The sequence below is a fragment of the Simplicispira psychrophila DSM 11588 genome (assembly GCF_000688255.1).
GTDB lineage: Bacteria > Pseudomonadota > Gammaproteobacteria > Burkholderiales > Burkholderiaceae_C > Simplicispira > Simplicispira psychrophila.
On record NZ_JHYS01000005.1, the window covers coordinates 1 to 55,654 of the forward strand.

Sequence of the window (55,654 nt, forward strand, 5' to 3'; positions counted from 1 at the left end):
CCGCCCAAGGTGGCGGTATCGAACCTGGTGAACAGCCTCAAGGGCGTGTCTAGCCGCCTGCTGCGAAAAGAGCGCCCGGACATTGCCAACAGGTATTGGAAGAACATGCTGTGGTCGCCTTCCTACTTTGCCTCGTCCTGTGGTGGTGCTCCCCTTGATGTGATCCGCAGGTATATCGAGCAGCAGCAAACGCCCCACTGAATACCTATGTCCGCTTGCGCGGGCAGCGCTATCCTTGCCCGCCCAAATCAGGCGTCTCTGCCTCTAGGCTGCTGCGCAGCCGACTGACTTGGACGGGGCTTGCCGCGCATTTGGTCAGCCTAGATCCCACCAGCATCCTGTCGCCAAGAGGCAAAGAGTTCCTCAGAAAGGTTGCGGGGCCGGTGGGCGACGAGATTGCCGCCGACTACGAGCACGTATTGCGCGCCACCGGGGTCATTGGGCCGAATCAGGCCACGAGCGATGTCGTGCCGTTCGTCACCGCACGCACAGACCCGATCGCCTTACCGCCTGGATCGCCGCAAGCAACGACTGGATCCCGCGTGGACGAAACTAAATTGCTCAACCTCAATGCCTATCTGGACAGCTTGCAGGCGCCCAAGGCACCCGCTGACATTGATCATGCAGCGGCGGCCAGGGGCCAGGGGCCAGGACATCTTCCGCACCTTGGCCAGCGCTCGCGGCGCTGGATGCACCGGATGCCACCAAGTCGATCCGAACAAGTTCGTACCAACGAACGTGGTACCGATGAAAACGATGTATCCCGGTTATGCACCTCAGGTGATTTTGGAAAGAGCAGCGCCGCTGGACCCGATTCAAGACTCGGGCGGACCCAGCCCTTTCTTTGACGACCGCATGATTGTCCTGGACGCGAGCCGACGCGGCGACGTTCGTGGCGTGGCATTGCCTTTGCTACTTGATCTGTCCCGCAGGACAGCGCTCTTGCATGACGATGAAGTAAAAGGCACCGACTTCAAAGATGCGGCCAACAAGCTCCTCGATCCGGCGCGAGGCGCGAACAGCGCACATCCGTTTTTTGTCCCGGATGCTGCCATGCGCGCCGACGTGATCGAGTTTCTGCGCAGCTTGCAGACGAAATAACCGTCTTACATCGCAGCGGCCAAAGCGGGCGACCTGAACAGGTTGCCCGCACGGCGTTGCAGACAACTCTCCGATACTCTACAGATACGTGTGATCTCTACCTCTACACACGTTTCTGCAATTGGATCAACCCATTGCATGACTGGGGGAACAAACTTGTATCAAAGCGAGGTGAAATCGTGAGTTGGTTAATCACAAAATATTTTCTCACTGCCGCAGTGGTTGTACTTGTCTCTGAGGCGGCCAAGCGCAGTGACAAACTGGGCGGCTTGATGGCAGCGCTTCCTTTGGTGACGGTGCTCACCCTGATCTGGCTTTACGTAGAAAAACAGCCGCCCGAGAAAATCGCCAACCATGCTTGGTACACCTTCTGGTACGTCGTCCCCACCTTGCCGATGTTCTTGGCTTTTCCGTTTTTTCTCGTGCGCCTCGGATTCTGGCCGACCCTGCTGGCCTGCGTTGTCATCACCGTCGTTTGCTTTGGGCTGTTTGCGCTGGCAGTCCGGCGCTTTGGCATTGAGTTGCTGTAACGGAACGGCACGGCACACGCACGAGGCGCAGTCCCTCAGGGCAGGGACGCGCTGTGCCAAGGGCGGTTTTCAGTGGGCGGCGCCTAGCGCCCCAAGTTTTGGCGCAACTGCGCTTCCACCGCAGGCAGACGCTCGCGCACTGCTGCCTCTCGCTCCATCGCCCGCGCGCGCTGCGCTGCCGCCCACACCGGCGCCGGGAAGTGGCTGTCCCAGTCAAAGCGCGCCATCACGTGCCAGTGCAGGTGCGCCACCATGTTGCCCAGCGTGGCCAGGTTGATCTTGATCGGCTGCAGGTGCTGGCGCAAAGCCTGTTCGACTTGCACCACCACCTCCATGCAGTGCGCACGGTCAGCAGCGTCCAGGTCAGAAAACTCCGCCACATGGTCATGCCACACCACGCGGTAGAAGGCCGGAAAGCCCGCCTCCTCCGCGCGAATCACCCGCAACTTGTCGCCGCGCCAGACCAGCTGGCCGCCGTCTTGCTGGCACAACGGGCAGTCGTGCGCGGCTGCCATCACACCAACACCCGCTCAATACCGCCGTTGTTGGCGCGTTGCACAAACTCGGGCAGCCAGTTCTCGCCCAGGATCTGTTTGGCCATTTCGATGACGATGTAGTCGGCTTCCAGCAGGCCGATTTGCGTGTCGTCCTCGTAGCGCTTCAGGCCTTGCAGGCAGCTTGGGCAGCTGGTCAAAATTTTGACGTTGCCCTGCGCCGGCACGGTGCCGTTGGCGCGCAGTTGGGCTTCGCCTTTTTTGATTTCCTGTTCCTTGCGGAAACGCACCTGGGTCGAAATGTCCGGGCGCGTCACGCCCAGCGTGCCGGACTCGCCGCAGCAGCGCTCGCTTTTGATAACGTTGTTGCCGACCAGCGCCTTGACGGTTTGCATCGCGTCGCCCTGCTTCATCGGGTTGTGGCACGGCTCGTGGTACAGGTAGCCGCCTTGACCGGCCGGCAGGGTGATGCCTTTTTCTAGCAAAAACTCGTGGATGTCGATGATGCGGCTGCCGGGGAAAATTTTGTCAAATTCGTAGCCGGCCAGCTGGTCGTAACAGGTGCCGCAGCTGACCACCACCGTCTTGATGTCGAGGTAGTTCAGCGTGGTGGCGACGCGGTGGAACAGCACCCGGTTGTCGGTGATCATCTTGTCGGCTTTGTCGAACTGGCCCGAGCCGCGCTGTGGGTAGCCGCAGCACAAATAGCCCGGCGGCAGCACGGTTTGCACGCCGGCGTGCCACAGCATGGCTTGCGTGGCCAGGCCGACCTGGCTGAACAATCGCTCCGAGCCACAGCCGGGGAAGTAAAACACCGCCTCGGTGTCCGCCGTCGTCGATTGCGGGTTGCGGATGATCGGCACGTAGTCTTTGTCCTCGATGTCCAGCAGCGCGCGTGCGGTGCGCGTGGGCAGGCCACCGGGCAGCTTTTTGTTGACGAAGTGGATCACCTGCTCTTTGATCGGCGCCGTGCCGACGGTGGCCGGTGGCCGCGTGGTCTGCTTGCGGCTGATTTTGCGCAGCACATCCACCGCCAAGCGCTGGGCCTTGAAGCCGACGCCGACCATGCCGGCGCGCAGCAGTTTGATTTTTTCGGGGCTGGTGGTGTTGAGCATCGCCATCGCCAGCGCGTTGCCGGGTCGCCAGCTTTTTTTGCCCATTTTGCGCAACAGGTTGCGCATGTTCATGGTGACGTCGCCAAAGTCGATATCGACCGGGCACGGCTTTTCGCACTTGTGGCAGACGGTGCAGTGGTCGGCTACGTCCTCAAACTCCTGCCAGTGGCGGATGCTGATGCCACGGCGCGTCTGCTCTTCGTACAGAAAGGCTTCGACCAGCAGCGAGGTCGCCAAGATCTTGTTGCGCGGCGAATACAGCAGGTTGGCGCGCGGTACATGGGTGGCGCAGACCGGCTTGCACTTGCCGCAGCGCAGGCAATCCTTGACCGAGGCGGCAATGGCGCCGATGTCGCTTTGCTGCATGATCAGCGACTCGTGTCCCATCAGGCCAAAGCTGGGCGTGTAGGCATTGGTCAAATCGGCATACATCAGCGATTTTTGGGTCAAATCGGCCTCTAGCCCTTTACCCACCTGCGCTGGCAGCTCTTGATTGCGTAGCAGCTTGCCTTTGTTGAAGCGCCCTTCCGGATCGACGCGCTGCTTGTATTCAGCAAACGGGCGCAGTTCTTCGTCGGTCAAAAACTCCAGCTTGGTGATGCCAATACCGTGCTCGCCCGAAATCACGCCGCCCAGGCTGCGCGCCAGCACCATGATGCGGGCGACGGCGCCGTGCGCGGTTTGCAACATGGCGTAGTCGTCGCTGTTGACCGGCAGGTTGGTGTGCACGTTGCCGTCGCCGGCGTGCATGTGCAGCGCCACCCAAACCCGGCCCTTGAGCACGCGCTGGTGGATGGCGGTGGCTTCTTCTAGGATCGGCGCAAAGGCAGCGCCGGAAAAAATCGCCTGCAACGGCGTGCGCAGCTGGGTTTTCCAACTGGCGCGCAGGCTGTGGTCTTGCAGTTGCGGGAACAACATCTCCACGTCTTGCAGCCAGCCAGCCCATAGCGTGCGCACCTCGGCCACCAAGTCGATGGCGCGCGCCACGCGGTCGCCCAGCACTTCGGCCGACGGCACTGGGTTGGCGGCGTCGATTTGTTTGCCCAGCGGCAGCTGGTCGCTCTGCAAAAACTCGGCCAGCGCGTCGCACAGCGCGATCTTGTTGCGCAGGCTCAGTTCGATGTTGATGCGCTCAATGCCGTCGGTGTATTCGGCCATGCGCGGCAGCGGAATCACCACGTCTTCGTTGATCTTGAAGGCGTTGGTGTGGCGGCTGATGGCCGCGGTGCGCTTGCGGTCGAGCCAGAATTTTTTGCGCGCTTCGGGGCTGGTGGCGATAAAGCCTTCGCCGCTGCGGCCATTGGCCAGGCGCACCACTTCGCTGGTGACACGGGCCACGGCGTCGGCATCGTCACCGGCAATGTCGCCAAACAGCACCATCTTCGGCAGCCCGCCGTGCTTTTTGCTTTTGGTGGCGTACCCGACAGCTTTCAGGTAACGGTCGTCCAAATGCTCCAGCCCGGCCAGCACCACGCCCGAGCGCTTTTGCTCGGCAAACATGAAGTCTTTGATATCGACAATGCTCGGCACGGCGTCCTTGGCGTTGCCAAAGAACTCCAAACAAATGGTGCGGGTGTGCGCTGGCATCCGGTGCACCACCCAGCGGCAGCTGGTGATCAATCCGTCGCAGCCTTCTTTCTGGATACCCGGCAGGCCGGCCAAAAACTTGTCGGTGACGTCCTTGCCCAGGCCTTCTTTACGGAACGTGCTGCCGGGAATATCCAGCCGCTCGGTGCGTACAAAGGTTTTGCCATCGGCCTCGAAATACTGCAGCTCAAAGCTGGCCATTTCGACATCGTGGATCTTGCCGAGGTTGTGGTTCAGCCGCGTCACTTCCAGCCACTGCGCCTCGGGCGTCACCATGCGCCAGCTGGCCAGGTTGTCCAGCGCCGTGCCCCACAGCACGGCTTTTTTGCCACCGGCGTTCATGGCGACGTTGCCGCCAACGCACGAAGCCTCGGCGCTGGTTGGATCGACGGCAAACACGTAACCGGCGCGCTCGGCGGCGTCGGCGACGCGCTGCGTCACCACGCCGGCTTCGGTCCAGACGGTGGCGACTTCGCCCTCCACGCCCGGCAGGCTGCACATTTCCACCTCGGTCATGGCTTCGAGCTTTTCGGTGTTGATGACGGCGCTCTTCCAAGTCAATGGAATGGCGCCGCCGGTGTAGCCGGTGCCGCCGCCACGTGGAATGATGGTCAGGCCCAGCTCAATGCAGCCTTTGACCAACGCGGCCATTTCAGCCTCGGTGTCCGGGGTCAACACGACAAACGGGTATTCAACGCGCCAGTCGGTGGCGTCAGTGACGTGGCTGACGCGCGACAGGCCGTCAAACTTGATGTTGTCTTTGGCGGTACAGCGCCCCAGGGTGCGCGCAATGTCGCGGCGCAGGCTGGTGGCCAGGACGAAGGTGGCATCGAACTCGGCCACGGCGCGGTGCGCGGCCTGCACCAGCTCGCCCACCCGGCGGTCGCGCTCGGCGTCCACGGCGGGGGTGCGGCGTTTTTCCACCTCGGCCAGACGGTGCAGCAGCGCCTCGACCAGTTGTTTGCGCCGGTTCGGGTTGTCCAGCAAGTCATCTTGCAGGTACGGATTGCGCTGCACCACCCAAATATCGCCCAGCACCTCGTATAGCATCCGCGCCGAACGGCCGGTGCGGCGCTCGCTGCGCAAGCGATTGAGCACGTCCCACGAGGGCATGCCCAGTAAGCGGATGACGATCTCGCGGTCCGAGAACGAGGTGTAGTTGTAGGGGATTTCGCGCAAACGGGCGGGCTCGGCAGCCTGCGCCTGCAGGGCGGCCAATGCAATCGGAACATTCATGGGGTGAGACCTGGTGTGGGCGCCGCGCGCCCAGGAGCCGTGGGGCCGCGATTTTATGACAGCGTTACCGCCCAGACCGTCCCTCTGTCAGATGCCCCGGCGGCGCCCCTGCGGTTCAGACTCAGAACAAGACGCGGCTGCGGATGGTGCCGTTGACCTGCGCCAGCTTTTCCAGCGCCAGATCGGACGAGGCAGCGTCCATGTCGATCACCACATAGCCCACCGCCTCGTTGGTCTGCAGGTACTGCCCAGCGATGTTGACGTGGTTGTCCGCCAGAATACGGTTGATTTCTGACAGCACACCGGGCACGTTGCGGTGGATGTGCAGCAAGCGGTGCTTGCCAGGGTGGGCCGGCAGCGCCACTTCCGGAAAGTTGACCGACGAAATCGAGGTGCCGTTGTCGCTGTACTTGACCAGCTTTTCTGCCACTTCGGAGCCGATGTTGGCCTGCGCTTCAATGGTTGAGCCGCCGATGTGCGGCGTCAGGATGACGTTGTCCAGACCGCGCAGCGGCGAGATGAACTCGTCCTTGTTGCTGCGCGGCTCGACCGGGAACACATCGACGGCGGCGCCGAGCAGTTTTTTCTCGCGCAGCGCCTGGGCCAGCGGCTCAATCTCGACCACCGTGCCGCGTGCGGCGTTGATCAAAATGCCCCCGGGTTTCATGGCAGCGATTTCAGCGGCGCCAATCATCCACTGCGTCGAGGGCAATTCAGGCACATGCAGGCTGACGATGTCGCTTTGGCCCAGCAGCTCGTGCAGCGAGGCCACTTGGCGCGCATTGCCCAGCGGCAGCTTGCTGACCACGTCGTAAAACGCCACCTGCATGCCCAGACCTTCGGCCAGCACCGACAACTGGGTGCCGATGGAGCCATAGCCGACGATGCCCAGCGTTTTGCCGCGAATCTCGTAGGCGTTGTCGGCCGACTTGAGCCAGCCGCCGCGGTGCGCTACGGCATTTTTTTCGGGGATGCCGCGCAGCAGCAAGATCGCCTCGGCCAGCACCAGCTCGGCCACCGAGCGGGTGTTGGAGTACGGCGCGTTGAACACGGCGATGCCGCGCTCGCGGGCGGCGTTCAAATCGACCTGGTTGGTGCCAATGCAAAAGCAGCCCACGGCCACCAGCTTGGGCGCGCAGGCAAACACCTCGGCGGTGAGCTGGGTACGCGAGCGGATACCGACAAAGTGCACATCGGCCATTTTTTGCTTCAGCTCGTCTTCCGGCAAGGCGCCCGCCACCGACTCGATCTGCGTGTAGCCGGCCCGGCGCAGCACCTCCAGCGCGGAAGGGTGTACGCCCTCCAGCAACAAAAATTTGATCTTGCTTTTGTCCAGGGAAGTAGTGGGCATAAAAATCCAGTATTAAAAAATGCGGGCTTACACAATGTGTGTGTAACCAGTGTCACCGCAAGCATGGTGCAACGCACAAAACCTTGCAGACCATGGTGCAATAACCTGCCCCGTCAAAGTAAGCTGGACTGCAGCGCTTCGACACCCAGAGCAGCGCGTACCGCTGACGCCCCTTTATCTGCGACATCTCCGACCTCCTGCCGAAAGTCCAGTCCATGAAAACCACCGATCCCTGGCCCTACCCACGCTGGATTGCACACCGCGGCGCTGGCCAACTGGCGCCCGAGAACACGCTGGCCGCCTTCCGCCGGGGCGCGGCGCACGGCTATCGCATGTTCGAGTGTGACGTGAAATTGAGCGCCGATGGCGTGCCCTTTCTGCTGCATGACAGCACGCTGACACGCACCACCCATGCGGCAGCACAGCTGTCGGCTGACGCCAGCCGGGTCGCTGGCGAGCACCACTGGGCGACGCTGGCGCAGCTGGACGCTGGCAGCTGGCATTCGCGTGAATACGCGGGCGAACCGTTGCCCACACTCGACAACGTGGCCGCCTGGTGTCTGGCCAACCATTGCGTTCTGAACCTGGAGCTCAAGCCCACGCCGGGTACCGAGCGCGAAACCGGCGAGGGGGTGGCCCGCCGCGCTGCGCAGTTGTGGCAAGGCAGCGCAGTGCCGCCGCTGTTGACCTCGTTCCAGACTGAAGCACTGGCGGGCGCGCGCACCGGGGCTCCGGCCCTGCCGCGCGGCCTGTTGCTGGAGTCGTTGAGCACCGACTGGCTGGACACGGCGCGGATGCTCGGCTGCGTGGCGGTGGTCTGCAACCACGCGCTATGGGACGCCTCCACCGTGGCACAAGCCAAAAGCGCAGGCCTGCGCTGCCTGAGCTACACCGTCAACGATGCCTGGGCCGCGCAGCGCCTGTGGGACTTGGGTACGGACGGCATCATTACTGACCGGGTGGATCTGTTCAGTCCGGCGGATTGAGCTGTCGAAAATTGGTGACCTGTCTATGACCTCTGCCCTTGTCTGGTTCCGCCGCGATCTGCGCTGCCACGACCACGCCGCCCTGCACCACGCACTGCGCACTGCCGATCAGGTGCACTGCGCCTTTGTTTTTGACACCGATATCCTCGATGCTTTGCCCAGCCGCTGTGACCGGCGCGTGGACTTTATCCACGCCAGCCTGCAAGAACTGGATAGTGCACTGAACCATCTGTCGCGTGCTGCTGACGGTACGGGCAGCGGGATGCTGGTGCGCCATGGCCGCGCCATCGACCATATCGTGCAGCTAGCTCTATCGCTGGGCGTGAGCCAGGTCTGCGCCAACCGCGACTACGAGCCGGACGCCATCGCCCGCGACCGCGCCGTGGCCGAGCAACTGGCGGCGCACGGCATTGGCTGGATTGACTTCAAGGACCAGGTGGTGCTGGAGCAAAACGAGGTACTGACCCAGGCTGGCACGGCGTTCAGCGTGTTCACGCCCTACCGCAGCGCCTGGCTCAAGCGGCTGGATGCGTTTCAGTTGCAGCCCTACCCGATTGCCAAGTACGCCGCGCGTTTGGCGCTCAAGCCCGCTCGCGAAGCCTTGATCCCGCTGGCAGCGTTGGGTTTTACGCCGAGCAATCTGGCCGACCTGCCGATGCCTACCGGGATGCAAGGCGGGCGCCAATTGCTGGCTGACTTTGCCCAGCGCATCGACGGCTACCGTGAAGCGCGCGACTTCCCGGCGCGCAAGGGCGTGTCTTATCTGTCGGTCCACCTGCGCTTTGGCACCGTGTCGGTGCGCGAATTGGCGGCTTTGGCAGAGCAACATAAAAATGCAGGCCATGGCGGCGAAGGCGCAGCCACTTGGCTGTCGGAGCTGGTGTGGCGCGACTTCTACCAGATGATTCTGTGGCACCACCCGCATGTCGTCACCCAGGCGTTCAAACCGGCCTACGACCATATCGCCTGGGACGACGCACCCGAACTGTGGGCCGCCTGGTGCCAGGCGCACACCGGCTACCCGCTGGTCGATGCCGCCCTGCGCCAGCTGCACCAGACCGGCTACATGCACAACCGCCTGCGCATGGTGGTGGCGTCGTTTTTGACCAAAGACTTGGGTATCGACTGGCGCCGGGGCGAGCGCCATTTTGCCCAGCACCTGAACGACTACGACTTGGCCGCCAACAACGGCGGCTGGCAGTGGGCCGCATCCACCGGCTGCGATGCCCAGCCGTGGTTTCGCATCTTCAACCCGACCACGCAGTCGCAGAAATTTGACCCGCAAGGGCGCTTCATCCGCCGTTATGTGCCTGAATTGGCCGGCCTGCCGGACAAATACCTCCACGCGCCGACCAGCGCCAGCGCGGCGGTGCTGGCCCAGGCCGGTGTGCGCATTGGTGTGGACTACCCGGCGCCCGTGGTCGATCACGCCCAGGCGCGCCAGCGCACGTTGATGCGCTTTGGCTTTGCCGCTGCCGAAGCCAAGGCACAGGCACAGACAGGACAAATTCCGGCCAGTTCGCCTACAGCAAAAAAATCAAATAACTCACTTTTTAATAGCTGATGGCGCTTATCCCATAAGCGATACAGGTCAAAATGGCATAAAAATTAATGCCATGCAGGCGGGATTTTTCCTGACACGTCCACGGGAACTACCGCCTTAGCAGTCTCTCCAACAGAGTGCTAATATGATGAATGCTTAGAGAAAAGGAGTCCTGAATGACCATTCAAACTGGATCCGCGACAACCGCTCTGGCCGCACCCAATCCTTGGATGTTGGTGCCGCCGCTGGGTAATTTGGACGCTTACATTTCGGCCGTGAATCGACTGCCGCTGCTGACGCTGGAAGAAGAGCAAAGCGCTGCGCGCGATCTGCGCGCCAACAACGACTTGGATGCTGCGGGCCGGCTGGTGATGTCGCACCTGCGCTTGGTGGTGTCGATCTCACGCCAATACCTGGGGTATGGTTTGCCGCACGGTGACCTGATCCAGGAGGGCAATGTCGGACTGATGAAAGCCGTCAAGCGCTTTGACCCCGACCAGGGCGTGCGCTTGGTCAGCTATGCCATGCATTGGATCAAGGCCGAGATCCACGAATACATCCTGAAGAACTGGCGCATGGTCAAGGTGGCCACCACCAAGGCACAGCGCAAGCTGTTTTTCAACCTGCGCTCGATGAAGCAACGCTTCCAGGCCAGTGCCGCCAACAACGACACGCACCGCAACACCCTGTCCGAGCAGGAAATCGACCTGATGGCGGACCAGCTCAACGTCAAGCGCGAAGAGGTGATGGAGATGGAAACGCGCATGTCCGGTGGCGATGTGCTGCTGGACCCCGCACCATCCGATGACGGCGAGCAGGCCTTTGGGCCCATCGCTTATCTGGCCGATGCGACGCATGAGCCCACTGCCATGCTCGAATCACGCCAGCGCGATGTGTTGTCCTCCGATGGCATTGCCACGGCTTTGTCGGACTTGGACGAGCGCAGCCGGCGCATCGTGCAAGAGCGCTGGCTCAACGTCAACGACGATGGCTCGGGCGGCATGACGCTGCACGAACTGGCCGCTGTGTACGGCGTCAGCGCTGAGCGCATTCGGCAAATCGAGTCGGCAGCCATGAAAAAAATGAAAAAAACGCTGATCGAATACGCCTGACCCGCCGAGCGCGTGGACTGGGCGGTGCGCAAAGGCTCAGCGCCCCTCGTGCAGTAGCGCGCGCACGTCCTGGGTCAGCGCCTCAGCACCGCTACCGTAGCGGTTGTAGACGCGCAAACGCCCTTGCGGGTCGTAGATATAGCTGCCCGCCGAATGGTCCATGGTGTAACTGGTGGCTGTGGTGCCATCGACCTTTTTGTAATAAATTTTGTAGTTTTTGGCCAATGCCGGCAGCTGCTCGGGTGTAGGGCGCAGCGCCAAAAAACTCGAATCAAAATTGCCCATGTAGGCCTTGAGCATGTCCAGTGTGTCGCGCTCAGGGTCTACGGTGATAAAAATGCCTTGAAGACGTTCGCCGTCTGCACCCAGCGCCTGCTTGACTTGGGCCAGTTCCTGCATCGAGGTCGGGCAGACATCGGGACATTGGGTAAAACCAAAAAACACCACCACCACCTTGCCCGGGAAGTCCTGGATGCTGCGCACCTGGCCGTTATGGTCGGTCAGAGAAAAGTCGCGCGCGTAATCGGCGCCGGTGATATCCACCCCCCGAAATTCAGTCTTGTTTTGGGAGCAAGCACTTAAAACAGCTGCAGCGCTTATGGACATTGCGCTAATAGCTATTAATTTAAGAGCGTTTCGTTTCAGCATGGAGCCTCGGTAAAAAATCAGAAAACATAATGATCCACCAGCAGTGCGGCAAACAGCGTACTCAGGTGGATCAGGGAAAAGCGGAAGGTCTTGCGGGCCAGCGCATCGGAATAATGGCGCCACAACGCAAAGCCGTAGCCACAAAACCCTACTCCCAACACCATGGCGGCGGCCAGATAGATCCACGAACTCATGCCGTAGACAAAGGGCATCAGGCAGCCGGCAAACAGGATCAGGGTATACAAGAACACTTGCAGCCGGGTGAACTGGTTGCCATGCGTCACCGGCAGCATGGGCAAACCGGCCTTGCGGTAGTCCTCGACACGGTACAGCGCCAAAGCCCAGAAGTGCGGCGGCGTCCACAAAAAAATGATCAGGCACAGGATCAGCGCCTCGGGGCCGACATCACCGCGCAGCGCGGCCCAGCCCAGTACGGGCGGCATGGCACCGGCCGCCCCGCCAATCACGATATTTTGCGGTGTCAGCGGCTTGAGCACCAAGGTATAGACCACGGCATAACCGACAAAGGTCGCCAGTGTCAGCCACATGGTGAACGGGTTGATCCACACATACAACACCACCGAACCCGCCACACACAACGCCACCGAAAACGCTAGCGCTTGCCGGTCCGATAACTGACCCTGGGCCGTGGGGCGCCAAGAGGTGCGCCGCATCTTGGCATCGATGGTTTTCTCGACCAGGCAATTAAACACGGCAGCGGCGCCCGCCACCCACCAGATGCCGACGCAAGCGACGGCCATTTTGAGCACCTCGGCGCCACTGGGCAGCCCAGGCACGGCCAGCACCATGCCGATAAAGGCGCAAAACACGATCAGCTGCAGCACCCGCGGCTTGGTCAGCACGTAGTATTGCGACAGACGGGAGGGCGCAGAAGAGAAAAAAGTGGCAGCAGTCATACAGAAATTCTCCCAGCGCCGACAGGCGCAGTAGTTGCAGACAGCGAACGCTGAACCAGCGCCGCACTGCGGCTCGCACCCAACGCCCAGGTGAGCACCAGCACCAGCGCCGCCGCTCCCCCCGTGTGCAGCACCGCCGCCAGCAGCGGCCAGTCCAGCACTACGTTGCTCAGGCCGCTGACCAGTTGCAGCAGTGCCAGAGTCGCCAGCCAGCGGGCTTGTGCACCCAAGGTGCGTGCCCCGACCAAGGATGGCAGAGCCAGCGCCGCACGGTGCATACGCCATGCCAATAGCCCCAGCCACAGCAGGACCACATACGCAAACAACCGGTGCACATAGTGGATGGCAGTGAGGGCCGAAAAATCCAGCAGACTGCCGTCTGCGCGCATTCCCAGTGCGCGCCACACTTCAAAGCCCTGGGCAAAATCCATGGCGGGCCACCAGCTGCCTTGGCATAACGGAAAGGTATTGCACGCCAGTACGGCGTAATTGGTACTGACCCAGCCGCCCAACAGCACTTGCACACCCACCGCCAGCGCAGCCAGAAAGAGCAGCCAGCGCAGTCCGCGCCCCAGCACCACCGGCTGCTGATCCTGCACCGCCTGGGAGTGGCGCACGGCTTGCACCGCCAACAAAACCAGCAGCACCAGCCCACCGACTAAATGCAGGGTGACGATGGCCGGGAATAGTTTCATGGTCACGGTCAAGGCACCAAACGCGCCTTGCAGACACACCCACGCCAGGGTGAAGGTGGCCCAACCAGGATGCAGCGGCAACGCCCCAGCCGCATCTTTGCGCACGCGTCCCCGTTCGCGCCACGCCATCACGGCCAGCACCGTGATCAACGCCCCCACCCCCGTCGCTAGGTAACGGTGCACCATTTCCACCCAGGCTTTGCGGTGGGTGACCGGGCCAGTAGGCATGGCAGTTTGGGCAGCGGCAATCGGGGCGTGAGCACCCAGCGGACTGGCGTTGCCGTAGCAGCCGGGCCAGTCGGGGCAGCCCAGCCCGGAATCGGTCAGGCGCGTGAAGGCGCCAAACAGCACCAGATCAAAGGTCAGAAACAGCGTGAGCACGGTGAGTGCCTGCCAGCGGCGCTGGCGTGCGCTGCCAACGTGGCGCCGCCATACCCACAGCAACGGCCCTAATGCCACCAGCGCCCCCAGCAGCAGCATCTGCAGCAGCGGCGTCAGATCGTAGAGGGGCTGCGGCATGGCCATTACAGCGGCGGCTCCCGCCCCGCCGTGTCCCAGCTGGCCGAGGCGCGCAGCAGGCGATCCAGATCACGCTTGGCTTTGGCGGCTGCAGCGGCATCCATGCCGGCCGGAAAACGCATCATCCAGTGGCCCATCGGATCGACGACATACAAATGCTCCTCCAAAGCGTGCCCCGGCGCCGGCGCCAGCCACTGCGCCAGGGCTGCAGCGTCCACGCGCAGCACGGTACTCTGCTGCAGGCCGGGCAGGAGGGCGTCGGGCAGGGGCGCGTCATCGGTGATTAACCAGACCCAGTCCACCCGGTCTTTTTCGCGGCCCAGGCTTTCACGCATCTGGCGCTGCCAGTACAGATTGTTTTGACAGCTGGCAGCACAATGTCCCGGCGCCACGCTGACCAGCAGCCATTGGCCTTTGAGCGTATCGAGCGTGCTTTGGTGCCCATCCAGCGCCGTCGCCGTCAAAGTCGGCAAACTGCGCTGCGACTCGATGAGTTCGCCAAAATTACGCCGCCCTTCTGGACGCACGACGTAATAGGTGAAGTAGGACGCCAGCACCGGGGCTGCGCACACCAGCAGCACGCCGAGCATTTTCCAGCGGGCAAAACGGCTGGTACGGGGCGCCAAAGAAGCCTCCGCCTCAGGCAGCGGTGCGGGGACGTGTGGGCAGGAAGCGTGGGACAAGTTGGAACCAGACATAGAGAAGTGCTACCAAGGTACAAAGCCCAAACCACTGGAAGGCGTAGCCATAGTGCTTTTCAACGCCGGTCTGGATCGCTGGCCAATCGCGCTGTAGGCCTTCGCTGCCTGCATCGGTCTGCAGCACGGCGACATCGGCGGGCAGCAAACCGGTTTCAATACGAAAAGCGGTCATATCCAGATTCTGTCGGATAGGCGAAGCCTGCTGCATAGGGGTATCTCCCCCCAGCGCATACAGCCGGGAAGGCGGCAAGGCCAACCGACCGGCTATTTGCACCGGCCCGGTGGGCGTGTCGATGGCGGGCAGAGCGGTGCGGTCCTGAAAATTGCGCGGCGCCCAGCCGCGTTGCACCAGGACCACCCCAGCGCCCTGGGACAGTTGCAGCGGCGTGACGACAAAAAACCCCACATGGCCCTGCATCTGGCGATTGTCCAGAAAAACGGTGTACTGGGGCAACCATTGCCCGCGCAGCAACACCCGCCGATGCAACAAGGCGGGAATATCTGCAGCCGCCCCAGATGGCACACCAAAGCTGGCGCCGTCCAGCACGGGCAGGCGTGAGCGCGCTTCAATGGCCGCGTGCAGCGCTTCCTTTTGCGCGGCACGATCAAGCTGCCAGCGCCCCAGCGCAGCCGTCGCCGCCATCGTGGCCACCGCAGCCACGGTGAGCAACCAGAAACGCACATCCAGATGCAGTGTTTTGCCGGGTGTCACGGGATAATCAGCGCCATGAAAATATTCGTGCTGCTTGCTTTTGTAGCCATTTTGGCCAGCCTGGGAGTGGCGTTGTTTTTCATGGTGCGCAAAAACCGCACCGAGCAAGACCGGGGCGCACGCATGGCGCAAGCGCTGGCTTGGCGGGTGGGTCTGTCGATACTGCTGTTTGTCTGCCTCCTGGCCGCCTGGAAGCTGGGCTACATCCAGCCCACCGGCCTGCCCATGGGGCCACGCTAGAGGGCTGGTGAACACGGCAAACCGACGGCAAGGGCGCCCTACATCCAGTAAACCACAACATACAAACCGAGCCAGACCACATCCACAAAGTGCCAGTACCAGGTGGCACCTTCAAAACCAAAGTGTTTGTCCGCCGTGAAATGGCCCTTTTGCAGACGCAGCGTGATGAACAACAACATCAACATGCCGACGAAGACGTGAAAGCCATGGAAGCCGGTCAGCATGAAGAAAGTGGAGCCATAAATGCCCGAGGTCATCTTCAGGTTCAACTCGGTATAGAGGTGGTAGTACTCGTAGCCTTGTACGGTCAAAAATGAGATACCCAGCAATACCGTCACCCACATGAAGGCAACGGCTTTACGGCGATGGCTTGCGCGCAGTGCATAGTGCGCCATCGTCAAAGTGACGCCTGAGGTGAGCAGCAGCGCCGTGTTGATGGTCGGCAGCCAAAATGGCCCGACGGTCTGGAACGGCTCAACGATGCCTGCGGGCGAAGCCGTAGCACCAGCCGCCAGACTGGGCCAGATCGCCTTGAAACCAGGCCACAGCAGCGAATTATCCAGACTGCCCAGGGCTGGCACTGAATGGGCACGCGCCCACCACAGCGCCGTAAAGAAGGCGCCAAAAAACATCACTTCCGAGAAGATGAACCAACTCATGCTCCAGCGGTAAGAGAGGTCAATCTTGTGGCCATAAAACCCACCTTCACTTTCCTGGATCGCCTCTTTGAACCACTGAAAGAGCACCAACAGCCACCACAGCAGGCCAAAGAAGAAGCAATATTTGCCCCACTCGTAGCTATTGATCCATTGGCTGGCGCCCAGCATGACAAAAAATAGTCCTGCAGCCGCCATGATGGGGTGGCGTGATTCAGAAGGGACAAAGTAGTACGGGGTTGCGCCCTGGCCAGATGTACGCATTTCAGCTCCTCGGTATGGGGTGTCCTGAATGGGAGATGCAGGACACCCGGTCTTTGATCCCATGGGAGGCTTTACAGCATCCCACCTTTCACACAATCCAATGCACCAACGCGATCAACGACAGCACGAGCGTAAAAATCGCTAGCAGTCCGATGGCAATCAGGTGCAGTGGATTGATTTTTTGCAGATCCTGCTGGTATTGGCTGTCTTTACGCACCCCGATCATCGACCAAGCCACGGCCCGCAGGGTGCGCAGCCACGAACCCGTGCGGCGCGTCTCTGGCGGACTCTGGGGACGCTGCTCTTTCATGATCCAGCGCCTGTCGGCACCTGCTGCGGCGCCCATGCCGCCGTCGAGGGGGGCGCTGGGGGTGTTTTTCCACCGACTTCAAAAAACGTATAGGACAGGGTGATGGTGGCAACATCTTTGGACAGGCGCGGATCAATGACGAAGGCCACTGGCCACTCTTTTTTTTCCCCCGGCTCCAGCGTGTACTGGTTAAAGCAAAAACATTCCAGCTTGTTGAAATGCGCGGCCGCTCGGGCCGGGGCGTAGCTGGGCACCGCCTGGGCAGCCATGCGGCGGTTCTGGACGTTCTGAAACTCGTACATCACCGTAGCCAATTCACCGGGATGCACTTTCAGCGAGCGGATCGCCGGCTTGAATTTCCAGGGGCCGCGTGCGTTGGCGTCAAACTCGACGGTGATGGTGCGGCTGCGATCGATCTGGGTATTGGCTGGCAGGCGCACATCCCGTCCCGCCGAGCCATTGCCGGGCACTTGGCGCTCCGACAGCGCCAGGATATTGATGCCCGTCATCTCGCAGATACGCTTATAAATCGGAATCAAGGCATAGCCAAAGGCAAACATGCCCAGCGTGATGACGATCAGTTTGAGCACCATCCGGGCATTTTCGCGGTGCCTGCGCATGGCCTGGCCCTCAGTGCGCCAACAGCAGCATCTTCACCACGATCCCGGCGAAGAACACGGCGGCCACGCTCGCCAGCACCAGGGCGGTGCGTAGATTGTCTTTTTTCTGCTGTGGGGTCATGGGGCACCTCAACCGATCACTCGGGTCGCGGTTTCATCGAGCCGAGGCGGCTCGACAAACGTGTGGAATGGCGCCGGCGAAGGCACTTGCCATTCCAGTCCTTCAGCGCCCTCCCACGGGTTTTGCGGCGCTGGTGCCCCTTTGCCGCGCATACAAGGCAGCACCACCGCCAGGAAAAAATACACCTGCGCAAAGCCAAAGAAAAATGCCCCGACGCTGGCCAACGCATTGAAATCAGCAAACTGCATCGGGTAGTCGGCATAGCGGCGCGGCATACCGGCCAGGCCCAGGAAGTGCATCGGAAAGAAGATGACGTTGAACGAAATCAGCGACCACCAGAAGTGGATCTGGCCGCGCCGCTCGACATACATGCGCCCCGTCCACTTGGGCAGCCAAAAATACACCCCCGAGAACATGGCAAACAAGGAGCCGGCCACCAGGACGTAATGGAAATGGGCAACGACGTAATAGGTGTCCTGCAACTGCACGTCGATCGGCGCCAGGGCCAAGATCAGTCCAGTGAAGCCGCCGATGGTGAAGACAAAAATGAAGCCGATGGCAAATAGCATCGGCGTTTCAAAGGTCAACGAGCCACGCCACATGGTGGCCACCCAGTTGAAAATCTTTACCGCCGTGGGCACCGAAATCAGCATGGTGGCATACATGAAAAACAGCTGACCCGTCACCGGCATACCGGTGGTGAACATGTGGTGCGCCCACACGATGAACGACAAAATCGCAATCGAGGAAGTGGCATACACCATCGAGGCATAGCCAAACAGCTTCTTACGCGAGAAAGCCGGCACCACCTGGCTGATGATGCCGAACGCCGGCAAGATCATGATGTACACCTCGGGGTGGCCGAAAAACCAGAAAATGTGCTGGTACATCACCGGGTCGCCGCCGCCGCCCGGGTTGAAAAAGCTGGTGCCGAAATGGCGATCGGTCAGCGTCATGGTGATGGCGCCCGCCAGCACTGGCATCACCGCAATCAGCAGATAGGCCGTGATCAGCCAAGTCCAGCAGAACATGGGCATCTTCATCAGCGTCATGCCCGGCGCACGCATATTCAAAATAGTGACGATGATGTTGATCGCCCCCATGATCGACGAAGCCCCCAGCAGGTGGATCGCAAAAATGGTCGAATCCATCGAAGGCCCCATCTGCAGCGTCAGCGGGGCATACAGCGTCCAGCCCGCCGCGGGTGCACCGCCAGGCATGAAGAAAGACCCCATCATCAAAATCGCCGCTGGCACCATCAACCAGAAACTGAAGTTGTTCATGCGCGCAAATGCCATATCCGAGGCGCCGATCTGCAGCGGCACCATCCAGTTCGCAAAGCCGACAAACGCCGGCATGATGGCGCCAAACACCATGATCAGGCCATGCATGGTGGTGAGCTGGTTGAACATCTCGGGATTGACCAGTTGCAAACCGGGCTTGAACAGTTCAGCGCGGATCAGCAGCGCCAGCACGCCACCGACCATCAGCATGGTGAAGGCAAACAACAGGTACAGCGTGCCAATGTCCTTATGGTTGGTAGCAAACAGCCAGCGGCGCCAGCCGGTGGGCGTATGGTGGTGACCATCCGCATGGCCTGCCGGATGGCCGACATACCCAGGGTTGTCGAGAACTGCGCTCATGGTGGATTTCCCCTGCTTTTCGATGCTGTTTACTTGGTGCGCTGCGCCAGCACTTCGGCCGGCTGCACCAACTGCCCCGTCTGGTTCGACCAAGCATTTTTGGTATAGCTGACCACAGCCGCCAGATCGGTATCGCTGAGCTGTTTCCAGGATGGCATGGCACCGTTGACAGCGCCATGCAACACCACCTGCAATTGCCGGGTGTGGTCGGCATCCTTGACGATGGCCGAACCATCGAGTGGCTTGATCGGCCCGGCGCCCTTGCCATTGGCTTGGTGGCAGGCGGCGCAGTTGCCGGCATAGACCTTTTCACCGCGGGCCAGCAAGGCGGGTAGCACCCAAACCTTGGCTGGGTCATCCAGCAAGGCCGCGGCCTTCTGGGTTTGGACCTGCACCCACTGGGTGTACTCCGGCGCCGACAGCACCTTCACATGGATCGGCATGTAGGCATGCTCTTTGCCGCACAGCTCGGCGCATTGACCGTAGTAGTCGCCCACCTTGTCAGCACGGAACCAGGTGTCGCGCACAAAGCCCGGAATGGCATCCTGCTTGATGCCAAAGGCCGGCACCATGAATGAATGGATCACGTCGTTGGCGGTGGTGATGATGCGCACTTTCTTGCCTACCGGCACTACCAGCGGGTAATCGACTTTCAGCAGGTAATCATCGGGCGCCTGGGACACGTCGCCGCTATTGGACATCTGGCGATGGCTGCTGTCGAGGGTGGAAATGAAGGACAGACCTTCACCTTCCCCCTGCAGATAGTCGTAGCCCCATTTCCACTGGTAGCCCGTGGTCTTGATGGTCAGGTCGGCGTTGGTGGTGTCCTTTTGCGCCACCAGCACCTTGGTGGCAGGCAGTGCCATGAGGATCACGATGACAAATGGGATCACCGTCCAGATCAACTCGACGGTGACCGATTCATGGAAATTAGCGGCCTTGGCGCCGCGCGATTTGCGATGGTGCCAAATGGAATAAAACATCACGCCAAACACGCCGATAAAAATCACCGTGCAGACGATCAGCATCATCCAATGCAAAAAATGCTGTTCCTCGGCAATTCGGGTGACGGGCGGTGCCAGGTTCAACTGATTTACCGCCGGGCCACCGGGGAGATCGTTGACCGCATAGGCAGCGGTACCGGCCCAGGCGCTAACCCAGCACAGCACTCCAGCCAGTCGATTAGCAATGCGTTTCGTAGTACCCATTGACATCCAAGCCTCCCGTAAGTCGTAGCCTGCCACTCCTGCCGTGGCAGCACAGGGAACCTGCAAGAGCGCATTCGCGCTCTCAAAGGCCTCACCACCTGTGCCATGTTTGCTCAGACAAAACAATACGTCAGGCCCGCGACCGCACACCCCCCTATAAACCAGCAGTTCAAATGTAAAAATTCATAACTGATCAGCGAAAAGGCAAGGCATTTGGAGAGATACGAACGTGTCTATGCCAGCCCCATCAGAGCCATGGGGCTGATCAAAGAGAACGGGGCACAGGGTTTTTCAGAACCGATCAGGACGGCGATTTTTTACGCCCCGCCCCGAGCAACATGGCGCGCATGTCCTGCAACGACACGGCGCTGTGCTCACCCACCGGCACCCGGGGCGCGGGCTTGAAGGCGTGGCCATAGACAATTTCAAAAGTCAGCGACAGGCGCCCCGCTTGCGCCGGGTCAGCCAGACGCTCGGTCAAGGCTTGCAACAAGCGCTCATGCCAGCCGCGCCCGCGCAATCCAGCAAAGCGCTGCGGGTGCAAATTGACACCCAGTCCGCGCAGCTCTTGCAGCAGGCGCGGGGCATCGGTAAAGGTCAGGGTGATGCGCTCCATGTCCATTACCGGCTCGGCAAAGCCGGCCTGCACCAGCATATCGCCCCAGTCGTGCATATCCGTGAAAGCATGGCCGGGGGGCGGCCACCCCAGATCGGCATAGACCGCGTGCAACTCACGCAAAGAGTCCGGACCCAGGCACGAGAACATCAGGTAGCCATCCACCCCCAGAGCGCGATGCCACTGTGCAAACAAGGCCTGCGGGTCGGCCGCCATGTGCAGGGCCATATTGGCCCACAGCATTTGCACCGCGCCCTCAGCCGGGCTATCAAAACGGGTTGCTCCTCCTGTCCAGCGTGCAGCACGCCACCACGGGCTGGCCAACGCCTGGGCCGCGTGCGTCTGGCGCTGCGGCGCGGTTTCGGTGACCAAACACTGGGCGTCGGGATAGCGCTGGCGCACCAGGGCGTGGGCTTGCAGGCCACCGCGCACCGCATCCCAGTGGCACCACGCGGTGGGGGCTGCGCGAATCCACTGCAAACGCGCTTCCATGCGCTGCGCCACCTCGTCGTGCAGCCAGGGCGCAACTGCAGGGGCACCCGCGTGCCATCGGGCGGCAGCAACAGGATCAATCGTGGGAGGGCGCTCGGAGGACATGGATAAAACAGGTCAAAAAAGAAGGCAACAAAAGGACACGCAAGCCTCTTATATTGGACACCAACATGTTGAACACGTTCGCTTCAAGGGTATCGGCCGGTTGGCGCAGCTGGGCCGGGCATATTCCCAGCCAGTGCGCGGTGTGCCATGCGTGGCCCGCGCAGCGCATCTGCAACGCCTGCAGTGCACGGTTTGCTCCGCCACAGCCACGCTGCAGGACCTGCGCCTTGCCTCTGCCCGGCTCTGTGCAGCAATGTGGCGCCTGCCTGCGCCAGCCACCGCCACTGGACTGCTGCATGGCTGCCGTCGATTACGGCTATCCGTGGGCACACGCCATAGCGCAGTTCAAATTTCAGGGCGACCCCGGCTGGGCCAGCGCTCTGGCCGCACTGCTGCACCGCACACCGCAGGCAACCCAGGCACTGGCTGCGGCCGATTGGGTACTGCCGATCCCCTTGTCACGCCAACGCCTGCAGGAGCGGGGCTTCAACCAGGCACTGCTGCTGGCACGCCAATTGGCGCCGGACAAAAGCAGCGCAGCCCTGCTGTTGCGCCTGCAGCACACCCGAGCCCAAAGCCGGCTGACGCGCACGCAGCGCTTGCACAATCTGGACGACGCCTTTGCCGTGGAGCCTTTACAGTTGGCACACCTGCAAGGCAAAAAAATCGTACTGGTCGATGATGTGATGACCACGGGCGCTACGCTACACACGGCGGCGCTGGCGCTGCGCCAGGCCGGAGCGCAACACATCACCGCCATGGTGGTGGCCCGTACGGCCCACTGATGCCGCAATGATCAAACCTTGGATACTTTTTCTTACTTTGAGTCGCTTAGGACGGCACTGCCCGCTCTGACAATAAGCGCCATGTTCAATATCGTTCTGGTCGAGCCTGAAATCCCCCCCAACACCGGCAATGTAATCCGCCTGGCCGCTAACACCGGGTGCACCCTGCACCTGATAGAGCCGCTGGGGTTTTCCATGGAAGACCGGCTCATGCGCCGGGCTGGCCTGGATTACCACGAATACGCACGCGTGTTGCGCCACCCCGGCTGGACAGCTTTTTTGCGCACCATGCAGCCTGACCCAGCACGTATGTTTGCCCTCACTACTCATGCCAGCGGCCTGCTGCATGACGCCACCTTCCTGCCGGGCGACTGGTTTGTTTTTGGTGCCGAAACCCGGGGCCTGCCGCCCGTGCTGCGCGACACCTTCCCGCCCGCACAGCGTCTGCGCCTGCCGATGGTGGCCAGCCAGCGCAGCCTGAACCTGTCCAATGCGGTGGCGGTGACCGTGTTTGAAGGCTGGCGCCAAAACAATTTCGGCGCTGCCCCAGCACTAGCTCCCGCTATCACACCCGCTTAAGGCTTTTTTACGGCCCTAACAAAGCCGCGAAACCGTCCTGCACACTGGACTGTCAATGCGCAGTGCGCTGTGCGCCGCCTCAGCCGAATTGCGTTATTCAATTTGTCGAATGCCTCACTTCCATGAAGTGTTTGTTGCCAGATACGCTGTATTCATCAGGGTAAGCGCTTGATAAAGTGGCGCCATCGATGAATGGGACTCTTCCCAGGAGACTTCACCGACGGAGCGATTGAACGCGCTACGACCCTCCGGTTTGATCGCAAGACTGTGGAATGAAACGTCTGGAGCATCGCCATGAAAACTTCCTCTGTACTCCTCGCCAGCGCCCTCTGTCTGGGCACAGTAGCGGCCCATGCCACGCCCGACAATGGCTTTGGAGAAACTTACCCCAACTTCCAGCCACACACGCAAAGCACGCTAACGCGGTCAGCCGTGGAAGCCGATGTGATGGCGGCACGCAAGGCTGGCACCATGCGCTTCGAAGGCGACGGATACGACCAGCCCGCACCCATGACCATGAGACACAGCAACTTGACGCGCCAGGCGGTGGAGACGGATCGGACGAATGCACGCGCAGCGGGTTACCTGGAACCTGAGGGAAACAGGAATGAAGCATCCACTCCTACCGCCCCACGCTGATACACGCGGGCGCAGAACGGGTTCCCATGCTCTGAAAATGTATCCACGCTCTCAGCCACTGCGCGCCAGCCGAATGCCAGAGAACTGCCAGCAGGCTGACGCCGGGAAAAAATTGCGGTAACTGGCCCGTCCATGGCCAGCGGGCGTGGCGCTTGAGCCGCCGCGCAGCACATATTGGTTGACCATGAATTTGCCGTTGTATTCGCCAATGGCGCCCGGCCCGGCCTGAAAACCTGGGTAAGGGCTATAGCTGGACGACGTCCACTGCCACACATCACCTTCCAATTGCGACAGTTGCACCAGCTTTGGCGCCTGCGCTGCCGCATGTTCCCACTCGGCCTCGGTGGGTAGGCGCGCACCGCTCCAACGCGCATAAGCGTCGGCCTCGTACAGCGATACATGCACCAGCGGGGCGTGCGCATCCAGGGTGCAGCGCCCGCCCAGCGTAAATTCCTGCCAGGCCCCGTCCTCGCCGCACTGCCAATACAACGGGTGCTCACGGCCTTGGGCATTGCGCCAGTCCCAGCCCTCAGACAGCCACAGCGCCGGGTCGGCATAGCCCCCGGCATCGATGAAAGCAGCGTATTCGCCATTCGTCACCAGCCGCGTAGCCAGGGCATAGGGTTCCAGATACACACGGTGGCGCGGCAGTTCGTTGTCGTAGCAAAACCCCTGACCGACGTGGCCAATCTCCACCACGCCAGCGCTCCAGGACTGCCAGGCCAGCGGCGCCGGCGTTGGCCTCAGAGGCGGCACACTGTCCGCACCGGCATAGGCCGGCGCCAGCGGGTTGCACCACAGCAGGTGCTTGATGTCGGTGAGCAACAGTTCCTGGTGCTGCTGCTCGTGCTGCAGCCCCAAGACCACCACCTCGGCTACGGCCGCCGCTTGGCCACTGGCCAGCACGCGGGCCATGCGCTGATCCACGTCGGCCCGGTAGTCCAGCACACGCGCCAACGCCGGGCGTGTCAGCAAACCACGCTGCGGGCGCGGATGGCGCGCTCCGACAGCGTGGTAATAGGAGTTGAAAAGCGCACGAAAGTCCGCATCAAACGGCCGAAAGTCGGGCTCACAAGCCGCCAGCACAAAGGTTTCAAAAAACCATGCCGTATGTCCCAGATGCCATTTGGTCGGACTGGCGTCGGGCATGGACTGCACGCAGCAGTCTTCGGCCGACAGCGGCGCTGCCAGCGCCAGCGTACGCTCGCGCACCGCGCGGTACTCGTGCGGACTCGGTAGCGCCCTCATGGCCGTGCCAGCACCACGGCAAACCAGTTCTGCGCATCGGTCCAGGCCTGCACTTGGGCAAAACCGGCCCCCTCCAGCAGAGCAGTGAAGCCATGCAGGTCATATTTGTAACTATTTTCTGTGTGAATGGACTCACCTGCCCCAAAGACGCGCCCCCCGCCCGGCCAGCGCACATGCACTTCAGTGCGTGCCTGCAGATGCATTTCAATACGCTTTTCATCGACATTGAAAAACGCCTTGTGCGCCCAGTCGTCTTCGTCAAAGTCGCTGCCGATCAGGCGATTGACATGGCGCAGGATGTTGCGGTTGAACGCTGCCGTCACACCGGCGGCGTCGTCATAGGCCGCTTCCAGCACCCGCTTGGGCTTGAGCAGATCGACTCCTAGCAGCAGCGCGCCATCGCTGCCCACCAGTGCCCGCATCCGCTGTAACAACTGCAGCGCCTGAGGGGGGTCATAGTTGCCAATCGAAGAACCCGGATAAAACACCACCCGCCGCTCCCGTGGGACATCGGCCGGCAACACCAAGTCGAGCGTCAGATCCGCCACCACAGCGCGCACCTGGACCGCCGGGCAGGCCACCTGCAACTGGCGCACGCCCGTGCGCAGGCAGTCGGCTGAAATATCGAGCGCCACAAAAAACTGCGGCGCCAACCAAGCACACAACTGGCGTGCCTTGTCGCAATTGCCAGCTCCCCACTCGATTACGGTGGCGCCCGGCGCAATCTGCTGCGCCAGGACATCGGCATGGCTGGCCAGGATGTGCTGCTCAGTGCGCGTGGGGTAGTACTCCGGCAGGCGGGTGATCTCTTCAAACAGCGCCGAGCCACGCGCATCATAAAAATATTTGGAGGCGATCGACGCTGGCCGCACCTGCAGCGCGGTTACCAGCTCGACGCGCTGGGCTGGGGTGGCGGTGGGGCTACCCAGCCAAGTTCGCGCCGGAATGGACGCAGAAACACTGTGCACGAATGACATGGCAGATTCCTTTCGATTCCACCGGTGCCCGCATCGCCGGCCACAGCAGAATAATCATAAAAATCCCTCCAACGCTTATCAGGAAAGCGCTTATAGCTACATATTTAATAGCATTTTATTCAAATCAACTGGCACGCGCGCCACGCTGGACAAAAAACAACCCCGCCCCTACCGCCATCAACAGACCGCCAAACACCCGGTTTTGTGCCCGCATGGCGCGCGCGCTGCGCAGCAAGCGGCGCAAGGCACTGGCGCTGGCCGCATAGCTGTGCATCACCACCATATCTACCGCCACCATGGTGGCCGCCAGAATCACCAACTGCAGCGCCAGCGGACGCGCTTCGGACAGAAACTGCGGTAATACGGCGACCATGAAAATGATGCCCTTGGGATTGGTAGCGTTGGTGAAAAACCCCGTGGCGCAGCGCTTTTGCCAGCTGCCAGCAGCCGCACCGATGGCGGCGTCATCGCTGGAATCACTGACCACCACAGGCGCTGCCGAACCGGCTCGCCACTGGGAAAAGCCGACATATATCAGATAGCACGCGCCCAGCACCTTGACCGTATTGAACGCGACCTCGGACGCCAGCAGCAGCGAGCCCACCCCCGCACCAGCCACCAGCAAAATCAATAGCAACCCCAGTTGCAGCCCAAAAATAGTGGCACTGGTCTTGCGCACGCCATACGACAGTCCATGGCTCATCGACAGCACTGCGCCCGAACCCGGCGACACCGCAATCACGCACGCCGCCGCCAGAAAAGCCAACCAAGTATGCAAATCCATTCGAAAATCTTCGCTCAAAAAGTGGGGAATGCATCTTAGCAAGGGGCGTGCAGAACGACTGAAACAAAAATCCTGATGCAACCAATCACCCCTGACTCTTGCAGACAGACACCCAACGCATATCTGCACGGCGACCGGGCCAGTGCCAAAATTACGCTCCCCACCCTTTGGCCAGCAGCCGTTTTGGCCACTCCCAGGCTGGCGCACTTTGGCGCACTTGCATGAACAACGCCCCCCTCTGGCTGACCTACGGGTTTCTCTACCTGGGCGCCGCCGTGCTCGCTGTGCCCGTCGCCCGTGCGCTCGGCCTGGGCGCCATCATTGGCTATCTGGCCGCTGGTATCGCCATGGGGCCGTGGGGCCTGGGGCTGGTCAGCAATGGCCAGGACATCCTGCACTTTGCCGAGTTTGGCGTGGTGCTGATGCTGTTTGTCGTTGGACTCGAGCTGCAACCCCGCCGCCTGTGGGACATGCGTCGCAACGTCTTTGGCCTGGGCCTGACGCAAATGCTGGGCTGCACCGGTGTGCTGTTTGCCGCCGCCTGGGCGGTGGATCTGCCCTGGCGCGTTGGGCTGGTGGGCGCCTTGGGGATGGCGCTTTCGTCCACGGCGATTGCCCTGCAAACCCTGCAGGAGCGCCACCTGATGCAGTCCAAAAGTGGCCAGACGGCCTTCTCGATCCTGTTATTCCAAGACGTGGCCGCCATTCCCATCCTGGCGCTGCTGCCCCTGCTGGGGGCTGCTGCAGGCTTGCAGGCCGACCACCACCCCGCCGCACTGGCCTGGGAAGCGGCAAAAATAGTCGGCGTCGTCGGTGCCATCGTGCTCGGCGGGCGCCTGCTACTGCGCCCGCTGCTGCGCTGGATCGCCAAGAGCAAGACCCCTGAAATCTTCACCGCCACTTCGCTGCTGCTGGTAGTGGGCATCGCCTGGCTGATGGTGCTGGTGGGGCTGTCGATGGCGCTGGGCGCATTTTTGGCCGGTGTCCTGCTGGCCGACAGTGAATATCGGCGCGAACTGGAAACCGACATCGAGCCGTTCAAGGGCCTGCTGCTGGGCCTGTTCTTCATGGCCGTGGGCATGACCATCGACTTTGGTGTCCTGCTGCGCTCACCCGGGACAGTGGCCGCGCTGCTGGTCGGTTTTCTGGCCCTCAAAAGCGGACTGATTTACGTCCTGGCCCGCAGCACCCACATCCCCCACCAAGAACGCCCGGCCTTCACGCTGCTGCTGGCCCAGGGGGGCGAATTTGCCTTTGTGGTGTTCCAGGGCGCCACCGGCGCCAAGGTGTTCTCGCCCGAAGTGGCGTCGCTGCTGATCGGTGCGGTCGCGCTGTCGATGCTGCTCAGTCCGCTGCTGCTGCTGGCGCTGGAGCACGCCCTGCTGCGACGCCACGCCCAGATCAAAGCCGCAGCCCCCGAGCCGCAGAGCGACATTCCCGAGCCACAACAGGCGCCGGTGATCATTGCCGGCTTTGGCCGCTACGGCCAGATCGTCGCCCGCATGATGCTGGCACAAGGCATCCCCAGCACCATCCTCGACCACAGCGTGGACATGCTGGAAGTGGCGCGCACCTTTGGCTACCGCGTGTTTTATGGCGATGCCACGCGCCTGGCGCTGATGCGGCTGGCGGGCGCGGCCCATGCACGCGTGCTGGTGGTGGCGGTAGACACGCCAGAGCGTTCCCTCAAGATCGTCACCCTGGCACGCCGGCACTTTCCGCACCTGCACATCGTCGCCCGCGCGCGCGACGTGACGCACTGGTATGCCCTGCGCGACCTGGGCGTGCAACACATTGAGCGCGAACTATTTGAATCCAGCCTGACCAGTGCCCGCACCGTACTGGAGCTGCTGGGGATGCCGGAGCACGAAGCCGCGCAGATGGCGCAGCGCTTTCGCGCGCACAACCTGGCCCTGGCCGAGCGCATGTACCCGCACCACCACAACCACGCCAAAATGATTGCCGTGGCCCGCGAAGGGCGCCAGCAACTGGCCGAACAAATGGCCAAAGAGCGCCAGGAGCGCAAGCAGCGCGAGGAAGGCACGCCGTAGCCCGTACCAGCGCAGCTGCGTGCTACGCTTGCCCGCATGTTCCATCCGTCCCAAGCCGATGTGCGGCGCTTTTTTTGCGCTGTCCACGCCAAAACCCAGGCCGGTGCTCCCATGGAGGCCATTGAAACGCTGGCCAGCCTGTGGATTGCCGAGCACCCCGAACACCACGCCGATCTGGCCGACGTCAACGCCGCCCTGGCGCGCAACTACGACGCAACGCCCGAGCACACCAACCCGTTTTTGCATCTGTCGATGCACCTGTCGATCAGCGAGCAATGCAGCATCGACCAGCCGCGCGGCATCCGCCAAGCGGTTGAGTTGCTGGCCCAACGGCTGGATGGCCTGCACGACGCCCACCACGCCACCATGGAATGCCTAGGCGAGATGCTGTGGGAAAGCCAGCGCTCGGGCCGCCCGCCCGACGGTGAGGCTTACGTCGCCGCCGTCCAACGCCGCGCTACGCGGGATTGAAGCCGTAATTTTGCTATTTTTTCAATAGCTTATAGCGCACGGCGGGATTGGGCTTAAGCCCTAAAACATCCTTATTCAACGAAACCGCGACTGCGGCACCACTTTCAGGTCGCCCGGCAGCGCGCCAATGTAGTCCGCCAGCGCCTTCAGCTCGGTATTGCTGAATTGCTGGGCCACCGCGCCCATCAGGGGGTTGGAGCGCCCGACATAGGCATTTTTCTGGCTCTTGTAGGCCTTGAGTGCGACAAACAGGTAGTCGGCGTGCTGGCCAGCAATCTGCGGGTAGGTCGGGGCAATCGGCTGGGCAAAATTGGCGCCGTGGCACGACACGCAGGCACCCTTTTGCAGCAGTGCGGCCACGGGAGCGCTGGGCGCGGGCGCGGGCGCGCTGGGCGCGGGCGCCAGGGTGGTGCCGGTGCTGCCGCTTTGCGCGTAGTAGGCAGCAACGTCGGCAATGTCCTGGTCAGACAGTGAATCGGCGACGCCGCGCATGGTGGGGTGCTTGCGCTCGCCCTTCTTGTACTCGTGCAGCACCGCGGCAATATAGCCCGCCCCCTGGCCCGATATTTTGGGCACCTTGTACACCTGTGGAAAGGTGGACTGGTAGCCGACGATGCCGTGGCAGCCAATGCACATGGCATTTTTTTGCCCCCCGGCTTGCGCGTCGCCGGTCACTTCCTCGGCGTGGCTGGCGGCGGTCGTGCAAGCGAACGCCAGGGCAAATAACGTGGTCAGGGTATGGTTCATTTTCCGCGCACAATCTCTCGTCGAGGTTTAGGCTAAAGAAGTTGGCCCCACTTGCAAAGCAAGGCCAGCGCATGTCAAGTTAATTTATCAAAATTCGAGCATTTAATTCCATGAAATTTCAAGGTTCTCAGAATTACGTCGCCACCCAGGACTTGATGCTGGCGGTGAACGCTGCCATCACATTGCAACGCCCGCTGCTTGTCAAGGGCGAGCCCGGCACCGGCAAGACCATGCTGGCCGAAGAAGTGGCGCTGGCGCTGGACATGCCGCTGCTGCAGTGGCACATCAAATCGACCACCAAGGCGCAGCAAGGGCTGTATGAATACGATGCCGTGAGCCGCCTGCGTGACAGCCAACTCGGTGGGGTAGATGGCAATGCACGGGTACAGGACATTCGCAACTACATCGTGCAGGGCGTGCTGTGGCAGGCCTTTACGGCCGATCGTCCGGTGGCGCTGTTGATCGACGAAATCGACAAGGCCGACATCGAGTTTCCGAACGATTTGTTGCGCGAAATCGACCGCATGGAGTTTTATTGCTACGAGACGCGGGAACTGATCAAGGCCAAGCACCGGCCGCTAGTGTTCATCACCTCAAACAACGAAAAGGAACTGCCCGACGCTTTTTTGCGCCGCTGCTTTTTCCACTTCATCAAGTTTCCCGAGCCCGACACCATGCGCCGCATCGTCGATGTGCACTTCCCCACGCTCAAGGCCGATTTGCTGGCCTTGGCGATGAAGACGTTTTACGACGTGCGCAGCCTGCCCGGCCTGAAAAAGAAACCCTCGACCAGCGAGCTGCTGGACTGGCTGAAGCTGCTGGTGGCGGAAGACATTCCGCTCGAAGCCTTGCAAAGCGCCGACAACAAGGTGGCCGTGCCGCCGCTGGTGGGTGCCTTGCTGAAAAACGAGCAGGACGTGAGCTTGTTTGAAAAGCTGGTGATGATGAATCAGCGCAATCGCTAACCAGGAAGTGACCATGGCATTTGTCGAACCGGTGGTATTGCGCCTCAACGGCGTGCGGCTGGAACCGCTGGCGCTGGCGCATGAAGACGGCTTGGCGGCGGCAGCGGCCGATGGCCAGTTATGGCGGCTGCGCGTGACTTCAGTGCCCGAGCCACAAGAGACCCGTCTGTACATCGAAAACGCGCTGGAGATGCGTGCGCAAGGCAGCCGTTTTGCCTTTGCCGTGATCGACGAAGCCTGTGAGCGTGTGCTCGGCACGACCGGCTTTCACGACATCGCGCCGGCGGTGCGCCGCGTCGAGATTGGCTACACCTGGTACGGCCAAAGCGTGCAGCGCAGCCATGTCAACACCACCGCCAAACTGCTGCTGCTCGGCCACGCCTTTGATACGCTGGGCTGCCATGTGGTGGGCTGGCGCACCGACCACTTCAACTTTGCCAGCCAACGCGCCATCGAGCGTCTGGGCGCGAAGAAGGACGGCGTGCTGCGCGGCCACGCGCTGCGCCGCGACGGCACCATCCGCGACACCGTGATGTACAGCCTGCGCGCCGGCGAATGGCCCGAGTCGCGCGCTCAATTGCTCTCATTAATGGAGCGTCATGCGCAGACTGCATAAGCGCTAGAGGCCTAAAACATGCTGATTGACTTCTTTTACACCCTGCGCGCCGCCAAACTGCCGGTATCGGTGCGCGAATACCTGACGCTGCTCGAAGCGCTGGAGGCCGGCGTGGTTGGCCCGAATTCCGACGGCGCTTGGAGCTTGGACGATTTCTATCACCTGGGCCGCACTGTGCTGGTGAAGGACGAGAAGCACTACGACAAGTTTGACCGCGCCTTTGCTGCCTACTTCAAGGGCGTGGAACTGGTGGCGGATTTCACCCAGGAAGTGCCGGCCGACTGGCTGCGCAAAATTCTAGAGAAAGAACTTACGCCCGAGCAAAAGGCCGCCATTGAAGCCATGGGCTGGGACGAGTTGATGGAGACTTTGAGAAAGCGCCTCGAAGAACAAAAAGAGCGCCACGAGGGCGGCAGCAAGTGGATTGGCACCGGCGGCACCAGCCCGTTTGGCCACGGCGGCTACAACCCGCAGGGCATTCGCATTGGCGGCGCTGGCAAAAACAAGAGCGCCGTCAAGGTCTGGGAGCAACGCGCTTACCGCGACTACGACGATTCGCAAGAGCTGGGCACGCGCAACATCAAGGTGGCGCTGCGCCGACTGCGCAAATTTGCGCGCCAGGGCCACGAGCTGGAGCTGGATTTGCCGGACACCATCCGCAGCACGGCGGCCAATGCCGGCTGGCTGGACATCAAAATGATTCCGGAGCGCCACAACAATGTGAAGGTGCTGCTGCTGATGGACGTCGGCGGCACCATGGACGAGCATATTCAGCGCATTGAAGAGCTGTTCAGCGCGGTCAAGACCGAGTTCAAGCACCTAGAGTTTTATTACTTCCACAACTGCGTTTACGACTTTGTCTGGAAGAACAACCACCGCCGTTTTGCCGAGAAATTTCCGACCTGGGACATCCTGCACAAGTACAACAAAGACTACAAACTGATCTTTGTCGGCGACGCCACCATGAGCCCCTATGAAATTTTGCAGCCCGGCGGCAGTGTCGAATACAACAACCAAGAAGCCGGCGCTGAGTGGTTGCAACGCCTGACGCACAAATTTCCGAACTTTGCGTGGATCAACCCCGAGCAACAGGGCGTGTGGCAGTACCGCCAAAGCATCGCCATCATTGAGCAGCTGATGTCCGGGCGCATGTACCCTTTGACGCTCAAGGGCCTCGAAGACGCCATGCGGATGCTGTCAAAATGAATCGATGACCCTGCGCGCTTTTTCCTCTGCGCCGACCCTGTGGCCGGCGTTGCTTTTTGTGGCCCTGCTTGGCCTGCAAGGGTGCAGCCTGCTGCCGCCTGCGCTGGGCGGCCCGGACGACAAGACACCCGATGTGGCCGGCGTGCCCGATGACGCGCCAGCCGCCTTCACGCTGGACGTGCAGGCGCCGCAGGACATCGCTGAATACCTGACCAAAAACCTGGAATTGCAGCGCTTTCGGCGTTTTCCGGGACTGCAGGCACGCGAACTGTCGCGCCTGCTGGGCGCCGCTGACGCCAACGCGCGCGAACTGCTGGCCACGCTGGGTTACTTCAGCCCGACCTTGATGCTGGAAATGACCGAAACACCCGAGGCCGAGGCCCCACGCACCATCGTGCTGCATGTCGAGCCCGGCCCACAGACACACATCCGCGCGGTCCAGATCGAGGTCGCCAGCCCCGGCAGCGAAGCCGTCGAGGGTGCAGCGCAGCGGGGACAGGTAGAAAAACAATGGTCGCTGAAGCCGGGCCAAGTCTTCACCCAGGCGGACTGGGACAGTGCCAAAGGACAAGGCCTGCGCACGCTGCGCCAGCGCCGCTACCCCACGGCGCGCATTACCAGCAGCCGCGCTGAGGTCGATGCCGACCTGCACCAAGCCACGCTGGCGGTGGACTACAACTCGGGCCCCGCCTACCGTTTTGGTCCGCTGCAAATACAGGGCAGTGAGCGTTACGACAGCGACGGTGCGCGCCGCCTAGCACGCCTGCCCACCGGCACCCTCTACAGCGAAGCGCGGATGCTGGACGCCCAGCAGCGCCTGGCCAGCAGCGGCTATTACGACGCGGTGTTTCTGACGCTGGACACCGAAGGCACCGACCCCGAATCCGCACCCGTCACGGCGCAGGTGCGCGAGGCCAAGCTGCAGAAATGGGTGTTTGGCGTCGGCGTGTCCACTGACAGCGGCCCGCGCCTGAGCGTGGACCATATCTACAACCGCCTGCCGCTGCTGGGCTGGCGCGCCGTCAGCAAGCTGCAGTTGGACCGCAAGGCCAGCCTGCTGAGTACCGAGTGGACGGCTTTGCCAGACGAGGGCGGCTGGCGCTGGTTCACCGGCGCCCAGGCGCAACGCGAAACCACCGGCAGCTATGAAGTCAACAGCGCACGCCTGCGCGCCGGCCGCAGCCAAAGCGGCACCCGCATCGATCGCTCGGCCTTCCTGCAATACGACTATGCCAACAACCAAGGCCCCAGCGCGCCACCATCGAGCAGCGCGCTGACCGCCAACTACAGCTGGACTGGGCGCTATTTCAACAGTCCCACCAATCCCACGCGCGGTTCCGGCCTGGCCTGGGAGCTGGGCGCCGGCGCCACACTCACGCCCCAGCGCGACCCGTTTGTCCGCGCCATGGCGCGCTGGCTGCATTTCGTGCCGCTGGGCAAGGTGCAACTTGAAGGCGGCACGCCGCGCGACAGCCGGCTGGCGCTGCGCGCCGAAGGCGGCGCCGTACTAGCGCGCGAAGGAGCGCAGATTCCGGTAACGCAGCTGTTTCTGACCGGCGGCGACACCACGGTGCGCGGTTATGGCTACCGCCAGATTGGCGCGCGCATGGACAACGACCTGCTCTATGGCGGCCGCTATCTGGCCGTGGCCAGCGTCGAATGGCAGCGCCCGATGGCCGTGCGCGGCAACGTCACCGACTGGGAAAGCACCGTGTTTGTCGACGCCGGCGCCGTGGCCGACCGAGTGGGTGACCTGACCCCACAGGTGGGCGTGGGCGCCGGCGTGCGCTGGCGCAGCCCGGTCGGGCCGTTGCAGGCCGATCTGGCCTACGGCCTCAAGGCCAAGAGTCTGCGGCTGCATTTGCGCCTGGGTTTCAATTTCTAGGTATGGCCACACGTAAACCGACCCCTCCCGACGCCGGGGCTGACACCTTTGCAGCCGCCGCCGGAGGTCCGCCCACGCCCAACCCTTACGCCGCCGCCTCTGCCCGGCACCCGGGCGCACCCGTGCGCCGGCGCGCGCGTTTCTGGCGCCTGGCCGCCGGCCTGCTGGCGCTGCTGGTGCTGGCCGTGCTGCTGCTGGCTGCTGGCACCTGGGTCTGGTCGGGCCGCAGCACCTCGTTGGCCACCACGCTGGCCCAGGTGGCGCGCTGGTTGCCGGCTGACCAAGAGCTGAAAACACGCGATGTCAGCGGCTCGCTGCGTGGTGGCGGCCACATTGGCTGGTTGCGCTGGAGCAGTCCGACACTGGCGGTCGAAGTGCAAGACACGCGCATCGCCTGGAGCCTGGCGCCGCTGTTGCAGCGCAGCGTCAAGCTGGGCGAAGTCCACGCCGCGCACGTCCGCGTCGCCGCGACGCCCGATCCCAACGCCCCCAAGCCCGCACCGCTGCAGTCCCTGGTGCTGCCGGTGCGCATCGACCTGCCGTTCCAGATCGACCTGATCGAATGGGTCGGCCCTCCGGTAGTCGAGGCACGTGCGCTCAAAGGCCACTATCAATACGACCGGGTGCAGCACACCTTGGCGGTGGACGGCGTGGACCTGGCCCAGGGCCACTACAGCGCCAACGCCACGCTGCAGGCACAAGCCCCGATGGCGCTGCAGGCCACACTGGAAGGACAGGTACGCACTGTCACACCGGGCAATGACCAGCCACTGCTGCTGTCAGCCCACGCCACCGTGAACGGCACTTTGGCTACCGAAGCCGCGCGCCTGCAGGTGCTGGCACAGCTGCGACCACCCACAACAGACGCCGCGGATAAGACGGCAGCAGAAAAAGACATCCAAGACAAGGCAGCAACAAAACCTCCGACCAAAGCAGCCGCCGCCCACGGCGCTCCCCCGCCTGTGCCCGCCAACACCATGCAAGCCGACGTGCGTGCCGAGATCGCCCCCTGGGCGCCGCAGCCGCTGCTGCAGGCCAGCGCCGCCCTGCGCGCCCTGAACCTGGCCGCCCTGTGGCCGCAAGCCCCTACCACTGCGCTGGAAGGCAGCGTGCAAGCGGGCCCACAGGGCAGTGGCTGGCAAGTGGCGGCGCAGCTGCGCAACGACCTGCCCGGCCCCTGGGACCAAGGACGTCTGCCAGTCAGCGGCCTCGATGCCCAGGCCGATTACGACGGCGCACAGTGGCGCATTCCGCAAGCCGAGGTACGCGTCGGCAACGGCCGCATCACGGCACAAGGCACCTACACCGTGGCCAGCAGTGCCATCGAAGGCAGCGCAGCAGTACAGGCATTGAACCCGGCCGCGCTGCACACCCGGCTAGATGCCGCGCCGGTCAACGGCCAGTTGCGCGCACAGAGGCAAGACGGCGCCGTACGCTTCAACGCCGACCTGCGCGCCAGTGGCCGCGCGGCACCGGTCCGCACCCCATCCGGCAAAGCGGGCAAGGCCCCCGCGCTGCGCATCCAAAGCGTACGCGCCAGCGGTCATTGGAACGCCCCGCTGCTGACGCTGCAGCAGCTGGAGGTGGACGCGCTGCAGGCACAGCTGCGCGGCCAGAAAATCGCTATCACGCTGGGCAACGCCCTGGCCGTCAGCGGCAACCTCACACTCACCGTACCAGGCGCCACCGCGCGCACCACCGGCCAGCTGGAACAGGCCAACGGCGCAGGCGAACTGCAACTCAACGTGGCCTCCGCCGAGCGCGTCCAGGCTTGGCTGCAATCGCTGCCCGGTCTGTCCACCGCATTGCAGGGCCCCGTCCTGCAGGGCCAGGCACGCCTGGATGCACGCTGGCGCGGTGGCCTGCGCAGCCTGCAGCAGCAATTGCAGAGCGCCAGCGGCACCGCGCCTGTCGCTGCCGCCGCTACCGTGCGCGGCGACACCCCGTTCACGCTGCAGGCTACGCTGACGGCGCCTAGCCTGGACATCGCCCTGCCCCCAGCCAAAGGCAGCACCGCCGCCACGCACCTGCAGCTCAGTCGCCTGAACGCCGCGCTGTCCGGCTCGCTGGCCCAGGCCACGCTGGCCCTCGACGGACAAGTCCAACAGGGCCAGCAGCGCATCACCTTGAACACCCACATCAGCGGCGGTCTGGCCACATCTGGCAACACCGCTGCACAGTGGCGCGCCAACGTGGCAGCGCTGCAGTTGCAGCTGCAGGACGCCGCGCGGCCCGGCGCCTGGGCGCTGCGCCTGCAAAAGCCGCTGGTCGTCACCCTGCGCCAGACGAGCGGCGCCAAGGGCAACGCTGGCAGCACGGTGGTCGAAACCGGCGCCGGCCAAGCGCGTTTGAGTGGCCCGGCGCCCGGAAACGTAGCCCTGACCTGGCAACCGCTACGCTTGGTGCAATCGGCCCAAGGAGCAGTGCAGCTGCAAACCCAAGGGGAACTGACCGGTCTGCCGCTGGCCTGGGTCGATGCCCTGAGCGCAGCGGACGCAGAGTCGCCTCTAGCCGCCATGGGTCTGGCGGGCAACCTGGTGTTCAACGGTCGCTGGGACGTGGACGCCGGCGACACCTTGCGCGCCAGCGCCGTGCTGGAGCGCGCCAGCGGTGATTTGCGCCTCCTGAACGGCGAGGCCGCTCCCGTCACCACGGTGCGCAGCAGCGGCAGCCAGCCCAAGGTCACTGCCACGACTGCCACCAGCAGCGCAGCAGCACCCGCCAGCGGCACCCCCGTCGGCGTGCGCCAAGCGCGCCTGCAGCTGAACGCCGACGGCAGCCAAGTGAGCGCGCGCCTGCAATGGGACAGCGAACGTGCCGGGCAGATCGAGGCCAACGCCAGCAGCACGCTGACGCGCCAGGACGGCGGCTGGAGCTGGTCGCCAGACACCCCCCTCAACGCCCGAGCACGCGCGCGCCTGCCCGATGTCGGCGTGTGGTCGGCACTGGCGCCGCCTGGCTGGCGCATCCACGGCACGCTGGACGCCGACGCCACTTTGAGCGGCAGCCTGAACGCCCCGCAGTGGCAGGGCACGCTGGGCGCCGACCGCATCACAGTGCAGTCGCTGCTCGATGGCGTAGACCTGAAAGACGGCCGCCTGCGCGCCGTACTGCGCGGCAACCAGCTCGACATCACCGAACTGAGCCTGCAAGGCGGCCAGGGCAGCCAAGCACGCATCGCCGGCTACAGCGGCAACCTGACGCCATCACCGCGGGACGGCGGCAGCCTGCAGGGCAGTGGCACGCTGCGCTGGAACAAAGGCACCGGCACCAGCACCGGCAGCGAAGCCCCGCCGCCCAGCGGCTCCGGCATTGCCCTCGACTTCACGGCGCAACTGCGCGCGCTGCAGGTGCTGGTGCGCGCCGACCGCCAAGCCAGCGTGTCCGGCACGCTGCGCGCCGGCTTGAAAGACGGCCAGATCACCGTGCGCGGCGACCTCACCGTAGACCGGGCCACCATCCTCCTGCCCGAAGCCTCAGCGCCCAAGCTGGGCGACGACGTGGTGGTGCGCTCGGCGGCTATCGACCGCGCCAACGCGGCGAAAGCGCAGCAAGCCAGCAAAAGCGCCGCCCGCGTCCAGACCGCCAAAGCGCCCGATATTGCCGTCACCCTGAACCTGGGCCGTGACTTTGCGCTGCAAGGCGCGGGCATCACCACGCGCTTGGAAGGCGCGCTGGAGGTGCGGGGCGGCAACTCTCCCGGCGCCCCGCCACGCATCACCGGCGAAGTGCGCACCGTGCAGGGGCGCTACCGTGCCTGGGGCCAGTCGCTGGACGTGGAAACCGGCATTGCGCGCTTCAACGGCCCGTACAACAACCCGTCGCTCGACATCCTGGCGATACGCCCGAACATCAGCGTGCGCGCCGGCGTGCAGGTGACTGGCTCGGCACAGGCACCGCGCGTGCGCCTGTATTCCGACCCCGATCTGCCAGACGCAGAAAAGCTGTCCTGGGTGGTGGTGGGCCGCAGCACCGCCGCTGGCGGCGCCGAAGCCGTGCTGCTGCAGCAGGCCGCGCTGGCGCTGCTGGGCGGCCAGGGCGGCGGCACCGGCAGCATGGCACAGCGCCTGGGCGTAGATGAAATTGGCTTCAAAGGCCCCGGTTCGGCCAATGACGCCAGCGGCGCCGCCATCACACTCGGCAAACGACTGTCAAGCAAGCTGTACGTCACCTACGAGCAAAGCCTGTCGGGCGCCATGGGAGCCATCTATATCTTCTACGACCTGTCCAAACGCCTGACCCTGCGCGGCCAGACCGGCACGCAAAGCGCGGTGGACATCATCTATACGGTGGAGAAGGATTGAGAATTCGGCCCAACGCCATAGAAAAACGGATAGAACGGGCCTGTTCCGTCATACCTACTCACATCTGCCTAAACAGTTGCGAAGCTGACTTTCTGCTTCACAGAGGCTGGTTTCACTCGGGCCTTGCAACCCAAGCCAGAGCCATCCTCTCCACAGACTGACACCGTGGAACTCACGGCCATATTCTTCAAATTGACAGCCGCGTTGATATCGCGGTCGTGGTGCGCGCTGCAGCTGGGGCAAGTCCATTTCCTTATCGACAATGACAAAGTCTCCCGCTTATGCCCGCAGCTTGAGCAGGTTTTGCTGCTCGGATACCAGCGGTCAGCCACAACAACCTGTCCGCCGCGCTGCACCGCTTTGTATTCCAACTGCCGCCGGAACTCAAAAAACCCCATATCGCTGACTGAGCGCGCTAAGTGGCGGTTTTTGACCATGCCTTTGACGTTCAAATCTTCAATGCCGATGGTGTGGAATCGGCGCGTCAGGTCAGTGGTCAATTTGTGCAGCGCATCTTTGCGGATATTGCTGATTTGGGCGTGCAACCGCGCCAGCTTTACCTTGGCTTTTTGACGATTAGCACTGCCTTTGACCTTGCGGCTCAACTAGCGTGATAACCGCTGCAAGCGACCCAAAAGTGCCGTGTGGGGCTTGGGGCCGAGGATGCTCTCTCCGGTCGAGAGGGTTGCCAGCGCCGAAACACCTAAATCCACACCAACCGCGCCTTGGTTTTCAACTTTGGGTAGATGTGAAGCGTCTGGAGTTTCAACGGTGATGCTGACTAACCATTTATCAGCCACGCGCGAAATGGTGGCCGACATGACTTTGCCTGCAAAGCGCAACACCTCACGCATACGCACCCAGCCTAAATTGGGGATGCGTATGCGTGAATCTTCCACGCTGAATTGGTCGTTGGTCAGTGAAAAGCGGTCGTGCGCGCATTTCTTGCGGAATTTTGGGTATTTGGTGCGCCCAGCAAAGAAATTTTTAAAAGCATTGCCCAACTGGATGATTGCCATTTGGAGTGCGTTCTTTGTCACCTCCAGCATCCACGGAAATTGCTCCCGCTTGGTGGCATTGAGCTGGCGGCGCAGAGACATTTGCGAAGGCTTAGGTAGCGTCGCATCCAACTTCCAAGCCTCGTACTGGCGCTTCCATTCGGCCAGGGCCCAGTTGTAGGCAAAGCGCGCCGTACCTGCGGCGCGCGCCATGTAGGGGGCTTGCACGTTGTTGAGGTCGAGCGTGATTTTGTGGGAAATCAGCATTTGACGGACGCTTCCAGCCTGGCGATACCGCTATGTGGTGTCCCCACCAGGAATCGAACCTGGATCTGATTCTTAGGAGGAACCTGTTCTATCCATTGAACTACGGGGACGCGCGAGCAGCGGCGTAATATAGCTGATGTCAATTTAGCCAGATGTTGGGTTGGGTACAACCCAACCTACAAACTACCAACAAATCAAAAATCATAGCTGCTAGCGCAGGCATCTAAAGGGCTAGAGGCTAAAAACACCACTAATCACCCGTAGGTTGGGTTGTACCCAACCCAACGGGCTTTCAGGTTTTTAATGGCGGAAGTGCCGCACACCGGTAAACACCATCGCCACGCCGCGCTCATTGGCAGCGTCGATGACTTCTTGGTCGCGCATCGAGCCACCCGGCTGGATGACGCAGGTGGCGCCCGCGTCCACCACCACATCGAGGCCGTCGCGGAAGGGGAAGAAGGCGTCGCTGGCGACGGCTGTTCCATTTAGCGACAGGTTGGCGTGCTGCGCCTTGATGCTGGCGATGCGCGCCGAGTCGAGGCGGCTCATCTGGCCGGCGCCGACGCCCATGGTCATGCCGTCTTTGCAGAAGACGATGGCGTTGCTTTTGACGTACTGCGCCACTTTCCAGGCAAACATCAGGTCTTGCAGTTGTTCTGGTGTCGGTTGCAGCGTGGTGACGATTTTCAGGTCGGCCAGTTGCAGGATGTGGTTGTCAGCGGTCTGCATCAGCAGGCCCGAGCCGACGCGGCGGGTTTCAATCTCGTTGCGCACGTGGGCGTATTCCTCGGGCAAAGCGATTTGCAGCAGGCGCACGTTGACCTTGGCTTTGAAGATGTCCAGTGCTTCGGCGCTGAACGCGGTGGCCATCACCACTTCGACAAACTGGCTGGAGACCGCTTCGGCCGTGGCTTTGTCCACTGGGCGGTTGAAGGCAATGATGCCGCCAAAGGCGCTGGTCGGGTCGGTCTGCAGCGCTTTGCTGTAGGCCTGCAAGGCGCTGGCACCGACGGCCACGCCGCAGGGGTTGGCGTGCTTGACGATGACGCAGGCGGTGTCTTCAAAGCTCTTGACGCATTCCCACGCCGCATCGGCGTCGGCGATGTTGTTGTAGCTCAGCTCTTTGCCTTGCAGTTGCACGCTGGTGGCCAGCGAGCCGACGGCGGGGTTCAGGTCGCAGTACCACGCGGCTTGCTGGTGGCTGTTTTCACCGTAGCGCAGGTCTTGCGCTTTGACGGTGAACATATTGGCCTGGGCCGGGAACACGGCCATGGCGGGGACGTAGTCTTCGCTCAGTTTGTCAGCGTCCAGCTGCACGCTGGACAGGTAGTTGCTGATGGCACCGTCGTATTGGGCAATGCGGTTAAACGCGGCGGTGGCCAACGCAAAGCGCAGGGTATCGGACAGCTTGCCGTGCTCTTGCAGCTCGGCCAGCACGGCGGGGTATTGGTCTACGTGGGTCAGCACGCCGACATCTTTCCAGTTTTTGGCGGCGCTGCGCACCATGGCGGGGCCACCGATGTCGATGTTTTCAATCGCGTCGGCCAGCGTGCAACCGACTTTGGCCACCGTCTCTTCAAACGGGTACAGATTGACTACCAACAGGTCGATGGTGTCGATGCCGTGCTCTTTCAGTGCCGCCATGTGCACCGGCAGATCGCGGCGGGCCAACAGACCGCCGTGCACTTTGGGGTGCAGGGTTTTGACGCGGCCATCGAGCATTTCAGGCGATTGCGTGACTTCAGACACCTCGGTGACTGGCAGACCGGCTTCTTGTAGCAGCTTGGCGGTGCCGCCGGTGGACAGCAGGCGGATGCCCATCGCGTGCAGGCCTTGCGCCAATTCGACGATGCCGGTTTTGTCAGAGACGGAGAGAAGTGCATTCATAGGGGGTGACATCAAGGTTAGGAATCAAATTGGGCTCAAAGGCTTACAGGACAAGCGCTACTAGCTATAAAAAAAGAGTGAGCGAAAGTTACAGTAGTTTGTGCTCCAACAGCTTTTTGCGCAAGGTATTACGGTTCAAACCCAGCCATTGGGCGGCGCGCGACTGGTTATTGTCGGCTTGCAGCATCACTACTTCTAACAGCGGCTTTTCCACCAGATGCACCAGCATGTCGTACATGCCGTCCGGCGCCTCGCCGCCCAGGTCGCGGAAATAGCTTTCCAGGTTGTCGCGTACGCACTCTTGAATATGTTTAGGGCTACTCATGCAGTCAATTTCTCTTGTCGTTCTTGTGGTGTTTCAAAGGCTTGTGGTGCGGGCACGCTGATCGGCAGGCGCTCCCTGTGCGCGCCCAAGTCGGCAAAGTAGTCGGCCACGGCCTGCCACTGCACGGCGCAGTCGTCGATGCGGTTGATGTGTTGGCGCAGCGCTTCGCCCCCGGGCAAGGCGCGCACATACCAAGCGATGTGTTTGCGCGCGCTGCGCACGCCGGTGTCGTCACCATACAGGCGGTAGTGGTCATGCAAATGCGCCAGCAGCAGGCTGGCCACCTCGGCCACCAAGGGCGGCGCCAGGTGTTCGCCGGTGGTCAAAAAATGGTTGATTTCGCGGAAGATCCACGGCCGGCCTTGGGCTGCGCGGCCGACCATCAGCGCGTCGGCCCCGGTGGCGGCCAGCACGGTGCGGGCTTTTTCTGGGCTGTCGATGTCGCCGTTGGCCACCACCGGCACGCGCACGGCGGCTTTGACGGCGGCGATGGTGTCGTATTCCGCCGCGCCTTGGTAGCCCTGCTCGCGCGTGCGGCCGTGCACCGTCAACATTTGGATGCCCGCGGCTTCAAACTGCCGTGCCAGTGCCACCGCGTTGCGGTGCTGCTGGCACCAGCCGGTGCGCATTTTTAATGTCACCGGCACGTTGCGCGTGGAGCAGGCTGCCACCACCGCAGCAGCAATCTGCACTGCCAGCGCCTCGTTCTGCATCAGCGCCGAGCCGGCCCATTTATTGCAGACTTTCTTGGCCGGGCAGCCCATGTTGATGTCGATGATCTGCGCGCCGCGGTCGATGTTGTAGAGCGCCGCCTCGGCCATCATCGGCGCGTCGGTGCCGGCAATCTGCACGGCAATCGGTCCTGGTTCACCCTCGTGGTTGGCGCGGCGCGAGGTTTTCAGGGTGTCCCACAGGTCTTTGCGCGATGTGACCATCTCGCTCACCGCATAGCCCGCTCCGAGCGTCTTGCAGAGTTGGCGAAACGGCCGGTCCGTCACCCCCGCCATGGGGGCGACAAACAAGCGGTTTGCCAAGGAATAGGGGCCGATGTGCATGGATCAGAAAAACCAGAAGGGGAGCTTAAAAAAGAGGCGAAATTGTACCTGCACAAAATTTAAGCACCCACCGTGCTACCAATCCAGAAGCCGCCACGCAGCACTACACTCGCCCGACGTATGGAATCTTGGCTGTTACACCTGCTCGATGTGCTCGCACTGCCGCAATTTGGCCTGGGCACGGTATTTGTCGTCTCGTTCATCTCGGCCACCCTGCTGCCGCTGGGCTCCGAGCCTGCGGTGTTCGGCCTCATCAAGCTCAACCCGGCCATGTTCTGGCCGGCCATTCTGGTGGCCACGGCCGGCAACACGCTGGGCGGTGGGGTCAGCTGGTGGATGGGTTTGGGCGCGCACAAGGTGGTGGACCGCGCACGCGGCGAGCACACCAATGTGCACGCACTGGCCTGGGTGCGCCGCTTTGGCGCCAAAGCCTGCCTGCTGAGCTGGCTGCCGGTGGTGGGTGATCCACTGTGCGCCGTGGCCGGCTGGCTTAAGCTGCCGTTCTGGCCCTGTCTGGCCTACATGGCAGTAGGCAAATTCTTTCGTTACCTGATCATGACGACGGTGATGCTGCAGTTGTGGCCGGGCTTGCTGGCGCACTGACGACCTCTGCGGGCGGCATCAGCACGGCCCAGTTCACCGGCTGCGTGGTATCGATGCACAGCGCCAACGCCTGCTCTTGCGTACTGAGCGGCTCGCGCCGTGCCAGCTGCGCGGCCAGCACCTCCAACGTTGCCTCAGACGCATTACCGCCGCGCTGCAAACGCCGCTGCACGCGCTCTTGCAACACGGGTACTGGCGCATCAAAGGCCAGGATGGCGAACGGCACCTCTTTTTCTGCGGCCAGCGCCCTGAACGGGGCGCGCTGGCTGTACGCCAAAAAGGTGGCATCGACCAGCACGGCAAAGCCGGCCTCCAGCACCGTGCGCGCCAGTGCCAGCAGTTGTGCGTAGGTGCGCACGGTGGTGTCGGCGTCGTAAATGCTCTGGGACACCCGCGCCGCGCTGGCCGCCGTCGGCGCCAGACCGAACAGGCGCTTACGCTCTACGTCAGCGCGCAGACGCACCATGCCGCGCGCAGCGACCAGCGGTGCGCTGTGGTGGCTCTTGCCGGCACCCGAGACCCCCTGCGCCAGCCACAGCGCACGCGGGCGCGGCTGGCACAGCTGCCCGGCCAGCGCCAGATAGCGCTGCAATGCCTGCAGGCTGGCATCGTTTTGCTCGCCCTGCCCGGCCTGCCCGCAGCGCAAGCCCGCCACCATGGCCCGCACCAGCGCGCGGTAGACCAGATACCACGGCAGCAACTCCAGGCCAGCGTAGTCGCCGCTGTGCTCCAGCCAACCATTCAAAAAATGCCAGCCCAAATCGGGCCGGCCGCGCGCCTGCAAGTCCATGCACAAGAAGGCGACATCGGCCATCGGATCAATAAAGCGCAGCGCCTCGCTGAATTCAATCGCGTCAAACAACTGCGGCCCATCGGCCAACTGCACCAAGTTGCCCAAGTGCAAATCGCCATGGCATTCACGCACCTGCCCTGCCGCCTTGCGTGCGGCCAGCAGCGGCTGCAGGCGCTCGCCTTCGCGCTGCGTCCAGGCTTGCAGCGCCTGCAACGTGCGGCGGTCGGTCTCGGGCAGCGGCAAAGCAGCCAAGGTGTCGAGGTTGGTCTGCGCCTGCTGGCGCACCAGCGCGGCACTGCCCCAGTCGCTGTCCGGGGGTGCCACTGCCGCGCTGGCGTGCAACTGCGCCACGCGCTCGGCCAAGGGGCTCAACTCCGACGACTGCAAAGCACCAGCGGCCAGTTGCTCGGCCAACAGTTGGCCGTCGGCAAAACGCTGCATCTGCACGCCGTACTCCAGTACCTCGTCTTGGGGTTGCACATTGACCAATGGCACCAGGCGCGGCGCCTGCGCCGGCCCCACCAGCGCCACCACCGCCTCGTACAACTGCGGCGCGGTGCGGCGGTTGATGCGCAATTCTTCCTCGCAGGCGTGGCGGCGCAGCGCCAGCGTGCCAAAGTCTAAAAACCCGAGCGACAGCGGTTTTTTGAACTTGAACACCCGCTCGCCCGCCAGCACCACCCACGAGATATGGGTTTCAATGCAGCGCGCATCAGCAGCCAGCGCGGTCGGCCCACGCAGCAAAGACTGCAACCACAGGGGGTACGAGGTGATCGGATCAGACATGGTTTTGTATTATTTTGATAGCTACTAGCGCACGTATCTAAAGGGATAGAGGCATATTTGACCAATATTTAGCGCTTATTCAGTGCTTATGTGGTCGCCATTTGGCGGCGCAACCAGCGCATCAGACCCCCCAGGGCGGGGAGTTTTTCATACAGCTCTTCGGCGGCATCCCAGTAATCGCGGTGCAGCGCGACCAAGCCGTGCGCATCCAATTGCAAATGGGTGGCGCCGCGGATGAACTGCTCGTTGCACCAGCGTTTGTGGCGCAGGCGAAAGTAAAACTCCCACACCAAAAACGCCTGATCGCCCTGCACGATGCGCTGGGTGACGACAAAGCGCGGCCGCTCCAGCGTGGCAAACATGTGCTCAAACACGCGCACGATGGCGGGCACGCCTTGGAGGTCGTTGAACGGGTCTTTGAAGCGCGCGCCGCTGGCATAGCACTGTGCCAACTGGGGCAGCATCTCAGGCGAGAGGCTCTCGTACAGCTGCGCCAGGCGGTGTACCGCGGCAGCGGTGGTCAACGCCGCCTGGGCGGCTGAAGCCGCTGACACAGTGGCAGAACGAGAAGAAGTCATCGCCATCGTGGCGGTGAGGGTGGTGGAAGTCATGCGTCACAAACCTGTCAAGCGGTGCACCAAGGCGAAATACCAGCGGTAGGGCAACACGCGCAGCAGCTTGAGTATCACCGTGAAACGTCGGGGGAAATGCATCTCAAAGTCGCCTCGCGCCCAGCCGCGCAGCATGGCTTGGGCCGCCTGGGCAGGGGTGATCAGGGCAGGCATGGGAAATGCGTTCTGTGCCGTCAGCGGCGTATCGACAAAGCCGGGGCAGACCACGCTGACGCCGACGCCGTGCGGGCGCAGGTCCAAAAACAGCACCTCAGCTAAATTGATCAGGGCGGCTTTGGTCGGGCCATAGGCCAAACTTTGCGGTAGTCCACGCCAGCCGGCCACGCTGGCGACGAGGCTCAGGTGCGGCGCACGGCCCGCCTTGGCCGCGCCTAACAAGGCTGGCACCACAGCGGCCAACACATGCAGCGCGCCAGCCACGTTGACCTGCTGGTGGCGCAGCAGCTCGGGCAGGTCGATGTCGGTGGCGCGCATCGCTTGGTAGTGGCCGGCGCAGTAGCAGACCAAGTCCAGCGGGCCGTCCGCCAGCAACTGCTGCGCGGCAGTGGCGACAGCGGCGGCATCGGTGGCGTCCAGCACCAGCGCCTGGCTGCCAGGGTGTTGGCGGGCAAATTCTTCCAGCGGCGCCGGTTGGCGCGCAGACACACACACCTGCGCCCCGCGTGCGTGCAGCGCCTCGGCCACGGCGCGGCCAATGCCGCTGGAGGCGCCAATCAACCAGACGCGTTGGCCGTGCCAGTCGGTGATGCGGGGGTTCAGGGCCACGGCGTCATTCCTTGGTGAACGACAGGGTCAGCTCGCCCAGTTGCACACCCCACTTGCTCATGGTGGCGCGGTTGAGCAGCACCTGAGCGTCGATGAGAAACATCCAGTCGTCCAACTGCACCTCGTAGGTGCTGCCGTCCACCGGCAGGCGCAGGGTGTAGTTCCAGCGAAAGGCGTTGCCGGCGGTCTGGCCCTGGGCCTCACCGACCACATCGTCGGCGCGGCCGGTGTAGCGGCCATCGGCGTGTTTGGTCAGGCGCCAAATGCGCCGATCGGTGCTGCCGTCCGAGTAGGTAAAGGCTTCGTCCAGCACACCTTCATTGCCCTGCCAGTGGCAGTCCATGACGACGGTAAAGCGCCGCGCCACGGCACCGCCGCGCTTTTGGAAGATGCCGTGCGCGCGCACGCGGCCATTGAAGTACTGGTCCAGCTCCAGCAGCGGGCGCTCCTGGGCGTAGTCGGTGGGCTGGGGGCTGGCACAGCCGGACAAGCCAGCGAGAGCGGCAGCGCCAGCGACGGCGCTGAGCAGCAGGTGGCGACGTGGGAGAAGGGTGGTATTCACAGCGGCATTCCTTTCAAGGAGGCGGGGCGCTCGGCCCGGTGGATGAACAAGCCATACAACAGCGCCGCGGCCAGCAGTTTCAGTGCACAGGGCAGCAACGCATAGGCCCAGGACAAGTGTTCCAAGGCCTGCGCGTCTTGGCTGCCGGAGACGTAGCCGCCCCATTGCAGCAGCGGCAGCGCCGCGCCAGCGGCCAGCGCCAGATTCAGTTTGGTAGCCAGATTCCACCAGCCCAAATAGGCGCCGTCGTGCTGGCCTTGGGCGCCTTGGCGCTCGACCAGGCGCGCCAGCAGCGCGCCGGGCACCACCAGATCGGCGCCCAATGCCACGCCCGTCAGCGCGCAAATGACGGCAAAGGCCCACACCTGCCCACTGCCCAAGCCCGCCGTCCAGCCAAAGCACAGCACCGCCAGCAGCATGCCGGCCAGCCAAGAGCGCTCCAGGCCAAAGCGGCGCACGCCGCGCAACCAACCGGGCAGGGACAACGCGCCGCAGACGAAATACAGCACCAGCAGCAGCGCCATCTGCGCCGGGGTGGCCTGCAGCCGGTCTTGGGCAAAAAACAGCAGCAGTGCAGCAGGGATGGCGCTGGCAATGCCATTGCACAAAAATACCGCCAGCAAACGGCGAAACGCTGGCACCTGCAGCGGTGCCCACAAGCGGTAGGCCGGCACCTGCCGTGTCGGCGCCATGGCGGGCAGGTGTGGCGGGCGCGGCGCCTGCCACAGTGCCCACCAGCCCAGCAAAAAAGCCAGCACCAAAGCCAGCAACATGACCGCTGGCCCCCAAGCCACTGACAGTGCACTGGCGGCAATCACCCCGACCAAGCCCAGCCCCTCGCGCCAAGCGACGATGTGGCTGCGCTGCAGCGTGTCGCCACCCAAGCGCACGCCCCAGGCTTGGTGCGCAATCACCAGCTGGCTGTGCGCCACACTGGTCAATACCAGCCCCACTACCAGCCACAGCGCCAGCGCCTGGGGTGCTCGCACCGCCGGAAAAAACAAACCTGCCATACCCAGTACCTGCACCAGCGCCGATGCACCGGCCAGCCACAGCACGGCGCGCGTGGCGCGGTCATACAGCCAGTCGCTCAGGCGCCCCAGCAGCGGCTCGACCACGGCATCCAGCAAGCGCACCGCCATCAGCAGCGCCCCCACCGTCGCCAGCGACAGCCCGAGCTGGTCGGCGTAGTAATGCGGCAGCACCACATACAGCGGTAACGCCGCAAACGCCAGCGGCAGCCCCAGCAGCCCATAGCGCAGGCCGGCGCGCCACGGCAAAGGCGCCATGGCAACGTGCGGGGCATCCAGAACCCAGCTATTGACCGGATTTTTAAGCATAAACAGGCTCTAACCCTTTAAATACATGCGCTTATAGCTATCATTTTTTATATTCAATCTTTCACCAGCGTGTACTGCACCACGTCGATGTTGGCGGTATCAAACGAGGCTTCGCAGTAGGCGAGGTAAAACTCCCAGGTGCGCTGGAACGCTGGGTCAAAGCCCTGCGCTTGCACTTGGGCGCGCTGCTGGGCAAAGCTGTGGTGCCAGCGGCGCAGGGTTTCGGCGTAGTCCGGGCCAAAAGAGAAGGCTTGCTCGACGCGCAAACCGGCCTGCTCGGCAGCCGCTTGGAAGCGCGACGGGCTGGGCAAGCAGCCGCCCGGAAAAATATATTGCTGGATGAAATCGGTGCCGCGCACGTAGCGCTCAAACAGCGCGTCGTCGATGACGATGCTTTGCACGCAGGCGCGCCCGCCGGGTTTGAGCAGGCGCTGCAGCGCGCCAAAGTAGCTGGGCCAATACGACTGGCCGACGGCCTCGACCATCTCGATGGAGCAAATCGCGTCATAAAGGCCGTCAGGGCCAGCGTTGATGTCGCGGTAGTCCTGCAGGCGCAAAACGACCTGCGCGGCCAGCCCAGCTTGATCCGCGCGGCTTTGGGCGTAGGCCAGTTGTTCGCTCGACAGGGTCACACCGGTGACGTGGGCCTGGAATTCGCCGGCGCCCATCTCCGCCAGCGCGCCCCAGCCACAGCCAATCTCCAGCACGCGGCTGCCGGGCTGCACACCGGCACTGTGCAAGGCGCGGCGCACTTTGGCGTGTTGCGCTTGCGTCAGGTCGCCCTGCAGGTTGCCCTCAAACCAGGCGGACGAGTAGTTCATGCTCGGGTCCAGCCACAGGCGATAAAAGGCGTTGCCCAAGTCGTAGTGCGCGTGGATGTTGCGGCGGCTGCCGGCCCGGGTGTTGCGGTTGAGCAGATGGCGTAGCTGGTAGGCCAAGCGGCCCCACCAGGCGCCGTAGACCAGCGATTCCAGCGTCTCCCGGTTGGCCATCAAGAGTTTGAGCAGCTCGGCCAAATGCGGCGTGCTCCAGTCTTGGGCGATATAGCCCTCGGCCAAACCAATGTCGCCGGAGCGCAGCACGGCAGCAAACACGCTCCAGTTGTGCAGGCGCAGGTTGGCGGTCGGCGTGCTGCCGCTGCCCAGGCGCAGCGTGCGGCCACCCGGCAACTCTAGCAGCAGCGTGCCGTGCTGCAAGCGCTGCAACAAGCGCACGCCAGCGCGGGCAGCGCGGGGAATATCAGCCAGCAGGTCGGAGGGCAAATCGCTGTGGCGCTCCAGCGCCAATGAAGGAACGGTGGTGGTGTTCATGGTTGAGTTCAAAGAGGTGGCGAGGAAGGCGGTGCAGAACGGGAAACCGGCTGCGCTGGCGGCGGTGGCTTGGAGTGAAACGGCGCGCGCTTGAGCCACAGCCGCAGCGCGTGCCAGTGGATGCGGGCGATGACGGCCAGCGTCAGCAGCGGATAGCGCCACAGGGCGTTGTGGCGGCTGGCGGCCGTCAGCGGTTGCAAGCGCCCGCCCATGCCGGTCAGCAGCAGCGGACCTTGGTGGTCGTGGTAGTCGATACGCAGGCGCGTGGTTTGCAGCCCCTGCGCGCCGCTGCGCTGAAATTCAAAGCGGTAGCTGCCTTCCACCGGGCAAAACGGCGAGACATGGAACACCTTGTCCACCGCGATCTCTTGGCCGTACTGCGGCTGGTCAAGCACGTAGGTGTGGCGCTCGCCAAAGGTGTTGTTCACCTCGGCGACGATGCTGCGCAGGCTGCCGTCCTTGCGGTGGCAGTACCAAAAACTCACCGGTTTGAAGCTGTAACCGAGCACGCGCGGGTAACAGTGCAGCCAGATTTCGCCGTCGGCGTCGGTGATGTTTTCGCGCGCCAGCAATTCTTCCAGCCACGCCAGCGCCCCGCCTTGTTCGGCGCTGCGGCCATCGCCGTGGTCGGTGTCGTAAAAGGCCAGCGCGCCCCAGTGGTTGCACGCCAGCACACCCGCAGCCTCGGGCCGCTGGCGCAGGCTGCGCATCGGCAGCAGCAAGAAAAAAGTCGGGTAGATAAAGCGGTGCCGCTGCGGGCGCAGCCGGGTGTGCCAGACATGGCCAAAACCGATGTGTGGCACGGCAGCAACTCCTGCAGTGCCGGTATCGGTGGTGGTGTCGGCGGGCGTGTTCATGCCACCTTCTGACGGCGCATCTGCGCCAGCAACAGGTCAGCCGCGCGGTAGCCCGATTGCAGGCCGTCTTCATGGAAGCCGTAACCGGTCCAGGCACCGCAAAACCAGGTGTCCTGCACGCCCTGCAGCTGCGCCACCTGTGCCTGGGCGGCGATGGCGCCCCGGTCGAACAGCGGGTGCTCGTAGTCAAACTCGGCCAGCACCTGCGCCGGATCGAGGGCGCGCGCCGGGTTGAGGGAAACAATCACCGGCTGGGCAAAAGGCAGCGGCTGCAGGCGGTTGATCCAGTAGTGCAAACACACCCGCGCCGCGCCGCTCTGCGTGCTGGCGGCGCGTTCGTAGTTCCAGGCGGCCCAGGCGCTGCGCCGGCGCGGCAGCACACGGGCATCGGTGTGCAGCACGGCGCGGTTGGGCTGGTAGCGGATGGCGTCCAGCACCCGGCCTTCCTGCGCCGTCGGCTGGGCCAGCAGGCGCAGCGCCTGGTCGCTGTGCACGGCCAGCACCACTGCGTCAAAGCGCTCGACCTGCCCGGCGCTGTAAATATGCACCCCGGCAGCGTCGCGCACGATGCGCTGCACTGGCGTGGACAGGCGCGCATCGTCCACGCCTTGCAGCAGGTGGTGGACATACTGGCGCGCACCACCGGCCACGGTGAACCACTGCGGCCGGTCGCTCACTTGCATCAGCCCGTGGTTGTGGCAAAAGCGGATCATGGTGGCGACCGGAAAGCGCAGCATCTGGTCGGTCGGGCAGCTCCAGATGCAGCCCAGCATCGGCAGAAAATACCAATCCCGAAATGCCGCACCAAAGCGGTGCTGGTCTAAAAAGTCGCCCAGTGGCTGATGCAGCGCGGCGTCTTCGCCCGCCTCGGCCAGCGCCGTGCACAGCCGGTTAAAGCGCAGCAGCTCTTGCAACATGCCCCAAAAGCGCGGGCGCAGCAGGTTGCGTTTTTGCGCGAACACCGTGCGCACACTGGAGCCGCTCCACTCCAGCGCCTGCGCACCCCAAATGCCCGCGCCGGACGCCTGCACAGAAAACGACATATCGGAGCGCACTGTCGGCACGCCCAACTCTGCCAACAAGGCGATCAGACCGGGGTAGGTGCGCTCGTTGAACACCAAAAAGCCGGTATCGACGCCGTGCGTCACCACTTGGCCGCTGGCATCGGGCAGGCTGACATCGACCGTATGGGTATGGCCGCCAAAATAGCTGCCCGCTTCAAACACCGTGACCCGCGCCTGTCCACGCAGGCGGTGCGCCGCGGCCAACCCCGAAATCCCTGAACCGATGACTGCAATTTTCATGAGCTTTGACCTAGAAGCGGTTGAAATTGATTAGACAAAATCATATTTGTCTTAGACAATTTACGCAATGCCAATTTTTTGTCCCACATGCTGATGGATAACCCTGCGCACCTCCCCCCTATGCCCGCCCCTGCTATGCCACCGGAAAGTGCGGCCTTGTCGATTGCCGCCGTCGAGCGCGAAACCGGCGTGGCCAAAGACACGCTGCGCGTGTGGGAGAAGCGCTATGGCTTTCCCGCGCCGCTGCGCGATGCGGCGGGCGACCGCATGTACCCCATGGCACAAGTGCTGCAACTCAAGCTGATTCGGCGCCTGCTGGACGCCGGCATGCGCCCCGGCAAGGTGGTCGGGCTGGACAACGACGCCCTGCAAGCGCTGCTGGATCCCGCCACCCCAGAAAGTGCAACCCAACCAACACCGCCGCAGGCGGGGGATGCGCCGCAGGTGCCGGCGCTGCTGGACGCCATTGCGGCACACGACCCGCAGGCACTGCGCCACGCGCTGCTGCAAGCGCAGTGGCGCAGGGGCTTGGCGCATTTCGTCACCGAAGTGGTGGCGCCGCTGACCACCGCCGTCGGCGATGCCTGGGCGCAGGGGCGCTTTGAGATCTTTGAAGAGCACCTGTACACCGAGGTCATCACCGGCGTGCTGCGCTCGGCGATTGCCACGCTGGCCATGCCGCCGGCATCACAGGGAGTGCTGGGGCCGCGCGTGCTGCTGACCACCGTGCAGCGCGAGCCGCACGGCCTGGGGTTGCTGATGCTCGAAGCGCTGCTGGCGCTGGAGGGCTGCACCTGCATCTCGCTGGGCACGCAAACGCCGCTCGGCGACATCGTGCAAGCGGCGCAAGCACACCGCGCCGATGTCGTGGCGCTGAGTTTTACCAATCTGCAAAGCGGCCCGGTGGTGCTGACCCAACTGCACGAACTGCGCCGCCAGCTGCCCCCAGAGCGGGCCCTGTGGGTGGGCGGCGCGTGCAGCGCGCTGTACCAAAAACCGCTGCCCGGCATCACCGCCGTACAGGGCTTGTCACAACTGGCACCCTGGGTGGCGCAATGGCGCTACGACAACGCCGCCCGGTGACCCATGCACAAGAAAAACCACCTCCCGGAAAAACTGTGCCAACACTGCGACCGCCCTTTTACTTGGCGCAAAAAATGGGCCAGAGATTGGGAGCAAGTGCGCTACTGCTCTGAACGCTGCCGGCGCCAACACCCACCGACCCAGGCAGTGCCAACAACGGCCTACATAGCGACCCGCAAGCCCGATTTTTGACAGGAGACCCCCGATGCAATCACTCCCACCGGGCTATCGCGCCCTCGTCATCGGTGCCTCTGGCGCCATCGGCGCCGCCATGCTCCAGCAACTGCAAGCCGACCCGCGCTGCAGCCAAGTACTGGCGCTGGGCCGCAGTAGCACGCCGCCCATCGACTTTGCCGAGGAAGCCAGCATTGCCGCCGCCGCCGAATACGTGCGCAGCCAAGCCGACTTTGCGCCGCTGCATTTGCTGGTGGTGGCGACCGGGATGTTGCACAGCCCCAGCGCTGGGCCAGAAAAGCGCTTGAGCCAGCTGAACTACGCGCACCTGATGGCCAGTTTCACCACCAACACCTTTGGCCCGGCGCTGGTGCTGGCGCACTTTGCGCCGCTGCTGGCGCCGCAAGAACGCAGCCTGTGCGCGGTGCTGTCCGCCAAAGTCGGCAGCATTGGCGACAACCGCCTGGGCGGCTGGTACAGCTACCGCGCCTCCAAGGCGGCGCTGAACATGCTCATCAAAACCGCCGCCATCGAACTGGCGCGCACGCATCCCAAAACGGTGTTGGCCGCACTGCACCCCGGTACGGTGGACTCGCCCTTGTCGGCGCCGTTTCGCGGCGCCGAGATCGGCCGGCCCGCAGTGGCGGCAGCCGCCGATTTGCTGGGCGTGCTGGACAGCTTGGGCGCAGAAGACTCGGGCAGCTTCTGTGCTTACGACGGCCAGCGTTTGCCGTGGTAAACCCCTGTTTGCGCTTGATACAAGGAGAAAAACCATGCGTATCCTCATCACCGGCGGCACCGGCCTGATTGGCCGGGCATTGTCCGCGCACTGGCGCCAACAAGGCCACGAACTGTGGGTCTGGAGCCGCCGCGCACAAGAGGTGCCGGCGCTGTGCAGCGGCGCGCGTGGTGTGGCCGCGTTAGAAGACTTGCCCGCTGACCTGGCCCTGGACGCCGTCATCAATCTGGCCGGCGCGCCGATTGCCGACAGCCGCTGGAGCGGGGGCCGGCGCCAGTTGCTGTGGCACAGCCGCATCGACCTGACGCGCACGCTGGTGGACTGGCTGGGGCGGCAAGCCACGCCGGCGCCAGTGTTGATTTCTGGCTCAGCCGTGGGCTGGTATGGTAACCAAGGTGAAAAACTGCTGGACGAAACCAGTGCCACCGGGCCGGCCGACTTTGGCAGCCAGCTGTGCATCGCCTGGGAACAAGAAGCCGAGCGCGCACGGCAGTGGGGTGTACGCGTGGTGCTGCTGCGCACCGCGCCGGTGCTATCGCCGACGGGTGGTATGTTGGCCAAGCTGCGCCTGCCGTTCAGCCTGGGGCTGGGCGGGCGCCTGGGCAGCGGTCGGCAATGGATGCCCTGGATACACCTGCAAGACCAAGTCGCGCTGATTGATTTTTTGCTGCAACACCCCGAGTGCAACGGCGTCTTCAACGCCTGCGGGCCGGGGCTGGTGCGCAACGCCGAGTTCACCCAGGCCTTGGCCGACGCCCTGCACCGCCCAGCCCTCCTGCCCGCACCGGCCTGGGCGCTGAAGCTGGCGCTGGGCGATATGTCCGTCCTGCTGCTGGGCGGCCAGCGCCTGCAACCGCGCCGCGCGCAAGAGGCGGGCTTCGTGTTTCGCTACCCCCAGCTGGGCGAGGCGCTGGCGCAGTTGATGTGAAAAAAGCGCCGAGTGGCGCTTTTAATTATTTAAAGCTTGAGAGCTTTTAGACGTTGAACAAGAAGTTCAGCACGTCGCCGTCCTTGACCACGTATTCTTTGCCTTCAGCACGCATCTTGCCGGCGTCTTTGGCGCCCTGCTCGCCCTTGAACTGGATGAAGTCGTCAAAGGCAATGGTCTGGGCGCGGATGAAGCCGCGCTCAAAGTCGCCGTGGATCACGCCAGCGGCCTGCGGGCCGGTGTCGCCGATGTGGATGGTCCAGGCGCGCACTTCTTTGACGCCGGCGGTGAAGTAGGTTTGCAGGCCCAGCAGCTTGTAGGCGGCGCGGATCAGGCGGTCCAGGCCCGGCTCGGTCTGGCCGATTTCCGCCAAGAACATTTTTTTGTCCTCATCGTCCATCTCGCTCAGCTCGGCTTCGATCTTGGCGCAGATGGCGACCACCGGCGCGCCCTGCTTGTCAGCGTAT

The 55,654-nt window shown here is 63.0% G+C and carries 53 protein-coding genes, 1 tRNA gene and 1 pseudogene (1 of these 55 cut by a window edge); 22 read left to right on the top strand and 33 right to left on the bottom strand.

Translation table 11 applies throughout. The features are described 5' to 3' along the window. From tnpA to Q390_RS0106565, 3 genes are all read left to right on the top strand, one after another. On the top strand, positions 1-201 hold a 201-nt coding region (gene tnpA / locus Q390_RS0106555), incomplete at its 5' end, for an IS200/IS605 family transposase (RefSeq protein WP_027995342.1). Positions 202-747: 546 nt separating this feature from the next. Then, positions 748-1,101 carry a hypothetical protein gene (locus tag Q390_RS17785; RefSeq protein WP_027995343.1) on the top strand — a complete coding sequence of 118 codons (354 nt, stop codon included), beginning with the start codon at positions 748-750 and terminating at the stop codon, positions 1,099-1,101. A gap of 179 nt (positions 1,102-1,280) precedes the next feature. Then, positions 1,281-1,631, top strand: a complete 351-nt coding sequence (locus Q390_RS0106565; protein ID WP_027995344.1) for a DUF3147 family protein — start codon at positions 1,281-1,283, stop codon at positions 1,629-1,631. An 83-nt stretch (positions 1,632-1,714) separates the two neighbouring features. On the opposite strand, the gene Q390_RS0106570 is transcribed toward Q390_RS0106565, so the two are convergent. From Q390_RS0106570 to serA, 3 genes are all read right to left on the bottom strand, one after another. Next, entirely contained in the window at positions 1,715-2,146 is a 432-nt protein-coding gene (locus Q390_RS0106570; RefSeq protein ID WP_027995345.1) for an HIT family protein, read from the bottom strand. After that, complete coding sequence (locus tag Q390_RS0106575) at positions 2,146-6,063, bottom strand: DUF3683 domain-containing protein (RefSeq protein ID WP_027995346.1); 3,918 nt, start codon at positions 6,061-6,063, stop codon at positions 2,146-2,148. Before Q390_RS0106575 ends, Q390_RS0106570 begins: the two co-directional genes overlap by 1 nt. Positions 6,064-6,184: 121 nt before the next feature. After that, positions 6,185-7,414, bottom strand: a complete 1,230-nt coding sequence (gene serA, locus Q390_RS0106580; protein ID WP_027995347.1) for a phosphoglycerate dehydrogenase — start codon at positions 7,412-7,414, stop codon at positions 6,185-6,187. 215 nt (positions 7,415-7,629) lie between these two features. Here serA and ugpQ point away from each other — a divergent pair, with 215 nt between their 5' ends. From ugpQ to rpoH, 3 genes are all read left to right on the top strand, one after another. Continuing rightward, positions 7,630-8,400, top strand: coding sequence for a glycerophosphodiester phosphodiesterase (gene ugpQ, locus Q390_RS0106585; protein WP_027995348.1), 771 nt, complete (start codon positions 7,630-7,632; stop codon positions 8,398-8,400). A 25-nt stretch (positions 8,401-8,425) separates the two neighbouring features. Further along, positions 8,426-9,964 (top strand): cryptochrome/photolyase family protein, encoded by a 1,539-nt coding sequence (locus Q390_RS17790; RefSeq protein ID WP_084153807.1) that lies wholly within the window; start codon positions 8,426-8,428, stop codon positions 9,962-9,964. Positions 9,965-10,119: 155 nt separating this feature from the next. Beyond that, on the top strand, positions 10,120-11,055 hold the full coding sequence (gene rpoH / locus Q390_RS0106595) for an RNA polymerase sigma factor RpoH (protein WP_027995349.1): 936 nt from the start codon (positions 10,120-10,122) through the stop codon (positions 11,053-11,055). A gap of 36 nt (positions 11,056-11,091) precedes the next feature. Here the strand turns inward: rpoH and Q390_RS0106600 are convergent, their stop codons facing one another. From Q390_RS0106600 to Q390_RS0106620, 5 genes are read right to left on the bottom strand one after another with little or no spacing between them, the layout of a single operon-like run. Next, positions 11,092-11,703, bottom strand: a complete 612-nt coding sequence (locus tag Q390_RS0106600; protein ID WP_211250425.1) for an SCO family protein — start codon at positions 11,701-11,703, stop codon at positions 11,092-11,094. A gap of 17 nt (positions 11,704-11,720) precedes the next feature. Continuing rightward, on the bottom strand, positions 11,721-12,620 hold the full coding sequence (cyoE, locus tag Q390_RS0106605; RefSeq protein ID WP_027995351.1) for a heme o synthase: 900 nt from the start codon (positions 12,618-12,620) through the stop codon (positions 11,721-11,723). Further along, positions 12,617-13,840, bottom strand: coding sequence for a COX15/CtaA family protein (locus Q390_RS0106610; protein ID WP_027995352.1), 1,224 nt, complete (start codon positions 13,838-13,840; stop codon positions 12,617-12,619). Before Q390_RS0106610 ends, cyoE begins: the two co-directional genes overlap by 4 nt. Further along, on the bottom strand, positions 13,840-14,532 hold the full coding sequence (locus tag Q390_RS0106615; RefSeq protein ID WP_051603091.1) for a hypothetical protein: 693 nt from the start codon (positions 14,530-14,532) through the stop codon (positions 13,840-13,842). Before Q390_RS0106615 ends, Q390_RS0106610 begins: the two co-directional genes overlap by 1 nt. Continuing rightward, positions 14,474-15,178: an SURF1 family protein gene (locus tag Q390_RS0106620; protein WP_084153820.1), complete on the bottom strand. Its 705-nt coding sequence runs from the start codon at positions 15,176-15,178 to the stop codon at positions 14,474-14,476. Before Q390_RS0106620 ends, Q390_RS0106615 begins: the two co-directional genes overlap by 59 nt. Before the next feature lie 84 nt (positions 15,179-15,262). Here Q390_RS0106620 and Q390_RS0106625 point away from each other — a divergent pair, with 84 nt between their 5' ends. Continuing rightward, a complete protein-coding gene (locus tag Q390_RS0106625) occupies positions 15,263-15,487 on the top strand; it encodes a twin transmembrane helix small protein (RefSeq protein WP_027995355.1) in 225 nt (74 codons plus the stop codon). 38 nt (positions 15,488-15,525) lie between these two features. Here Q390_RS0106625 and Q390_RS0106630 read toward each other — a convergent pair whose 3' ends face one another. From Q390_RS0106630 to Q390_RS0106660, 7 genes are all read right to left on the bottom strand, one after another. Then, positions 15,526-16,407, bottom strand: a complete 882-nt coding sequence (locus Q390_RS0106630; protein WP_027995356.1) for a cytochrome c oxidase subunit 3 — start codon at positions 16,405-16,407, stop codon at positions 15,526-15,528. 88 nt (positions 16,408-16,495) lie between these two features. After that, positions 16,496-16,717: a DUF2970 domain-containing protein gene (locus Q390_RS0106635; RefSeq protein WP_027995357.1), complete on the bottom strand. Its 222-nt coding sequence runs from the start codon at positions 16,715-16,717 to the stop codon at positions 16,496-16,498. Beyond that, positions 16,714-17,337 (bottom strand): cytochrome c oxidase assembly protein, encoded by a 624-nt coding sequence (locus Q390_RS0106640; RefSeq protein WP_027995358.1) that lies wholly within the window; start codon positions 17,335-17,337, stop codon positions 16,714-16,716. The genes Q390_RS0106635 and Q390_RS0106640 overlap by 4 nt, the downstream gene beginning before the upstream one ends. Positions 17,338-17,347: 10 nt before the next feature. After that, on the bottom strand, positions 17,348-17,458 hold the full coding sequence (locus tag Q390_RS20150; RefSeq protein ID WP_211250426.1) for a cytochrome oxidase small assembly protein: 111 nt from the start codon (positions 17,456-17,458) through the stop codon (positions 17,348-17,350). Positions 17,459-17,466: 8 nt separating this feature from the next. Then, positions 17,467-19,101, bottom strand: coding sequence for a cytochrome c oxidase subunit I (gene ctaD / locus Q390_RS0106650; RefSeq protein ID WP_027995359.1), 1,635 nt, complete (start codon positions 19,099-19,101; stop codon positions 17,467-17,469). Between the two features lie 29 nt (positions 19,102-19,130). Next, positions 19,131-20,309 carry a cytochrome c oxidase subunit II gene (coxB, locus tag Q390_RS0106655; RefSeq protein WP_037472399.1) on the bottom strand — a complete coding sequence of 393 codons (1,179 nt, stop codon included), beginning with the start codon at positions 20,307-20,309 and terminating at the stop codon, positions 19,131-19,133. 301 nt (positions 20,310-20,610) lie between these two features. Further along, the gene (locus tag Q390_RS0106660; RefSeq protein WP_027995361.1) at positions 20,611-21,522 is read right to left on the bottom strand and encodes a malonyl-ACP O-methyltransferase BioC; all 912 of its coding nucleotides are present in this window, start codon (positions 21,520-21,522) and stop codon (positions 20,611-20,613) included. Positions 21,523-21,587: 65 nt separating this feature from the next. On the opposite strand from Q390_RS0106660, the gene Q390_RS0106665 reads away from it, so the two are divergent. The 3 genes from Q390_RS0106665 (at position 21,588) to Q390_RS17795 (ending at position 23,525) form a co-directional block, all read left to right on the top strand. Beyond that, positions 21,588-22,307, top strand: a complete 720-nt coding sequence (locus Q390_RS0106665; protein ID WP_027995362.1) for a ComF family protein — start codon at positions 21,588-21,590, stop codon at positions 22,305-22,307. 81 nt (positions 22,308-22,388) lie between these two features. Then, the gene (locus Q390_RS0106670) at positions 22,389-22,886 is read left to right on the top strand and encodes a tRNA (cytidine(34)-2'-O)-methyltransferase (protein ID WP_027995363.1); all 498 of its coding nucleotides are present in this window, start codon (positions 22,389-22,391) and stop codon (positions 22,884-22,886) included. Between the two features lie 294 nt (positions 22,887-23,180). Next, the gene (locus Q390_RS17795) at positions 23,181-23,525 is read left to right on the top strand and encodes a DUF4148 domain-containing protein (protein WP_051603092.1); all 345 of its coding nucleotides are present in this window, start codon (positions 23,181-23,183) and stop codon (positions 23,523-23,525) included. A gap of 51 nt (positions 23,526-23,576) precedes the next feature. On the opposite strand, the gene egtB is transcribed toward Q390_RS17795, so the two are convergent. From egtB to Q390_RS0106690, 3 genes are all read right to left on the bottom strand, one after another. Beyond that, complete coding sequence (gene egtB / locus Q390_RS0106680) at positions 23,577-24,773, bottom strand: ergothioneine biosynthesis protein EgtB (protein WP_027995364.1); 1,197 nt, start codon at positions 24,771-24,773, stop codon at positions 23,577-23,579. Then, on the bottom strand, positions 24,770-25,750 hold the full coding sequence (gene egtD, locus Q390_RS0106685; protein ID WP_084153808.1) for an L-histidine N(alpha)-methyltransferase: 981 nt from the start codon (positions 25,748-25,750) through the stop codon (positions 24,770-24,772). Before egtD ends, egtB begins: the two co-directional genes overlap by 4 nt. Positions 25,751-25,874: 124 nt before the next feature. Further along, positions 25,875-26,534 carry a LysE family transporter gene (locus Q390_RS0106690; RefSeq protein WP_027995366.1) on the bottom strand — a complete coding sequence of 220 codons (660 nt, stop codon included), beginning with the start codon at positions 26,532-26,534 and terminating at the stop codon, positions 25,875-25,877. Positions 26,535-26,755: 221 nt separating this feature from the next. On the opposite strand from Q390_RS0106690, the gene kefC reads away from it, so the two are divergent. Together kefC and Q390_RS0106700 are read left to right on the top strand one after the other, a co-directional pair. Then, positions 26,756-28,585 carry a glutathione-regulated potassium-efflux system protein KefC gene (gene kefC / locus Q390_RS0106695; protein WP_027995367.1) on the top strand — a complete coding sequence of 610 codons (1,830 nt, stop codon included), beginning with the start codon at positions 26,756-26,758 and terminating at the stop codon, positions 28,583-28,585. Between the two features lie 36 nt (positions 28,586-28,621). After that, positions 28,622-29,056, top strand: coding sequence for a DUF1841 family protein (locus Q390_RS0106700; RefSeq protein WP_027995368.1), 435 nt, complete (start codon positions 28,622-28,624; stop codon positions 29,054-29,056). A gap of 75 nt (positions 29,057-29,131) precedes the next feature. Here Q390_RS0106700 and Q390_RS0106705 read toward each other — a convergent pair whose 3' ends face one another. Then, positions 29,132-29,803: a c-type cytochrome gene (locus Q390_RS0106705; RefSeq protein WP_027995369.1), complete on the bottom strand. Its 672-nt coding sequence runs from the start codon at positions 29,801-29,803 to the stop codon at positions 29,132-29,134. A 110-nt stretch (positions 29,804-29,913) separates the two neighbouring features. On the opposite strand from Q390_RS0106705, the gene Q390_RS0106710 reads away from it, so the two are divergent. The 5 genes from Q390_RS0106710 to Q390_RS0106730 are packed head-to-tail and all read left to right on the top strand — an operon-like array spanning position 29,914 to position 38,779. Further along, positions 29,914-30,768, top strand: coding sequence for an AAA family ATPase (locus Q390_RS0106710; protein ID WP_027995370.1), 855 nt, complete (start codon positions 29,914-29,916; stop codon positions 30,766-30,768). A gap of 13 nt (positions 30,769-30,781) precedes the next feature. After that, a complete protein-coding gene (locus Q390_RS0106715) occupies positions 30,782-31,384 on the top strand; it encodes a GNAT family N-acetyltransferase (RefSeq protein WP_027995371.1) in 603 nt (200 codons plus the stop codon). An 18-nt stretch (positions 31,385-31,402) separates the two neighbouring features. Beyond that, entirely contained in the window at positions 31,403-32,590 is a 1,188-nt protein-coding gene (locus tag Q390_RS0106720) for a vWA domain-containing protein (protein ID WP_027995372.1), read from the top strand. 4 nt (positions 32,591-32,594) lie between these two features. Beyond that, positions 32,595-34,475: an autotransporter assembly complex protein TamA gene (locus tag Q390_RS0106725; RefSeq protein ID WP_037472403.1), complete on the top strand. Its 1,881-nt coding sequence runs from the start codon at positions 32,595-32,597 to the stop codon at positions 34,473-34,475. A 2-nt stretch (positions 34,476-34,477) separates the two neighbouring features. After that, on the top strand, positions 34,478-38,779 hold the full coding sequence (locus Q390_RS0106730) for a translocation/assembly module TamB domain-containing protein (protein ID WP_027995374.1): 4,302 nt from the start codon (positions 34,478-34,480) through the stop codon (positions 38,777-38,779). A gap of 68 nt (positions 38,780-38,847) precedes the next feature. Here Q390_RS0106730 and Q390_RS17800 read toward each other — a convergent pair. From Q390_RS17800 to dusB, 5 genes and pseudogenes are all read right to left on the bottom strand, one after another. Further along, positions 38,848-40,044: pseudogene (locus tag Q390_RS17800) on the bottom strand (RNA-guided endonuclease InsQ/TnpB family protein). A gap of 35 nt (positions 40,045-40,079) precedes the next feature. Further along, positions 40,080-40,154, bottom strand: a tRNA-Arg gene (locus Q390_RS0106740). A gap of 190 nt (positions 40,155-40,344) precedes the next feature. Beyond that, positions 40,345-41,931, bottom strand: a complete 1,587-nt coding sequence (gene purH / locus Q390_RS0106745; protein WP_027995375.1) for a bifunctional phosphoribosylaminoimidazolecarboxamide formyltransferase/IMP cyclohydrolase — start codon at positions 41,929-41,931, stop codon at positions 40,345-40,347. Positions 41,932-42,019: 88 nt separating this feature from the next. Next, positions 42,020-42,256 carry a Fis family transcriptional regulator gene (locus tag Q390_RS0106750; protein ID WP_027995376.1) on the bottom strand — a complete coding sequence of 79 codons (237 nt, stop codon included), beginning with the start codon at positions 42,254-42,256 and terminating at the stop codon, positions 42,020-42,022. After that, a complete protein-coding gene (dusB, locus tag Q390_RS0106755; protein ID WP_027995377.1) occupies positions 42,253-43,311 on the bottom strand; it encodes a tRNA dihydrouridine synthase DusB in 1,059 nt (352 codons plus the stop codon). Before dusB ends, Q390_RS0106750 begins: the two co-directional genes overlap by 4 nt. A 120-nt stretch (positions 43,312-43,431) precedes the next feature. On the opposite strand from dusB, the gene Q390_RS0106760 reads away from it, so the two are divergent. Beyond that, positions 43,432-43,914: a YqaA family protein gene (locus tag Q390_RS0106760; protein ID WP_027995378.1), complete on the top strand. Its 483-nt coding sequence runs from the start codon at positions 43,432-43,434 to the stop codon at positions 43,912-43,914. On the opposite strand, the gene Q390_RS17805 is transcribed toward Q390_RS0106760, so the two are convergent. The 8 genes from Q390_RS17805 to Q390_RS0106800 form a co-directional block, all read right to left on the bottom strand. After that, complete coding sequence (locus tag Q390_RS17805) at positions 43,865-45,493, bottom strand: bifunctional aminoglycoside phosphotransferase/ATP-binding protein (RefSeq protein WP_051603093.1); 1,629 nt, start codon at positions 45,491-45,493, stop codon at positions 43,865-43,867. The genes Q390_RS0106760 and Q390_RS17805 overlap by 50 nt on opposite strands. 86 nt (positions 45,494-45,579) lie before the next feature. Further along, on the bottom strand, positions 45,580-46,071 hold the full coding sequence (locus Q390_RS0106770; RefSeq protein ID WP_051603118.1) for a nuclear transport factor 2 family protein: 492 nt from the start codon (positions 46,069-46,071) through the stop codon (positions 45,580-45,582). 36 nt (positions 46,072-46,107) lie between these two features. Beyond that, positions 46,108-46,890: an SDR family NAD(P)-dependent oxidoreductase gene (locus tag Q390_RS0106775; protein ID WP_027995380.1), complete on the bottom strand. Its 783-nt coding sequence runs from the start codon at positions 46,888-46,890 to the stop codon at positions 46,108-46,110. Positions 46,891-46,894: 4 nt separating this feature from the next. Further along, entirely contained in the window at positions 46,895-47,452 is a 558-nt protein-coding gene (locus Q390_RS0106780; RefSeq protein WP_027995381.1) for a DUF3833 domain-containing protein, read from the bottom strand. Next, complete coding sequence (locus Q390_RS0106785; protein ID WP_051603094.1) at positions 47,449-48,792, bottom strand: MFS transporter; 1,344 nt, start codon at positions 48,790-48,792, stop codon at positions 47,449-47,451. Before Q390_RS0106785 ends, Q390_RS0106780 begins: the two co-directional genes overlap by 4 nt. 53 nt (positions 48,793-48,845) lie before the next feature. Further along, positions 48,846-50,102: an SAM-dependent methyltransferase gene (locus tag Q390_RS0106790; RefSeq protein ID WP_027995383.1), complete on the bottom strand. Its 1,257-nt coding sequence runs from the start codon at positions 50,100-50,102 to the stop codon at positions 48,846-48,848. 8 nt (positions 50,103-50,110) lie between these two features. Beyond that, complete coding sequence (locus tag Q390_RS0106795; protein ID WP_051603095.1) at positions 50,111-50,959, bottom strand: DUF1365 domain-containing protein; 849 nt, start codon at positions 50,957-50,959, stop codon at positions 50,111-50,113. Continuing rightward, a complete protein-coding gene (locus tag Q390_RS0106800) occupies positions 50,956-52,263 on the bottom strand; it encodes an NAD(P)/FAD-dependent oxidoreductase (protein WP_027995385.1) in 1,308 nt (435 codons plus the stop codon). Before Q390_RS0106800 ends, Q390_RS0106795 begins: the two co-directional genes overlap by 4 nt. Before the next feature lie 120 nt (positions 52,264-52,383). Between Q390_RS0106800 and Q390_RS0106805 the strand changes: the two genes are divergently transcribed. The 4 genes from Q390_RS0106805 to Q390_RS0106815 are packed head-to-tail and all read left to right on the top strand — an operon-like array spanning position 52,384 to position 55,187. Then, positions 52,384-53,346, top strand: a complete 963-nt coding sequence (locus Q390_RS0106805) for a MerR family transcriptional regulator (RefSeq protein WP_027995386.1) — start codon at positions 52,384-52,386, stop codon at positions 53,344-53,346. 3 nt (positions 53,347-53,349) lie between these two features. Further along, positions 53,350-53,538 carry a DUF2256 domain-containing protein gene (locus tag Q390_RS19420; RefSeq protein ID WP_084153809.1) on the top strand — a complete coding sequence of 63 codons (189 nt, stop codon included), beginning with the start codon at positions 53,350-53,352 and terminating at the stop codon, positions 53,536-53,538. Between the two features lie 13 nt (positions 53,539-53,551). Further along, the gene (locus Q390_RS0106810; RefSeq protein WP_027995387.1) at positions 53,552-54,259 is read left to right on the top strand and encodes an SDR family NAD(P)-dependent oxidoreductase; all 708 of its coding nucleotides are present in this window, start codon (positions 53,552-53,554) and stop codon (positions 54,257-54,259) included. A gap of 34 nt (positions 54,260-54,293) precedes the next feature. Continuing rightward, a complete protein-coding gene (locus tag Q390_RS0106815) occupies positions 54,294-55,187 on the top strand; it encodes a TIGR01777 family oxidoreductase (RefSeq protein ID WP_027995388.1) in 894 nt (297 codons plus the stop codon). 46 nt (positions 55,188-55,233) lie between these two features. On the opposite strand, the gene ychF is transcribed toward Q390_RS0106815, so the two are convergent. After that, a protein-coding gene (gene ychF, locus Q390_RS0106820; protein ID WP_027995389.1) for a redox-regulated ATPase YchF crosses the window boundary here: on the bottom strand, positions 55,234-55,654 show its 3' end. 671 nt of this gene lie beyond the right edge of the window; 421 of the gene's 1,092 nt are visible here — the last part of the coding sequence; its start codon lies beyond the right edge, outside the window; it ends in the stop codon at positions 55,234-55,236.

Excerpts from the sequence above, each read along its gene's own strand:
- Q390_RS17785 (WP_027995343.1), top strand. The coding sequence starts at position 748 with ATGAAAACGATGTATCCCGGTTATGCACCTCAGGTGATTTTGGAAAGA.
- Q390_RS0106570 (WP_027995345.1), bottom strand. The coding sequence starts at position 2,146 with ATGGCAGCCGCGCACGACTGCCCGTTGTGCCAGCAAGACGGCGGCCAG.
- Q390_RS0106575 (WP_027995346.1), bottom strand. The coding sequence starts at position 6,063 with ATGAATGTTCCGATTGCATTGGCCGCCCTGCAGGCGCAGGCTGCCGAG.
- serA (WP_027995347.1), bottom strand. The coding sequence starts at position 7,414 with ATGCCCACTACTTCCCTGGACAAAAGCAAGATCAAATTTTTGTTGCTG.
- ugpQ (WP_027995348.1), top strand. The coding sequence starts at position 7,630 with ATGAAAACCACCGATCCCTGGCCCTACCCACGCTGGATTGCACACCGC.
- Q390_RS17790 (WP_084153807.1), top strand. The coding sequence starts at position 8,426 with ATGACCTCTGCCCTTGTCTGGTTCCGCCGCGATCTGCGCTGCCACGAC.
- rpoH (WP_027995349.1), top strand. The coding sequence starts at position 10,120 with ATGACCATTCAAACTGGATCCGCGACAACCGCTCTGGCCGCACCCAAT.
- Q390_RS0106600 (WP_211250425.1), bottom strand. The coding sequence starts at position 11,703 with ATGCTGAAACGAAACGCTCTTAAATTAATAGCTATTAGCGCAATGTCC.
- cyoE (WP_027995351.1), bottom strand. The coding sequence starts at position 12,620 with ATGACTGCTGCCACTTTTTTCTCTTCTGCGCCCTCCCGTCTGTCGCAA.
- Q390_RS0106610 (WP_027995352.1), bottom strand. The coding sequence starts at position 13,840 with ATGGCCATGCCGCAGCCCCTCTACGATCTGACGCCGCTGCTGCAGATG.
- Q390_RS0106615 (WP_051603091.1), bottom strand. The coding sequence starts at position 14,532 with ATGTCTGGTTCCAACTTGTCCCACGCTTCCTGCCCACACGTCCCCGCA.
- Q390_RS0106620 (WP_084153820.1), bottom strand. The coding sequence starts at position 15,178 with ATGGCGGCGACGGCTGCGCTGGGGCGCTGGCAGCTTGATCGTGCCGCG.
- Q390_RS0106625 (WP_027995355.1), top strand. The coding sequence starts at position 15,263 with ATGAAAATATTCGTGCTGCTTGCTTTTGTAGCCATTTTGGCCAGCCTG.
- Q390_RS0106630 (WP_027995356.1), bottom strand. The coding sequence starts at position 16,407 with ATGCGTACATCTGGCCAGGGCGCAACCCCGTACTACTTTGTCCCTTCT.
- Q390_RS0106635 (WP_027995357.1), bottom strand. The coding sequence starts at position 16,717 with ATGAAAGAGCAGCGTCCCCAGAGTCCGCCAGAGACGCGCCGCACGGGT.
- Q390_RS0106640 (WP_027995358.1), bottom strand. The coding sequence starts at position 17,337 with ATGCGCAGGCACCGCGAAAATGCCCGGATGGTGCTCAAACTGATCGTC.
- Q390_RS20150 (WP_211250426.1), bottom strand. The coding sequence starts at position 17,458 with ATGACCCCACAGCAGAAAAAAGACAATCTACGCACCGCCCTGGTGCTG.
- ctaD (WP_027995359.1), bottom strand. The coding sequence starts at position 19,101 with ATGAGCGCAGTTCTCGACAACCCTGGGTATGTCGGCCATCCGGCAGGC.
- coxB (WP_037472399.1), bottom strand. The coding sequence starts at position 20,309 with ATGGGTACTACGAAACGCATTGCTAATCGACTGGCTGGAGTGCTGTGC.
- Q390_RS0106660 (WP_027995361.1), bottom strand. The coding sequence starts at position 21,522 with ATGTCCTCCGAGCGCCCTCCCACGATTGATCCTGTTGCTGCCGCCCGA.
- Q390_RS0106665 (WP_027995362.1), top strand. The coding sequence starts at position 21,588 with ATGTTGAACACGTTCGCTTCAAGGGTATCGGCCGGTTGGCGCAGCTGG.
- Q390_RS0106670 (WP_027995363.1), top strand. The coding sequence starts at position 22,389 with ATGTTCAATATCGTTCTGGTCGAGCCTGAAATCCCCCCCAACACCGGC.
- Q390_RS17795 (WP_051603092.1), top strand. The coding sequence starts at position 23,181 with ATGAAAACTTCCTCTGTACTCCTCGCCAGCGCCCTCTGTCTGGGCACA.
- egtB (WP_027995364.1), bottom strand. The coding sequence starts at position 24,773 with ATGAGGGCGCTACCGAGTCCGCACGAGTACCGCGCGGTGCGCGAGCGT.
- egtD (WP_084153808.1), bottom strand. The coding sequence starts at position 25,750 with ATGTCATTCGTGCACAGTGTTTCTGCGTCCATTCCGGCGCGAACTTGG.
- Q390_RS0106690 (WP_027995366.1), bottom strand. The coding sequence starts at position 26,534 with ATGGATTTGCATACTTGGTTGGCTTTTCTGGCGGCGGCGTGCGTGATT.
- kefC (WP_027995367.1), top strand. The coding sequence starts at position 26,756 with ATGAACAACGCCCCCCTCTGGCTGACCTACGGGTTTCTCTACCTGGGC.
- Q390_RS0106700 (WP_027995368.1), top strand. The coding sequence starts at position 28,622 with ATGTTCCATCCGTCCCAAGCCGATGTGCGGCGCTTTTTTTGCGCTGTC.
- Q390_RS0106705 (WP_027995369.1), bottom strand. The coding sequence starts at position 29,803 with ATGAACCATACCCTGACCACGTTATTTGCCCTGGCGTTCGCTTGCACG.
- Q390_RS0106710 (WP_027995370.1), top strand. The coding sequence starts at position 29,914 with ATGAAATTTCAAGGTTCTCAGAATTACGTCGCCACCCAGGACTTGATG.
- Q390_RS0106715 (WP_027995371.1), top strand. The coding sequence starts at position 30,782 with ATGGCATTTGTCGAACCGGTGGTATTGCGCCTCAACGGCGTGCGGCTG.
- Q390_RS0106720 (WP_027995372.1), top strand. The coding sequence starts at position 31,403 with ATGCTGATTGACTTCTTTTACACCCTGCGCGCCGCCAAACTGCCGGTA.
- Q390_RS0106725 (WP_037472403.1), top strand. The coding sequence starts at position 32,595 with ATGACCCTGCGCGCTTTTTCCTCTGCGCCGACCCTGTGGCCGGCGTTG.
- Q390_RS0106730 (WP_027995374.1), top strand. The coding sequence starts at position 34,478 with ATGGCCACACGTAAACCGACCCCTCCCGACGCCGGGGCTGACACCTTT.
- purH (WP_027995375.1), bottom strand. The coding sequence starts at position 41,931 with ATGAATGCACTTCTCTCCGTCTCTGACAAAACCGGCATCGTCGAATTG.
- Q390_RS0106750 (WP_027995376.1), bottom strand. The coding sequence starts at position 42,256 with ATGAGTAGCCCTAAACATATTCAAGAGTGCGTACGCGACAACCTGGAA.
- dusB (WP_027995377.1), bottom strand. The coding sequence starts at position 43,311 with ATGCACATCGGCCCCTATTCCTTGGCAAACCGCTTGTTTGTCGCCCCC.
- Q390_RS0106760 (WP_027995378.1), top strand. The coding sequence starts at position 43,432 with ATGGAATCTTGGCTGTTACACCTGCTCGATGTGCTCGCACTGCCGCAA.
- Q390_RS17805 (WP_051603093.1), bottom strand. The coding sequence starts at position 45,493 with ATGTCTGATCCGATCACCTCGTACCCCCTGTGGTTGCAGTCTTTGCTG.
- Q390_RS0106770 (WP_051603118.1), bottom strand. The coding sequence starts at position 46,071 with ATGACTTCTTCTCGTTCTGCCACTGTGTCAGCGGCTTCAGCCGCCCAG.
- Q390_RS0106785 (WP_051603094.1), bottom strand. The coding sequence starts at position 48,792 with ATGCTTAAAAATCCGGTCAATAGCTGGGTTCTGGATGCCCCGCACGTT.
- Q390_RS0106790 (WP_027995383.1), bottom strand. The coding sequence starts at position 50,102 with ATGAACACCACCACCGTTCCTTCATTGGCGCTGGAGCGCCACAGCGAT.
- Q390_RS0106795 (WP_051603095.1), bottom strand. The coding sequence starts at position 50,959 with ATGAACACGCCCGCCGACACCACCACCGATACCGGCACTGCAGGAGTT.
- Q390_RS0106800 (WP_027995385.1), bottom strand. The coding sequence starts at position 52,263 with ATGAAAATTGCAGTCATCGGTTCAGGGATTTCGGGGTTGGCCGCGGCG.
- Q390_RS0106805 (WP_027995386.1), top strand. The coding sequence starts at position 52,384 with ATGCCCGCCCCTGCTATGCCACCGGAAAGTGCGGCCTTGTCGATTGCC.
- Q390_RS19420 (WP_084153809.1), top strand. The coding sequence starts at position 53,350 with ATGCACAAGAAAAACCACCTCCCGGAAAAACTGTGCCAACACTGCGAC.
- Q390_RS0106810 (WP_027995387.1), top strand. The coding sequence starts at position 53,552 with ATGCAATCACTCCCACCGGGCTATCGCGCCCTCGTCATCGGTGCCTCT.
- Q390_RS0106815 (WP_027995388.1), top strand. The coding sequence starts at position 54,294 with ATGCGTATCCTCATCACCGGCGGCACCGGCCTGATTGGCCGGGCATTG.